Genomic DNA, 40,804 nt, shown 5'->3' on the forward strand with positions numbered 1-40,804 from the left:
AAAGAACCCGCCGGCGGTTCTGGTCATCGATTCCATCCAGACCGTGTTTTCCGATCAGCTCGATTCCGCGCCGGGAACCGTGGCTCAGGTGCGCGCCTCGGCCGCGGAATTGATCGCCTATGCCAAAAGCCGTGGAACCATCATGCTGATCGTGGGCCATGTCACCAAGGATGGGCAGATCGCCGGCCCCCGGGTTTTGGAGCATATGGTTGATACCGTGCTTTATTTCGAAGGCGAACGCGGCCATCAATATCGCATTTTGCGCAGTGTCAAAAACCGTTTTGGCGGCACGGACGAGATCGGCGTTTTTGAAATGACCGGCATCGGGCTATCGGAAGTTTCCAATCCTTCGCAGCTTTTTTTGTCGGATCGCGCGTCCGCCGTGGCGGGGTCGGCGGTTTTTGCCGGCATTGAAGGATCGCGCCCTTTGCTGGTGGAAATTCAGGCGCTGGTGGCGTCCAATTCTGCGGCCAACCCAAGGCGCGCGGTGGTGGGCTGGGATTCCGGGCGTTTGGCGATGATCCTGGCTGTTCTCGATGCCCGCTGCGGGCTGGGCTTATCGGGATCGGATATTTATCTCAATGTGGCGGGCGGACTGAAGGTGGGCGAACCCGCGGCGGATATGGCGGTGGCAGCAGCCCTGATTTCATCCATGTCGGGGGTGCCTGTGCCGCAGGAAACGGTCATTTTCGGTGAAATCAGCCTGTCGGGGGATGTGCGCCCGGTAACCCAGGCCGAAGCCCGCCTTAAAGAAGCCGAAAAGCTGGGCTTTACCAAAGCCCTGATCCCCAACGGCACCAAGGCGGGGGCAACGGGCCTTTGCATCGAGAATTTCGGGCGTTTGCATGAACTGGTCGATCTGTTTGCCCCCGATGAACGGGCTTTGCATCTTGCTTAATCGAGCACTGGACAAGGGCGGTTTTTTCAGGCCACAAAGGCGGAAGGAAACAGAGATGAGGCCTGCAAAAATCCTTGGTGCATTGAAATGAGGACGCCATGTCGGAATCGATGACGGCATTCGATATATTGGTTCTGATTGTGATGGCGGGCTTTTTCCTTTATGCCATCTTTCGCGGTTTCACCACGATGCTGCTCTCTGTTCTGGCCTGGATCGGGGCCATATTGATCACCCTTTATGCCATGCCCATGGTATCGCGCTTTGCCCGCGACCTGATCGAGCCACCCACCCTGGCCGATTTCATCGCCCTGCCCGTTTTGTTCATCGCAAGCCTTGTCATCCTCAAGATCGTGGCCAATTTCATTGGCGGGCGGGTGCGCTCGGGCCCTGTGGGGTTTCTTGATCGTTCCCTTGGTGCGGCTTTGGGCCTGATTTTGGGGGCGATCCTGATTTCTTCCACCTATCTGTTTTTTTCCGCCACCCTTGGGGAAAAGCGCTATCCCGATTGGGTGCAACAGGCGCGCTTCAAGCCCATCGTTGCCTATGGAGCCACCATGGTGGCAAAAACCGGGCCGGAAATTTTTCGCACAGTGGAACAAGATCGAACCGGCGAGGCGCTGTTGCAGCAGATGCGCAAAAGCTATGATAGCGGAAGCCAGCGCCTGCGCGATGTGGTTGAACCGGCTTATGAAGATGCCCAAAGACAGATGATGAACCAAAAGCTCGAAGAATTGCTGAAATCACAAGACGATACGCCAAATTCAAAGCCGGAACCCAAAAAGCCATAGCCCGATTTGATGTAATTTTTGCAGGGAAACGGCTTTTCACCGGCAGGCTCTGGGCGTATAGGAAGGCACAGAATGGATCTTGAAGCCAAACGGGATCGGCTTAGGTCTGGAACAGTCAAGCCTGCTTTAAGGGCAGCTCATTCGGGATCAGATCAAGACATGAGCCAATCGCCGCATAAAGCTCCCCTCATCACCTCGCCTTTTGATGATGATAAGCTGCATGAAGAATGCGGCGTCTTTGGGATCATCGGCACCGAAGATGCCGCCGCCCATACGGCATTGGGCCTTCATGCCCTGCAGCATCGCGGGCAGGAAGCGGCGGGGATCACCGCTTTTGATGGCACGCATTTCGTTTCCCAACGTCAATTGGGCCATGTTGCCGATAATTTTACCAGCCAAAAGCTGATCGATACCTTGAAAGGCCACAGCGCCATCGGGCATGTGCGCTATTCCACGGCGGGCGGCAGTTCCATGCGCAATGTGCAGCCGCTTTTTGCCGATCTGGCCACCGGTGGTTTTGCGGTTTCGCATAATGGCAATCTTACCAATGCCTGGCATCTGCGTCGGCAACTCGTGCGTCATGGCTCGATCTTTCAATCTACCTCCGATAGCGAAGTGATCATTCATCTGGTTGCCACATCCACTTATCGCTCCCTTTATGACAAGCTGATCGATGCCTTGCGCAAGATCGAAGGGGCCTATTCCCTTGTCATCCTCACCCGCGATGGGCTGTTTGGGATGCGCGATCCTTTGGGGGTGCGCCCGCTGGTGATGGGCAAGCTGGGGGATTCCCATATTCTGTGCTCGGAAACCTGCGCCCTCGATATTTTAGGGGCGCATTATGTGCGCGAAATCGAACCGGGGGAAATCGTCATCATCAGTGGTGAGGGAAGCGGCCAAACCGTTAAATCCATCAAGCCTTTCGCTCCGCAAAATCCCCGCCCCTGTATTTTCGAGCATGTTTATTTCTCGCGGCCCGATAGCCTTGTGGATGGCCTTTCGGTTTATGATGTGCGCAAACGCATCGGGGCCGAATTGGCACGCGAAGCCCCCGTGGATGCCGATGTGGTGATCCCGGTTCCCGATTCCGGGGTGCCGGCGGCCATTGGCTATGCAGCGCAATCTGGCATTCCCTTTGAACTGGGGATCATTCGCAATCATTATGTGGGCCGCACCTTTATCGAGCCATCGGATCATATCCGCCATTTGGGGGTTCGGTTAAAGCACAATGCCAATCGCTGGCAAATCGAAGGCAAGCGCGTCATTCTGGTTGATGATTCCATCGTTCGCGGCACTACATCGCTCAAAATCGTTGATATGGTGCGGCAAGCGGGCGCGCGTGAGGTGCATATGCGGATCGCCAGCCCACCCACACGCCATAGCTGCTTTTATGGGGTCGATACCCCCGAACGTTCAAAGCTTTTGGCCGCCCGCATGGATATCGATGCCATGCGCGATTATATCCATGCCGATTCTCTGGCTTTCGTTTCCATCGATGGCCTTTATCATGCCTGTCTTCTTCCCGAAGGCCGTAATAACCAACAGCCACAATATTGCGATGCCTGCTTTAGCGGGGATTATCCAACGCATCTGACCGATCAGGAAAATGATCGCGATCAGGAACTTGCGTTATTTGTGGCCCCCTGAAACCAGCGGATAGCAAAAATGGCTTTATTAAAAGATCGGATTGCCGTCGTTACCGGCGCTTCACGGGGGATCGGCTATGCCGTTGCCAAAGCTTTGGCCGCCCAAGGGGCGCATATCGTTGCTTTGGCGCGGCCCCGCAGCGTGGGCGCTTTGGAAGAACTGGATGATGACATCCGCGCGATGGGCGGCTCGGTAACGCTCACGCCTCTTGATCTCACAGATTATGAGGGGATCGATCGTTTGGGGGCTGCCCTTTATGAACGCTGGGGAAAGCTGGATATTCTGGTGGGCAATGCCGGGCTTTTGGGGTCGCTTTCACCCCTTGGTCATCTCGCTCCCAAGGAATGGGATGAGGTGATGGCCGTGAATGTGACCGCCAATTGGCGCCTGATCCGCAGCCTTGATCCGCTTTTGCGGCAATCGGATGCCGGGCGCGCCCTGTTTGTCACATCAGGGGCCGCGCACAAGGCTGTGCCTTATTGGGGGCTTTATGCCACAACCAAGGCCGCCTTGGAAAAAATGGTTGAAATCTATGCCGCAGAATGTGCCAAAACGGCGGTCAGGGTCAATCTGATCGATCCCGGCCCGATCCGCACCGGTATGCGGGCGAAAGCCTTTCCCGGTGAAGATCCTGAAACCCTGGCAAAACCGGCTGATATCGCGCCGCTTTTTCTGGAAATGCTCCGCCCTGATTATCAGGAAAACGGGGACATGGTCCATTTCAAGGAATGGAAAACACGCCCCCGCCAAAAGGCTTAATTGGATGGGGTGGCCGCAAAGCTATAGGGGCCACCGGCTTTCAGAGCGCGGATATAAGCCGGGCGCTTTTGGATGCGGGCGACATAGCCGCTCAGATTCGGGCGTTCTTTCAGCCGTCCACTGCTTTGGGCGATTTCGGCAATGAAAATCAGCATGAAATCAGCCGCGCTCAGATCATCGCCCATGATAAAATCGCGGCCTTCCAGTGCTGCCTCAAGATAATCAAGCACATTATTGATTTCGCTGTTTATTCTTGGCCCCAAAGGCGCACCTGCTTCGCCCAATTTTCCCACATATAACCCCAAAAGGAACGGCAGGATGGCCGATCCTTCAGCAAAATGCAGCCATTGCTGATGCGCCCAATGATCAGGATGATCGGTTTTAGGGATCAGCGCGCCCTGGCCATAAAGCTGGGCCAGATAGTCAACGATGGCCGCCGATTCAGCGATAACCAGATCGCCATCTTCGATCACCGGGGATTTTCCCAAAGGATGGATGGCTTTTAATCCTGCGGGGGCAAAGCGAGTTTCCGCATCCCGGGTCCAATGCTGGATTTCATATTCAGCCCCCAATTCTTCAAGCAGCCATAAAATCCGCTGCGAGCGGGATTCATTGAGATGATGGACCTTAATCATATTAAACCTTTCAAAGTGTTTGTTGATTTTGAAAAAACATCAGATAAACCAAACGGCCAGACACAACATCCCAGCCCACTGTTAGTTCAGCCCCAATCCTCATCATGATCGGGGGGCAGTTTGATCACCAGCCCATCATAATCCGGCCCGGTGATGATCTGGCAGCCCAGTCTTGATGTTGGGGTGACACCCGGCGTCAGATCAAGCAGATCTTCTTCATCCTCACTCATGGGCGGTAATCTGGAAAAATCCTGTGGAGAAAAGATCATATGGCATGTGGAGCAGGCAAGATTGCCGCCACAGGCCCCCTCTACATCCACGCCAAATAGATGCGCCAGCTTCATCAATGAGATCCCGATGGGCGCATCCACCTTTCTGTGGGATTGACCATCCCTGCCCATAAAGATGATCTCGATATGATCCGGCTTCATGGTCATTGATTGCGATCCCCGCTTTTGAGACCCCCCAATTCATCAATCACGTGATTGATCGTTTCGCATGCGAAATCAACCTCATCGATGCTTGTGGTCCGGCCAAAGCCAAAGCGGATCGAGGATAAACTCTCGGCACGCGAACGCCCGATGGCGCGGAGCACATAGGATGGCCCCGATGTGGCCGAGGCACAGGCCGCCCCCGATGACACCGCCAGATCGCGCAGGCCAGACAATAACCGATCCCCATCAATCCCGGGAAAGGAAAGATTGAGATTGCCCTCATAGCGCTTTTCCAGATCGCCATTGATCAAAATGCCCGGATGCGCCTGCCGCAATCCTTCAAAAAATCGTTGCGAAAGCCTGCGCACATGGCGGCGATCTTCGTCCATTTGTTGGGCTGCCACGCGGCTTGCCTCGCCCAATCCCACGCATAAAGCCGGGGATAAAGTGCCCGAGCGCACCCCTTCTTCCTGCCCACCCCCCGACATTTGCGGCACGAACCGCACCCGGGGCCGGGATCGCCGCATGAAAATCGCCCCCACCCCTTTGGGGCCATAGATCTTGTGGCCTGAAATGCTCAAAAGATCGATGTTCATCGCTTTGATATCAAGAGGGATTTTTCCAAACGCCTGGGCCGCATCACAATGGAAATAAACGCCTTTCCGATGGCACAGGGCCCCAATTTCGGCCAAAGGCTGGATCACCCCGATTTCATTATTCACTGCCATCACCGAAACAAGGGCGGTGCGATCCGTGATCAGGTCGGCCAGTTGATCCAGATCGATCAGGCCATCGCGCCCCACCGGCAACCATTTGACATGTGCGCCCCGGCGCTCCATCGCCAAAGCCGATTCCAGCACGCATTTATGTTCGGTCACCGGCACGATCAGTTCGGGCTTTACCGAAAGCATGGCCTCCATCACGCCTTTGATGGCCAGATTATTGGATTCCGTTGCCCCGGACGTGAAAAAAACCGCCCGGGGATCGGCCGCAATCACCTGCGCCACCGCCTTGCGGGCTTCATCGATGGCCGCAGCGGCTTCCCAGCCAAAACGATGGGTGGTGGAATGGGGATTGCCAAAACCTGCCTCAAACCCAGCCCCAAACCATGGCGTCATGGCCGCATACACCCGTTCATCAAGGGGTGTTGTGGCTTGAAAATCCAGATAGATCGGACGCTTCACAGGCATTTTACGGGTCCTGGCTTCATCAAACATGGCTCGCCCCCCTCATCTTACGCTTACAAGATCAGGTCATCGACATTGGGCGACGGGATCGGGCGCGATCATAAATCTTTTTCCACACAACCAAAAACCGTTCGATATCCTCCATCGTGTTTTGCACACCCATGCTGAGCCGGATCACCTCGCCACACGCCTGTGATGTGGCCCCCATGGCTTTCAACACATGGCTGGTCCGCACTTTTCCCGATGAGCAGGCCGCACCGGAACTGACCGCAATGCCCTCAAGATCAAAGCTCATCACCTGGGTTTCCGCAGATAAGCCGGGCATCCGAATGGCGCTGGTATTGGCAATCCTTTCCACCGCCCGGCCATAAATTTCAGCCTCTGGCGCGATTTCGGCCAGCCTTTGTTCCAGATAACTGCGCAGGGCGGCAATTCCCTTCATCGCACCCAATTGCTGGCGAGCGTGAAGGGCGGCGGCGCCAAAACTTGCGATAGCAGGAAAATTTTCCGTGCCCGATCGCCGCCCCTGTTCCTGCCCGCCCCCGGTGATGAGCGGCATCAGCCCCAAAGCGGGCCGCAGCCACAGGCAGCCCACACCTTTCAAGGCACCGATTTTATGGCCCGAAAAGCTGATGCAATCAGGGCCATCCGCCGCCCCCACATCAATGGGCAGGCGGCCCAGCCCCTGCACCGCATCGCAATGCAAAAGCCCGCCTGCCTCATGCACGATACGGGCGATGGCGGCGATGGGCTGGATCACGCCGGTTTCATTATTGGCCAGCATGATCGAGACGAGCGCAGGGCGGGATACTTCGGCCAAACATTGGCGCAAGGCCGCAAAATCGATCAAACCATCCTGATCCACCGGGCAAAGGGCCATCTGATTGCGTGTGACCCCATCAGCATCCAGCCGCCCATCCAGCGCTGAGGCTGCCGCCAGAACGCTTTCATGCTCGGTGGCATTGATGATCAGGGGGCGGAAGGCAGCCGCGTCCTTTGCCCCATCCGCATTTTTGGGCAAGCGCAGGCCGCGCAGGGCCAGATGATTGGCTTCGGTGCCGCCGGATGTGAAAATGACATCCTGTGGCCGCGCCGAAATGAGGGTTGCCACCTCGGCCCGTGCCTTTTCCAGCAGGCGCTTGGCTGCCCGCCCTTCATGATGCACAGAAGATGGATTGCCAACCAAAAGCATGGCACGCAGGGCCGCTTCACGGGCTTCAGGCAAAACCGGAGCCGTGGCATTATGATCAAGATAATGGCGTGTTGTTTTCATCCCTGTGAAATGGCATGTCATAAGCACGGTTTCAAAGCTAAAAAAACGATCCTGCCAATTCCAATGGTTGGCCTGCTGCTGCGCGATGGCTTGCGCCGGGGCACCACAGGGTTATATAAAGCGAGTTCGTTCCAGAGTCTGCGTGCTGGCACCCTGGTGATCATTGCCCGATCGGAGAGTACCCCAAACCTATGCCCGATGTTATTTTCAACGGTCCGGAGGGTCGGCTTGAAGGCCGTTACCAACCCGGAAAATCAGCCAATGCGCCTGTTGCGCTGATCCTGCACCCGCATCCGCAATTTGGCGGCACCATGAATAACAAGGTGGTGTATCATCTGTTTCATGCCTTTGCGCAGCGCGGATTTGCCACTTTGCGCTTTAATTTTCGCGGTGTTGGCCGCTCGCAGGGCGAATTTGATCAAGGCATTGGCGAGCTATCGGATGCCGCATCGGCACTGGATTGGCTGCAAACCTTTAATAGCGAAGCGCCCGCCACATGGGTTGCGGGCTTTTCTTTTGGTGCCTGGATTTCCATGCAGCTTTTGATGCGCCGCCCGGAAATTCAGGGCTTTATTTCTGTTGCGCCGCCCGCCGATAAATATGATTTCAGCTTTCTGGCACCCTGCCCTTCATCGGGGATCGTGGTGCAGGGCACGGCTGATGATATTGTCGCCCCCGCTGCCGTTCAAAAGCTGATCGAAAAGCTTAAGCAGCAAAAGGCCATTACCATCGATCAAGCCATCATCGAAGGCGGCGATCATTTTTTTGAAGGTAAGCTTGATCAGATGATCGGTGAAGTGAATCGCTATCTGGATAAGCGCCTGAGTTGAACCCGTGTGGCAGGATTGGCCATAAGATCATGAATGGGGGAACAGGCGCCCCCCGCTCATGGCTTTTGGCACGCCCGTGGTTTGGGGCCAGCTGATCGCCAAGCCCAGTTTGGATCGCACTGCCAGATAGGCAAAGGCTTCGGCTTCCAAAACATCGCCATTCCACCCAATCTGCTCCACGGGTTTTACCGGCACGGCCAGATGATCAGCAAGCTGGCGCATTAAGGTGCCATTATGCCGCCCACCCCCGGTGACATACCAGCCATCAACCGGATGGGGGAAATGCGCCCGCGCCTTGCCAATGGCGCGCACCGTAAAATCCGTGAGTGTGGCCGCACCATCCTCAGCCGATAGCCCCTTCAAAGATTGCAGGGAAAAGGCATCGCGATCCAAAGATTTGGGCGCAGGCCGCGCGAAAAACGGGTGGGCCATCAGGTCCTTGATGATCCCTTCATCCGAACGACCCTTAGCGGCCAGCCGCCCCCCTTTATCATAAGACACGCCCAAAGATTGCAACACCCAATCATCGATCAAAGCATTGCCGGGGCCGCAATCAAAGGCCATGATCCGCGCTTCATCCGCGCTATCGGGGTGATCCGGGCGCAAATCGAGCCAGGTTATATTTGCAACCCCGCCGATATTAAGGATCGCGACAAGCTGATCCTTGATCCGATCATCGGCACAGGCCCGAAATAGCGCCCGATGATAGGCCGGGACCAGCGGCGCGCCCTCGCCCCCGGCAACCACATCCCTGCTGCGGAAATCGGCCACCACATCGATCTGAGAAGCCCGCGCCAAAGCCCCGGCATCGCCGATCTGCCATGTCAGCCCGTTTTTGGGATCATGAAAAAGGGTGTGACCATGAAAGCCGATCAGATCGATTTCATCAGGTGCCAAGCATGACTTTTGCAAAAGCTTATCCACGGCATCTTGATGCGCCATGGTGATCCGGGCCTCGATGCTTGCCATTTCGGTTTTCACCTCAAATCCGCCTTGGCGGGCGCGCGCCACAGCTTGCGCCAGATCATGGCGCATTTCGGGTTCATAGGGCAAAAAACAGGAGGGACCGGTCCGCACCCAATCCTGACCATCGGTTTCGATGATCGCCGCATCGATGCCATCGCGGGATGTTCCGCTCATCAATCCAAGGGCGCGATAGGCTGCTGCGAGCTTTGTCATGTCCATTCCCTGCTGTGCATCGGCCAATTGCAACCGGCGCACAGGCCGTGCTAGATAACCGGGCTTTTTCGTTTACCCACCATCTTTGGCCCCAATGTCTGACAAGAATCAATCCTTATGACGAGCTATCAATCCGATCTCATGCGTGTTCTTGATGAACGCGGCTTTTTGTTTCAAAGCACCAATGATGTGGCCTTTGATGCTTTGGCCGCCCGCCAAAGCCTGCCTGCTTATATCGGCTTTGATTGCACCGCCCCGTCCTTGCATGTCGGCTCATTGGTGCAGATCATGATGCTGCGCTGGATTCAGAAAACGGGCCATAAGCCGATTGTTCTGATGGGGAGCGGCACCACCCGCATCGGCGATCCCACAGGCCGGGATGAAGCCCGTAAATTTCTGAGCCTTGAGGATATCAATAGCAATATGGCGGGGATCAAGCGGGTTTTTTCCCGCTTCATCGATTTTGATGACAGCCCCACCGGCGGGCTGATGGTTGATAATGCCGAATGGCTGGATGGTTTGGGTTATCTCAGCTTTTTGCGCGATGTGGGCCGCCATTTCACGATCAACAGAATGCTGAGTTTTGACTCGGTGAAGCTGCGGCTGGAACGCGAACAGCCCATGACCTTCCTCGAATTCAATTATATGATCCTACAGGCCTATGATTTTGCCGAACTCGCCAAGCGGCATGGCTGCCGCCTGCAATTGGGTGGCTCCGATCAATGGGGCAATATCATCAATGGCATTGAATTGAGCCGGCGCATGGATGGGCTTGAGCTTTATGGCATCACCAGCCCCCTGATCACCAAATCCGATGGCAGCAAAATGGGCAAAACCGCACAAGGGGCGGTGTGGCTTAATGAAGAGGCCCTTTCTGCCTATGATTATTATCAATTCTGGCGGAATGTTCCTGATGCCGATGTTGGCCGCTTCCTCCGCCTGTTTACCGAGCTTGATCTGGCCGAGATTGCAAAGCTTGAAGCCTTGGGCGGGGCGGAGATCAATGAAGCCAAGAAAATTCTGGCCTTTGAAGCCACGAGGCTGGCGCGCGGGGACGATGCCGCTGTGATGGCGCAAAATACTGCCACCCAAACTTTTGAGCAGGGCACATTGGCGGAGGGCCTGCCCCAAATCGTCATCGAGCCGGGGCGCCTCACCTCATCTGATGATCCTGCATCAACGGATGAGGGATTAAGCATCCTCGATCTTTATATCGAAGCCGGGCTAGCCCAATCGCGCAAGGAAGTGCGCCGCCTGATCAGCCAGGGCGGGGCGCGGCTCAATGATCAGCCCGTAGAGGACGAAAATTATCGGATTTCTGCCGATGATTTCGAGGATCATCAGCTTAAATTATCGGCGGGCAAAAAGCGCCATGCCCTCGTCATCCTGAAATCCTCCTGAAATTCTCTTCAGCCGGTCAGATGCAGCTTTATTGGGGCGGTTCGGCGCTTTCAAGGGCCGGATCAGCTTCCTCCCCATTTTTTGGCGGATTATTCAAAGGATCCAGGGGATCAAGCTCATCAAGCTCATCAAGGTCATCAGGCTCGATCCTGCCCTTGCTGCCCTCGAAGGGTTTGCGCAAAATCCCCGGCATGATCGCCGTCAACGCATTGACCGAAATATCGAGATCGGATGTGCGGCCCTTCACCCGATAAGACAAGGCAAACAACCCCCCCCCTGCCCGCCGGTGAACAATCCGCCAATCAGGGGAATATTGCCCAGAAAGGAATTGAACCGATAGGCAGGAACGATCACCCCATTGATATTGATGCGATCAAATTGTTCATCGATCTGCCCTTCCATGGTTAATCCAATACGCGGACCATTGGCAGAGGCCCCATCAATATCCACAATCCCGTTTTGCAGGCTGAAGGGCACCCGCATGTCATCAAAAACCAGCCCTCCCGGGCCGATATAGTCCTCCAGCCCGCTGCCCGCATCGCCCGAAAGAGTTTCATTCTGTGATTGATGAAGGGTTACATCGCTCAATCTGGCCTCGCCACTGGCTGCCAGATTCCCTTCAACAAGGGAAAGATCGGCGCGCATATCCAAAGCGCCCCCCTCGGCATTGGGAAAAATGCCCAGCCCCTTCAGTGTTTGTCCTGCATTGCCAGACGACAAAACAAGGCTTCGACCATCCTTATTGTCCGCTTTCCCATTATCCGCTGGCATCAGGCGCAGATATAAAGCCTCGTCATTCTGGGCTTCATCCTCCCCTGTTTTGGCCGATAGGTTCAAAGCCCGCACAATCTGCCCATCATGGCGGCCGGAAATAGCCAGATCATAAAAACTGATACCATCCAGCGCCACAAGCCTTTCCAGATCAAAGGCAAAGGATATGGCCTCTATCGGCTGCTCATCGGCTGTTTGTGCTGATGATTGGTCAGGCGAGCCTAAGCGCGCGCCCAAGGATTTCAAAAGCCCCCTTAAATCCAGGCTTTTCCCATCCACATCAAGGATATAGGCCTGATCCTTCATAGATAATCTGGCGCTGATATCGGTTTTACCCATGCGCCAAAGGGGAAAATCGGCGGATAGAAAACGACCATCTCCGGCCAGATCAATCGAACCGGAAAGCGCGCCATCCGGCGATTGCATCCTGATCTGTTCAAAATGGATTTGATCCTCATCACTGAAATCGATGGAAAAGCTTGATGTTGCGGCCATCTCGGCGGGCTTATGCCAGCCCAAAGGCTCCACCGCCAAAATCGCATCATCCAAATTCAGGGCCACCTGCCCCTTTTCGATTTCAGGGCCACGGCCTTGCAGGGTGATCTCGGCTTTACCCGTGCCGGAAAAATAGGGCGCAGGATCAAAAAACAGATTGGCCAAAATCGCGCGATCAAAAGATGATGTGATGGTAAAATCCGAAGACAAGGCCCCATCTTCGGCGCTAAAATTTTCCTTCCAGATGATATCAAGATCGGCCGCGCCCAGCCGAGCGGTGCCCGCAGCCTTCAGGCCATAGCGATCAATATGCAGATCAAGATTGCCGTCTTCTAAAGGTTTTTGGGCAAAAAGATCGGGGATCGCAAGCTTTTGCACAGTCGCCTGCACATCGATCCCCACATCATCCAAAGACAATTCTTTCACCAGCGGAAAATCAAGCTGCGCCACAAGCTGGCCATCACCTATCAGGCGATCCGCCTCTAAACCAAAAGACGTGGTATAGCCCAAGGGTTCATAATCGATCAGCCGCAGAATATCGGGAAGCGGGGCCTCAACTTTCAAAGCAATGCTGGCCATTTGTGGGCCGGGCTGATCAAAATCATAAAGATGCACCTGTGATCCAGCCACCGGCAAGCCATCAGCCGCGCCACCCTTGATCTGCAGCATCAGATCGCGCGCCGATAATGTGCCCTCGCCCGAAGCATCGAGGATGGGCGGCATCGGCCTTAAAACATGGGCCTCAAGTTTTTCAAATTTAAAATTGAGGCTGAATTGTTCATTGCTCAGGCTTTCGGCCTGCCAATCTGCGGCCTTGAGGTTCAAGATAAGATTGCCATCATGAAGGCGGCCTTTGGGCATATTCTCAGCGATCCAGCGCCGTGCTCCCGAGGACAGATCATTGGGCCAGTATTCGGCCAGATCCTGCACCCGCAATTGCGAAAATCCGCCTTTTAAATTGATTGCGGGCGGCCCTTTGCGGCCGGGCATAACCTGACCGGATAAAAATAATTCTGTTTGGGCAAAACGTGCCGAAAGGCCGGTCACCTCCAGCAATCGGCTTTTGCTGTCATATAAAAGCGATGCCGCCAATTCGTCAAAAGCCCGGGGCGCATCATACCATGGGCTGATCGCCAAAGCCCCACTACCCGCCCGCAGATCAAGCATGATCGCCAATGTTCGCTCGGGCTTTGCAGACAGATCAAGATGCAAATCCGTGCTCAGGGGCATCTCAAGACCAAGAAAAAACGCGAGTTTATCAATACCGCGCGCCAGAGCAGGCAAGCGCAGATCGGTCAAGCGGGCATCAAATTGGCGCCGGCCGTCCTTCCCGAAAACGCGACCTTCAAAGCTGATGGCACCGGCTGGACCCTTGTTATTCGCAATGATCTGGCCCTGCCCATTTACATTTAACTGAGCTTCTCCGGCCCGGCGAAATTGCAAGGCGGCATCGGGTATGGTCCAGATCACCCCGGATGGGCGTTCTTGCAATTCTATGTGCGCGCTTTTGATTTCCAATTGAACAAGGGAGGAAAAAGGGGCATCGGGGCTCACTTCATCCGTCAACTGATCAATCACCGTTTTCAAAAGCGCCGGCATTTCAAGATCGAGAGCACCATCATCAGCGTTTTTATCAGCGCTTTCAGCAACATCAGTCGCCCGGCTTTCGCCGCGCAAAAGGGCATCCAGCCTTTGCGCCGACCAGCCAATGCGCACATCGGCCTCTTCGATGATGATATTCAGCGGGCGAAATTGTCCCTGCAAAAGGGCGCTTGCCTCGCAATAAATGATCAACGATGGCAGCTTCGCATCATTTTCATCACCGGATTCGTCAACCAGGGACAGGGCTACATCCGATAAGGTAATTTCAAGGCGGTTTTCATCCCGGTTCCAAAAAAGCGCAGCCCGGGAAAAATCTACGGCAAAATCGGGATAGAGATCATTAATAAAAATCGCTGCTTGATCAGAAAAAGGTCCGAGCGAGAGAGGCTTCAAGCTCAATCTGATCATTAAGGCCGCAGCCCCCAGCGCAATCACCACAATCACAGCGATGATAAAAAAGGCGGTTGATTTCAGCCATCGGCGCACGCGGGTCTCTCCAGAACAGAACTTTCTATCAACTAAAATCATGGCCCTGATATGACCGGACTCCGAACGGGACTTGACCCGATCATGCCGATTTCCGCATTGTCTGATCCATGATTTTGCGATCAGATCAGGAAAAGAGCCAGATGCCTGCCATAGCACCCCCCTATGATCAGATCAAAGCGGCAGATGCATATGACGCGCTTTTGAAGACAAGCGATGATCCCAAAGATCTGGCCCTTTTGAAACAAGCCGAAACCAAAGCGCTGGTTCACGCCATGGCGGGCAACAGCCCCTTTCTGGCACGGCTCTTACAAATGTGCCCGGATGCTTTGCTAGCAATGCTATCCCTTGGCCCGGATGCGGCATGGACGGCACAGTATGAAGACGTGCGGCAACAGACATATTCGGCTGCAAATCTCGATCAACTGATGCAGTGCCTGCGGATCGCCAAAATGCGGATGGCCCTTTTGGTGGCGGCAGCCGATCTTTCGGGTCAGTGGGATTTAGGCAAAATCACCCGCGCCTTATCAGATTATGCTGATCTCTCCATCGAATCGGCGGTGCAGTTTCTTTTGCTCGATCGCATCCAGAAAGGTGAATTGAAAGCTGGGAACGATGGCGACAAACCCGAAAATTGCGGATATTTCGTGCTGGCCATGGGCAAGCTGGGAGCGCATGAACTTAATTATTCCAGCGATATCGATCTGATCGTTTTATATGACGAGGAAATCGCGCAAGCCACGGGCCCGCGTTCCCTATCTGATTGCATGATCAGGATCACCCAGGATCTGGTGCGGATTCTTGATGCCCGCACGGCTTATGGTTATGTGTTTCGCACCGATCTTCGGTTGCGGCCCGACCCCGGGGCCACATCCATTGCTTTATCGGTGGGGGCGGCGGAATCCTATTATCAAAGCCTTGCCCAGCCATGGGAGCGGGCCGCCATGATCAAGGCCCGGGTCTGTGCCGGTGATCGCAAGGCAGGCGCCGCCTATCTGCAAAGATTATCGCCGTTCATCTGGCGGCGTTCGATGGATTTTGCGGCCATTGAGGATATTCACCGCATCAAAAACCAGATCCATCGTCATCATCATCATGAAAAGGGCGCTTTCAGCCTCCCGGGATTTGATGTGAAGCTGGGTCGGGGCGGCATTCGTGAGATTGAATTTTTCACCCAGATCAATCAACTCATAGCCGGGGGCAGAAACCCTGCCTTACGCAGCAAAGCAACTCTGGAAACACTTGATCATCTGGTGCAGCACAACCGGATCAAGGCTATCGAGCGGGATGAACTGGCCCAGGCCTATCAATTTTTGCGGATGATCGAACATCGCCTGCAAATGATCCATGATGCGCAAACCCATAAAATTCCCGAGCAACCCGATGATCTGGCGCGAATCGCCTGTTTTTGTGGGTTCACATCCCCCGATGCTTTGCACAGCGCACTCAAAAATCATCTGGACCCTGTCAGCCGGCATTATGAAGCCCTATTGCCCGCCGGTGATGAAACGGAAGACAGTGGATATCCAAATGAGGCGGCGCTGCTATCCTTGCTCGAAGAGCTGGGCTTTGCCAATCCATCCGATATGGTGCAGGTGATCGACCGCTGGCAAAGGGGCCGCTATCGGGCCTTGAAAACGGCCCGGGCGCGCAAGCTTTTATCGCATTGCCTAAAGCCGCTTTTGGAAGCCTTTTCCGGCACCCAGCAGCCGGATCGCGCCCTCAGTCGATTTGATAGCTTCATCGCCCAACTGCCTGCGGGTGTTCAGATTTTCTCGCTCTTTCAATCGAATCCTTCGCTCTTTCGGCTGGTGGCGCGGATCATGGGAATCGCCCCCGCTTTAGCCGAAAACATGGCCCGCCATCCGCATCTGGTGGATGCGATCCTTGATCCCGATTTTTTTGCGCCCCTGCCCGATCAACAGGCCTTGCGCGCGGATCTGGAAACCGCCCTCAAAAGGGCGCGGGATTATCAGGATATTCTCGATATCGTGCGGCGCTGGACTGATGAGCGCAAATTTCAGCTTGGGGTGCAGGCGCTTGAAGCCATTTGCAATGTGCGTGAAACCAGCCTGTCGATGACCAATCTGGCCGATGCCGTGATGGAAACGCTGCTGCCCCGGGTTGTGGATCAGTATGCCGAGCGTTTCGGGCGTTTTCCCGGCGGGGCTTTAGGCATCGTGGCGATGGGAAAATATGGCGGCCGGGAATTGTCTTTCGGCTCTGATCTTGATCTGGTGTTTCTTTATGATGTGGCGGGCGATGCCCAACAATCCGACGGCCCGAGACAAGTGGGGCCCTCGCGCTATTTCAGCGGCCTGGGGCAAGCACTTTTAACCGCCTTCACGGCGCTAACATCCGAAGGGCGGCTATGGGAGGTGGATACCCGGCTGCGGCCATCGGGCAATGCGGGGCCACTGGTTGTCACCTTGAAAACCTTTGCCGATTATTATCGCGATGCCGCCTGGACATGGGAGCATATGGCCCTGACCCGGGCCCGGCTGGTGGCCACGCCCGATAGCATGGCCGATAATATCAGGCGCAACATTCACAGCACCCTCACCGCCGGCCATGATCCGAAGGCCCTGATGCCTGCGGTTTTTTCCATGCGGGAAAGGCTTGCCGCGCAATTTTCAACGGAAAATCCCTGGAGCCTGAAACATGTGCGGGGCGGGCTGATCGATATGGAGTTCATCATCCAATATCTGTTATTGCGCCATGGCCAAAAGCAGCAAACAATCTTCACCCCAAGGCTTGATGATTGCATCGATCATCTGATCGCCATCAAGGCGCTGACATCAGATGCTGGGGATAAGCTGAAAACGGCCCATGCCCATTTCCATGCCATCCAAAGCATCTTGCGATTGACCTTGACCGGCGAGCCTGATGAGCGCAGCTTTCCGCCCGAATTGCGCGCCGTGCTTGCCCGGGCAACCCAAGCCACGGATTTCGCACACACCCAAGAGCAATTAATGACCGGGCTTGCCGATGTGAAGCAAATTTATCATCATTATCTGGGTCAACACCGCCAAGCACAGGAAAGCGAGACAGTTTCATGACCGACAATCCATCCGCAACGGGCCCCGCAATCGGCGACAACGCCCCCGATTTTTCCCTGCCCGCAGATGGTGGAGACACTTTGCGCCTTGCCGATTTCAAGGGCCGGAAGCTGGTATTGTATTTCTACCCAAAGGACAACACCCCCGGCTGCACCACCGAAGCCAAGGATTTCAGCCGCCTCAAAGCGGAATTCGATGCCGCCGATACAGTGGTTCTTGGCGTTTCAAAAGATTCCGTCAAAAAGCATGACAATTTCATTGCCAAGCAGGATCTTAAAATCCGGCTCTTATCAGATGAAAAGGGCGATCTGTGCGAACGCTATGGCGTATGGCAGGAAAAACAGATGTACGGCCGCAGCTATATGGGCATCAACAGATCGAGCTTTCTGATCGACCGGGAGGGCAAAATTGCCCATCTCTGGCCCAAGGTGAAGGTAAAGGGCCATGCCGATGAGGTTCTGGCCGCCTGCCAATCCTTAGCTTGATTATGGCCTTGGCGTGATGATGGCCTTAGCGTGATGATGGCCTTAGCGTGATGATGGCTTTGGTGTGATCGCATGTTTAATTCCGCAATGACGAATGCGCCGACCCAAACTCTGGGGGCCATGGCGGCTCAGGTGCTGGGCTGTGATGATGCCATCCTGAAAGCCCGCAAAAGCCGGGAAGCCGCCAGCCTGTGGCAAGCCGGTGCGCTGGTGGCATCCTTTCCCAAAGCCCTGCCCGCCCGCCCCGGTCGACCGCAAAAACCGCAGCTTTTGCCACCCGGTGAAATGCCCCGCAGGCGCAAAGCCGGAAGCCTTGCCACCCGCATCGCCCTGCTTCATGCCGTGGCCCATATCGAATTGAATGCCATCGATCTCGCCTGGGATCTGATTGCCCGTTTTGGCGCGGATATGCCCCGTGATTTTCTGGATGATTGGGTGGGGGTTGCCGATGATGAAGCCCGCCATTTCATGCTGATATCAGATCGTTTGATCGCTTATGGCTCGGCTTATGGCGAGCTGCCCGCCCATGATGGGCTGTGGGAGGCGGCCATCAACACTGCGGATTGTTTTGAAGCCCGCCTTGCGGTGGTGCCTTTGGTTTTGGAGGCACGGGGCCTTGATGTCACCCCATCCATGATTGCGCGGTTCCAATCCATGGGTGATTCGGAAAGCGTAGAAGCGCTTTCGACCATTTATCATGATGAAATCGGCCATGTGGCTGCAGGGGCGCGCTGGTTTCACTGGCACTGTGAAAGGCTTGGCCTTGATCCCGAAAAAAGCTTTCAATCCCTTGTCACCCGCTATTTTCGCGGTGCTTTAAAGCCGCCCTTTAATGTGGAAGCCCGCAGCAAAGCCGGGCTGGCAGAAAGCTTTTACCAGCCGCTGGCACCTCAAACCGCTGAAAAGCCTTGATCTTTGGGTATTTTGACGGTCATTTATATCAGGAACATGAATGAATTGAGAACAATTGCTTATCTTGTTAAGGCATTTGCAAATCATCTGCCCATAACATAAGGCTCTTGTGGCTTTCAGTTTCAGGCAAAGCAGAAATACAGTTCATAGGGATAGATCAGTCTTTTGCGTATCCACAAAGAGCATATCCTGCGTCAGGCAACGCAGCTTTTTGAGCGGGCATTTCCCGAACGCCAGATTTTTTTCCGTACCCGCGGCGAAGTGCGATTTGCGCGCCTGTCACCTTTGTTTCAGGCATCGGTTTCAGTGATCGCCCTTGGGCTCGTGGGCTGGACCTTGACCGCATCCATTTCCTATCTCACCGATGATAATCGGGTAGCCACCAAGCAACAGGAATTGAAATATGTCTCTCACGAGTTGAATTCCCTGCTGGTTGAATTGGAACGCCTGAAAAGCAGCGCCCTTGATCGGGCCGAGCGCCTGGAAGCCCGACAAAAATTTCTTGAAAAACTGGCCCCCTCAGCCACCCTGAAGGCGGCTGTTTCACAGCAATCTAATCAGGATGCAGCGGGCTATCCATTGCTCGATGGGCCGCTTGTGATGCGTCCTCCCCTTAATCTTCAAAACACGTCCGATGCCGCAGATGTGGGTATGGATAAAGCCCATGAAACCGACAAGGAACCGGCAGAGGACGACCTTTCATCGACCCAAGGTGATCGCCTGAATGAAAGCGCCCGTCTGAGACCTTCCGGCGCGCAGTGGAAAGCCGCTAATTTTGCAAATGCGGCGATGGGCGGATTGGTGATTTCCGACGCACAGGCCGCCCCAACGCTTGATCTCAGATCACGTCCTTCCTCGTCAGAGGCAGTCACATCTATTTCTGAAAGCTTTGATCTCATTATCGAAAAACTTGATCGGGTTGAGCGCAATCAGAATCGAAAGGCCCAAGCGCTGATCCTTGCCGAACAAGAAAATATCGAGCGCAGACATGAGGTGATCGCCAGTCTGGGTATTCCCTATGATGCTTTGCTCAAGAAAATGGAACCGCAAACCGGCACTGGCGGACCTTTTACGAGCGCCGACCCATCTATTTTTTCAAAAGTCTTTCAAAAACTTGGGGAATTGGTATTTCAACGCAGCCTGATCGATCAGGCAATCGCGAATATCCCATCCCATATCCCTGCGGCAAAATATTATATCAGCAGCCATTTCGGCGCCCGGATCGATCCTTTTCGTAAAAGCTGGGCGGATCATTCCGGCCTTGATATGGCGGGCTGGCGGGGCGAGCCGATCATGGCCGCCGCCGCCGGAACCGTGGTCACTTCTAGGCGCAAGCCGGCTTATGGGCTGATGGTGGAAATTGATCATGGCAATGGTTTTCGGACACGTTATGGCCATATGCGCAGTTTAAGCGTAAATTCCGGGGAAATCGTCAAACCCGGTCAGAAGATTGGTGAAATGGGATCAACAGGTCGATCAACAAGTACGCATCTGCATTGGGAAGTCTGGTTCAATGGTGCTCTTGTCGATCCCTTGCCCTTTATTGAGGCCGCTCTCGATGTTCAAGCGCTCCAGCAAGGCAGATATGAAGAAAATTGATCCAGTACCCAATGGAAAACGGGACAGCAGCCTATCGGGGGCCCCCTCGATTATCAGCAAGGCTGTTGAGATTCTGGGCAATATCGATAGCCCGGGTGAAATTCAGCTCGATGGCAATATCAAGGGTGATGTGACCTGCGATTCTTTGACCGTGGGGGATTGCGGCAGTATTTTGGGCACCATCCGGGCTTCGACTGTGACCATCAGGGGCACTGTGGATGGTGAAATTCGCGGCCATGCCGTGCGGCTTGAAAAAACGGCCCATGTTACGGGCGATATTTTGCATCAATCTTTATCTGTTGAGGCCGGTGCGAAATTATCCGGCAAGATCGTGCATGTGGATAATCCGCTGAAAGAAGAAACCGCAAGCAAGGCCGATCCCGTTGAACAGCCTGAGCCTCAATCAGCCAGCAATGAAGGGGACTTACGCCCTGCGGATCGCCAGACAGATCGCCAGTCAGATCGTCAGACAGATCGTTCTGGCCGGCAAAAAGATCCGGTCTACCCCGATGGTCGCCCTTTAGGTGCGGGCCTTTATGGCCGCTCAGCAGGCTCTGGACCAGCAGGCTCTGCTCCCTCTGGGGCCGATGGCCCATCACGGGAAAAACAAAGAACTTCCTGATCCCGCCTTCACCTTTATGGCCTCAGTCCGACAAAATAATGACGGTTTTGTTGTGCTTCGGATGCCAAGCGGCTAGCATCTCCGCCAATGCCCATTCGGTGGGCCAAAAACCAGACGATAAGGCGGGGCATTCTGTTCGTCCCTCGTCTGTCAGATGGTATGATAGAGTGGCGGTTGCGTTACCAAATGCACCATAAAATGCATACAAAGCCGTTTGGGGCAAAAATAATTGTGAGGCGTTCATGAAGATTGCGACCATAGCCGTTACATCGGCTCTTCTTTTCTGGTTTTCCGGCTCAAATCCGGTATCTGCCGCCCCGCCGGATCAATGCACCCCCCCTGAATTGAGTGTCGATGAAAAGATCAATGCGCTGGTCAGCCCGATCACAGATGCTGTTTCAAATTTCATCTTTTACCCGATCCCCATCAAAGGCGGACAAGATCAATCCACAGGGGCCATAAGGGTCAGTGAAACCCGGCTTTTGGAAAGCGACCGTTTGAGTATTTCGATTGCGGGCCAAAGCCGGATTTATGAAATTGATAGCGATGGATTGGTCTGCCCCGGCCATAATGCTGTGCAAAGGGCCGCCACCGGCAGCGAAACAGCCGCCAATCTGGAAACTGCTATTTTAAATGATTTCGCAGATAGTGGCATCAGCCTCGAACGCGAACGCAATGTTATCAATCTTTTGGTTTCCAGCGATCAGAACGCGTCCTTTACCCCGCTGGCATCGGGATTATTTGTCAAGGCGCTGGATAATGGGGCCATCGGCATTCCCTTCATCGTTTTGTGGCTTTTGATTGGTGCCATTTTCTTCACCTTTAAAATGCGCTTCATCAATCTGCGTGGTTTTGTGCAATCTTTCCGCATTGTCAGCGGTAAATATGACAATCCCAAAGACCCCGGCGAGGTGACCCATTTCCAGGCACTGACGGCGGCCCTTTCTGGTACCGTGGGGCTGGGAAATATCGCGGGGGTTGCCATTGCCATTTCCATTGGCGGACCGGGAGCTACATTCTGGATGATATTGGCCGGGCTGTTTGGCATGACATCCAAATTCGTTGAATGCACCCTGGGTGTTAAATATCGCAAGATCGATGAAAATGGCGTCGTTTCCGGCGGCCCGATGTATTATCTCTCGCGGGGGCTGGAAAAGCGCGGCATGGGCGGATTGGGCCGGGTTCTGGCCGTTATGTTTGCCATACTGTGCATTGGCGGGGCTTTTGGCGCGGGCAATATGTTCCAGGTCAATCAATCGTCCCAGCAATTCATGGATGTGATGGTGCCGGCGCTCTTTGGTCCCGACAGTTTCATGAGCGGGAAAACCTGGATCATCGGCTTGATCTATGCCGGGGCCGTGGGGCTGGTGATCATAGGTGGTATTCGCTCTATCACCCGGGTGACTGAACGCCTTGTTCCGATGATGGGCATTTTATATGTCACATCCGCGCTCATCATTTTAGCGATGAATATCGGCCATATTCCGTCCGCCTTCGGGGCGATCATCGCCGGGGCCTTTGCCCCCATCGGGATTGCGGGCGGTTTTGTTGGTGTGCTGGTGCAGGGCCTGCGCCGCGCCAGCTTTTCCAATGAAGCCGGGGTTGGATCGGCGGCGATTGCCCATTCTGCGGCCAAAACCAAGGAACCGGTTGCCGAAGGACTGGTCGCTTTGCTGGAGCCCTTCATCGATACCGTTGTCATCTGCACCATGACGGCTTTGGTGATCATCATCACCGATATGCATCTGGAAGCAGAAATCTCGGATGGCATCGCCCTCACATCAGCGGCCTTTGCCTCGGTTTTTGACTGGTTTCCCTATGTGCTGTCGATTGCGGTTCTGCTCTTTGCTTTTTCCACATCGATCACCTGGTATTACTATGGCGAGCGGTCCTTCGTCTATCTGCTGGGCGGCAATAAAAAACTGCCGATCACGATCTTCAAGCTCGTATTTCTCTCGGTTCTGGTGATTGGTTCATCCATGCAATTGACCAGCGTGATGGATTTTGCCGATGCCATGATTTTGGGCATGGCCCTGCCCAATATCATCGGGCTTTATATCCTGTCGTCTGAAGTCAAGCGGATGCTCGAGGATTATCTGGCCCGTGTGCGTTCCGGTGATTTGCCTACCAATGCCGAGCGGGCAGCACAGCAACCAGCGGAATAGCGGGCTTTTCAAATTCGTGGGGAAACCCCACCGACCAAACGGGCTGCCGATCAAACGGTGGCCCGTTTCGTTCATTTCAGATGGTTTTCATCACGAGGCGATATGCGATCCGATCTCCCCTTCCCATCATCAAGATGCGCTCAGCGATCCAAGCGCCGCATGCTTTATGTTTTGCTGTTGTTCGCGATGGCTTTCGGCGTCTCAGCCGCAGCAGATGAGAGCATATCCATACCCGGCGGTGATGCGGAACGCGGCCGCACTCTTTTTTTCAGCTGCAAAGCCTGCCATGAACTGGCCCCGGCCGATATCCGCACGACCGACGACTCAAAGCTCAATCTGTTTGGTCTTTTTGGCCGAAGAGTCGGGTTTGATCCAAACTATAATCACTATTCCGCAGCCCTTAAGGACGCGGATTTTATCTGGACTGAAGATCGTCTTGATCAATGGCTTAAAAGCCCCAATTCTTTATTGCCGGGCAATAAAATGCCATTTTCAGGGATTATGAAGGCTCAGGATCGATTGGATCTGATCGCTTATCTGCGGCAATTCAAGGCTGATCCGCCGCCCGATGCCTTGATGACGATCAAGTGAACAGGCTTGCCATCGACATGGACGCCTCTAAATACCATAAAATGCTGCAGCATAGATCAAGAGAAGGATACCGCCCCAGAATGAAACAGAACCATTCAAGCTCATTAATCCATTGGCAGGTCCTTGTCGCAAGCCTTGTCCTCATCATCGGGCTTTTCTCATTGCAGGCAAGCGCACAGGAAACGGCTGCCGCCGACCCCGAAGGCGCCAAGGATTTCATCGCCCAGCTTTCAGATGATGCTGTCAAGGTTTGGGCAGACCCCACGAAAACCGAGGCCGAGCGGCAGGCCGCCTTCCGCCAGCTTCTGCATGAAGGGTTCGATGTGGATTTCATCTCGAAACTGGTTTTGGGGCGCTATATGCGCACGGCATCCGATGCGCAATTACAGGAATATCAAAAACTGTTTCCTGATTTCATCGTCAACAGCTTTGCGGGCCGCATCGGCGATTATGGCAATGAAAAGCTGGTTGTGGATGGCACCACGGAAGCCGGGCCCCGGGATATTTTTGTCAGAAGCAAGATCGTTCGTCCGGGCGGCGAGCCATTATCGGCGGATTGGCGGCTGCGGAAAAAAGATGACAAATTCCAGATCGTTGATATCAAGGTTGAAGGCATTTCCATGGCCATCACCCAGCGGGATGAATTTTCATCCCTTATCCAGCGCGAGGGATTTGATCGCCTTTTGGAAACCTTGAGAAAAGGGGCCAATGCGGCATCCGCCAGTGAAGCGGGATAAGCAGTGATCAGGGCTCTCCTTGTGGCTTGCCATGAAACTTGATCGATCCGGCTATCCCGAAATCACCCTGCCGCCTTTAAAATTGCGGATCGGGACAGAGAGCTTCGCCCTTGCCCGCCCCTTTCGGATTGCCCGGGGCAGCAAAATGAGCGCCGATGTACTGACCGTTATGATTGATGATGGGCAGCATCAGGCTATGGGCGAGGCCGTTCCTTATGCCCGCTATGATGAAAGCCTCAGCAAGGCCCTTGCCCAATTGCGCCCCCTGATCGAGCCCTTGGCCGAAGGTCGCCTGCGCTGGCCCGATTTGGGGATGAGACTGCCCCCGGGGGCGGCGCGCAATGCCCTTGATTGCGCCTTATGGGATTATTGGGCAAAATATAGCGGCCAATCGGTGGCTGATCTCCTCGGCCTACCGACCTTATGTGATCAGATCACAGCTTTTACCATCAGCCTTGATCATCCCGATATCATGGCGCAGCAAGCCGCACAGGCTGCACAAACCCTGCCACTTTTAAAGCTGAAACTGGGCGATCCCCCCCTTGATGCGGAACGCATCACCCGGTGCCGGGCGGCGGCACCCAAGGCGCGCCTGATCATCGATGCCAATGAAGGCTGGGGCTTTGATGATCTTGTGCCCATGGCGGTTGTGGCCCAAAATTGCGGTATAGAATTGATCGAGCAACCCCTGCCCGCCCATCTTGATGTCGCTTTGGGCGATTATGATGGCCCGGTTCCCCTTTGTGCCGATGAAAGCTGCCATGGTGATGATCCGGCACAAATGCGCCTTCTTTCCCGCTTTTTTCAGGCGGTTAATCTCAAGCTTGATAAATTGGGCGGGTTGAGCCCTGCCTTGCCCATGATCGATGCCGCCCGCGATGCCGGGCTTGATCTGTTTATCGGCTCGATGGTCGCCAGTTCCCTGGCTTTATGCCCGGCTTTGTTATTGGCGTCCCACGCCCGCTGGGTGGATCTGGATGGGCCGCTTTTATTGGCCCAGGATAGATCAGGCGGCCTGATCATCGAGAATGGGGTGATCAAAGGCGCGTTATGTCGGCTATGGGGTCACGCATAAATCTTCAAATGGCAGGTTTTGCGTGCTATCTCACAGGCGATTTCCATAAAGCCACGCTTTGATGACAGGATAAACCATGACCAAAGAAACGACCGGCCCCGCCCAAAAGCCGCTTTTACATCTGGTTTTCGGCGGCCGGGTGAATGATCCCCAAGGTCTCGATTTTGAAAATCTCGATGAGATCGAAATGATTGGCATTTTCCCCAGCTACAAGGAGGCGGAAAAAGCCTGGCGCGGGGTGAGCCAGGCCAATGTGGATGATGCCATGAAAAAATATGTGATCGTGCATCTGCATCGTCTGCTTGAGCCCGATGCCTGAAATCTGCGGCTAAATCTGATCCAAAAGGGCCAGCGACGCCCCCGCACAGGGGCGTCGTTTTTTTGAAACCGATCAACCGATCAACCGATCAGCCTTTATGATCGCGCACATAGCGATCCAGCAAGCGCACACCAAAGCCCGTGGCCCCCTTTTCATAAAGATCATGCTCTTTATCCGACCAGACCATACCCGCAACATCGATATGCACCCATGGCACATCATTGCTGAAGCGCTTGAGAAACTGCGCGGCGGTAATCGATCCTGCCGCCCGGCCGCCAACATTTTTCATATCGGCGATATCGCAATTGATCAGCTTGTCATATTCATCGGCCAAAGGCATCCGCCAAACCTTGTCCCCTGATTGATCGCCCGCCTTATAAAGAGCAGCGGAGAGACCCTCATCAGCGGTGAAATAGCCGGCATATTCATGCCCCAGTGAAATGATAATGGCCCCGGTCAGGGTTGCCAGATCGATCATGGAAGTGGGTTTGAAGCGATCCTGAGTGTACCAAAGGGCATCAGCCAGAACCAGCCGCCCTTCGGCATCGGTATTGATCACCTCGATGGTTTGACCCGACATCGAGGTAACCACATCACCCGGGCGCTGGGCTGATCCCGATGGCATATTTTCCACCAGACCAATCACCCCCACCACATTGGCTTTGGCTTTTCTGCGGGCAAGGGCGCGCATCAGGCCGGTTACGATCCCGGCACCGCCCATATCCCATTTCATCTGCTCCATGCCTTCGGCTGGCTTGATGGAAATGCCGCCGGTATCAAAGGTCACCCCTTTGCCAACAAAAGCGATGGGCTGATCCGCCGGATCGCCGCCATTCCAGCGCATCACCACAAGGCGGGATTCGCGATCGCTCCCTTGGCCCACCCCCAAAAGCGCATTCATCCCCAGCTTGCGCATCTCTTTCTCATTGAGCACCTCTACCTCGATCCCATCATCACCAAGGCTTTGAGCAATTTTGGCAAAGCTTTCGGGATAAAGGATATTGGCCGGTTCAGAGACCAGATCACGGGTCAGGAAAACGCCGGATAGAACCGCATTTTCCACGCTAAACAGGGATTGCGCCTTTTTATGTTCAGCGCTGGCAATCACCAGTTCCTTCAAGGTCGGTTTTTTCGATTTCGGTTCTTTGGTGCGATATTTATCAAAGCGATAGGATCGCAGCATGGCCCCTGTGGCCAAAGCGCAAGCCTGCTCCGCCAAGGGCAGATCGGCCCCTGTGTTATCAAGAAGGATGGTGGCCAGAGGATCGCCCGCAGATTGCAGATATTTCGCCAGCCGCCCCCCCAGCCGTTCAAAATCAGTGACCTTCAGGGTTTTCACATCGCCCAGGCCCGCAAGAATGATCCGGCTGGCATCAATCCCGCTGGGCGCCAAAAGATCCAGAATATCGGTTGCTTGCCCGCCCCAGCGGCTTGATTTGATGGCCTTTGAAATGGCCCCGCCCGTGGCGTCATCCAATCGCCTGACATGGGGATTTTGGATGGCATCCTTATCAGCCAAAAGCACCAGCACGCCCGATTTTGGATCTTTTGCTTCAGAAAACGATAGTTTCATTATGAATTCCCTACTCATCACAGACAACGCCCCGCCCTATGGGCCGGGACATATTGATCACGCGCCACCATAATGTGGGCTATGGCTGCTGAAAAGCCATAGTCATCGCCACCTCGTTGATTGCGACAAATGAAAACTGCCTGTATCAAGAGAGCCATGAACCCATAGCTGACCGAAAGTTCCCCACTATCGTGACCCGTGGAAAACCTTTTTTGACCGCCGCACTGCTTTGTGCCGCCTCGTCGCAGGCGATGGCCCAAAATCTTGAACAAAGCCGTGAAGGCAACAGGCTCGAGGCGGTTCCCCTCTCAGAAGAGCCGCGCCGCAGTCTTTTCAAAATGCCGGAATTGCCCGATGATCGGTTTGTCGTTTTTTCCGCCGATCAAAGCTCCATCGATCCTTCTAATGGCGAGATCATTGCCCGGGGTAATGTGATTTTAGAGCATGGCGGCTATCGTCTTGAAGCGGGGCAATTGCGCTATAATGATGAATCCGGTGTCGCCCAGGCCGAAGGCGGCGTAAAAATCACAACCCCCGAAGGGATGATCCTGAAGGCCAGCTCGGTCAATCTGAGTGGTGAATTGCGGGCCGGTGTGATCATCAATGCCCGCTTGATTCTTGCCGATGGGGCGCGGGTTGCCGCCAATCGTGGGGAACGCTTTGAAAATGGCAATAGCGAATTGCGCGATGCCGTCTATTCCCCTTGCCCGGTGTGCGATGATCGTCCGCAAAAGCCCCCTTTATGGCAGATCAAAGCGCTTAAAGTGGTTCATGACAAGGATGAGCAGCGCCTTTATTACGAAAGTGCGCGCTTTGAATTTCTTGGCATTCCGCTTTTCTGGACCCCCTATCTTTCGCATCCCGATCCCACGGTGGAGCGCGATAGCGGCCTTCTGGTTCCCCAGATTCGCAGTCGTCAGGAATTGGGCTTCGTTGCTGAATTACCCTATCATATCGTCCTCAGTGAAAGCCGCGATCTGACCATCACCCCGATCATTGCCACCGAAGAACCCCCGGTGCTTGCCTTGGGTTATCGCCAGCATCTGGGCAAAGGCTATTTTCAGTTCGATGGATCGGTCAGCCACGGGGATCAGCCTTCGGAAGCCTTGACCGGTATTCCCGATAATGGCTTTCGGGGTCATATTTTTTCTGAAGGCCGTTTTGTTCATGGGAAGAATTGGCAATCCACCTATCACGCCCAGATCGCCAGTGATGATACCTTTCTAAGGCTTTATGATTTTTCCGATGTGGATACCTTGCAAAGCGATTACAGGATCGAAGGCTTTTTCAATCGCACCTATATTTCGGGCGAACTCGTGGGCTTCAATGGCCTGCGTTTAGAGGATGACAATGGGCTGACGGCCCAGGCCCTGCCCTGGATCGATGTAAATTATGTTTCAAAACCCGGTGTTTTGGGCGGCACTGTGGAAGCGCGGTTCAATTCCATTCAGCTTGTAAGATTTGATGGCGCCGATACCGCAAGGGCGACAACCTCTGTGCAATGGCAGGCTCCAGTCATCACCCCCATGGGCCAAAAGATCGTTTTCGATGTTTTTGCACGCACCGATCTTTATGATGTGCGGGAAGCGCAAACGATCGATGATCCGTTTTTTGCTGGCGAAAATGGTAGCGAAGTGCGGAGCGTGGCGCGCGCCTCGGCCACCATTTCATGGCCCTTTTCCAGCCATTTGGGCGGCGTTTCCCAAAGGATTGAACCCATCATTCAATTGGTGGCAATCCCGGAAAGCGGGCTTTCCACGGCCATTCCCAATGAAGATAGCCGCACCATTGAATTAAATTCCAAAACGCTGTTCGCGCTCAATCGCGCACCCGGCTTCGATATATGGGAAGGCGGCAGCCGCGCCACTTATGGCCTTAAATATGGGCTGGATATGCACGATATCGGCCTTGATGCGGTGATTGGCCAATCTTATCGGGTGAATGATCTCACGGAATTTTTACCCCAGGGCACGGGGCTGGGATCCAAACGATCCGATGTGGTGGGCGCCCTCGATATCCGGGTGCAAAACTGGATCGATATCAGCTATCAATTCCAATTGGATCGGAAAACGCTTGATCCCCAAAGACAGGAAGTGATCTCGTCCTTGGGCAATGATGTTTTTTATGTCAATTTGAGCTATCTTCGAATCGACCGGGATCTGGAAATTGCCGAGCGCACAAATCGTGAAGAAATCCGCTTTGATGCAACCCTACAAGCAACAAAAAGCTGGCAGATCTTTGGTGGATTGATCCATGGCCTTGGCCGGGATGCAGAACCCATTGAGTATGAAACCGGAGTGCTATACGAGAATGAATGCATGGAGTTGGGCATTCAATTGCGCAAGCGTTTCACCGAAGATCGTGATATCGAACGCGGCACATCCATTGGCTTTCGGATCAGGCTGCGCAGTTTGGGCTAGGGAAATGTGGGACGAAACGGGAAAGATCAGCCCTTTGCCTGATTTTGGCCACAATCATTGCTCAACGAGCAAGAATTGAGAGACATGTTCAGTATACAGTGTTTGCGCTTCATGATGAAAACATCCGCTTCAATAAAAGCCCGCCTGCCAAGGCGATCCATCAGAACGGCTTGGGCGGCTTTTTTGATCATGGGACTATCCTTTGGACAGGTCGATGCTCAGGCCCAGTCGCAAAATCAGCAACAGGGCCAATCCTCGGCACCGGAATCCAATCTCGTCATCCCCCAGCGTATTGTGGCACTGGTGAATGACGAGCCGATTTCCGCCTATGATGTGGTGCAAAGATTGCGCCTGACCATTGCATCCATCGGCGGGATCGAAGATGAAGAACAGCTTGCCCGCCTGCAGGAACAGGTGGTGCGCAATATGGTGGATGATAAGCTGAAGCTGCAGGAAGCCGCTGAATTCGAGCTTTTCATTACCGATGATGATGCCCAATCGGCCTTTGTGCGCCAAGCCCAGAGCTTCAATCAATCTCCGCAACAATTTGAAGATTACCTCACCCGTTTGGGCATCACCAAACAGGCTTATCTCGAACAGATGAAGGCCGAAATCGCCTGGGGTGAACTGGTGAATGGTCGGCTTGGCCGGATGGCCAATGTGGCACAGGAAGAAGTTGAGCAGGAAATTGCCCGCATCGAATCTAATGCCGGGCAGCCGCAATATAATGTTTCTGAAATCTATCTGCTGATCGATAATCCATCGCGCGAGGATGATGTGCGGCAAACCGCCATGCGGATCAGCGAACAAATTCGCAATGGTGCTAATTTTGCCGGATTTGCTCAGCAATTTTCTCAATCCTCAACCGCTGCATCGGGTGGCGATATGGGCTGGGTAACGCCCGATCAATTAAACCCGGCGCTGGCCAATGCCCTGACAAGCATTCCTGTTGGCGATATCAGCGAACCGATCCGCCATGCCGGTGGCTATTATATCCTGCAGTTAAAGGATCGCCGCCGGGTGCTGGAAGCCGATCCACTGGATATGCAATTGGATATCCGGCAGATTTTTCTGCCCATCACGCCACAAAGCACCGAAGCCGAGCAGATCGCTTTTTTTGATCGTTTCGATGGCATGAAATCCACCATGACATCATGCGACTCTATCGGGGATTATGCTCAGGAATTAGGGATTGAACCCTCCCCGCCTCTTGGTCGGCTCAGGCTGCGGGATCTGCCCGGCGGCTTGCGCACCGTTCTTGAAGATCTGGAAATGGGCGTGCCAAGCCAGCCCGTGCGCATGGAAGATGGCTTTCGCATCTTTTTTGTTTGCGATCGCAGCAAGCCAGAGGTGCCACTCCCGCAATTTGACGAAATCATTGATCAATTGGAACGCCAAAAACTGGCGATCATGGCCCGGCGCTATCTGCGTGATTTAAGGCGCAATGCCATTGTCGACTATCGCTAGATCAATGGCGAACGATCCCTTATGCCTGACCATGGGCGATCCCGCAGGCATCGGGCCGGAATTGGCGGCCAAAGCATGGATGATGCGGCAGACGCATGCTGTGCCGCCTTTTTTTCTGATCGGTGCCCGAAAAATCTTCAAACCACTGCAAAGCGATTGCCCGCTGATCGCCATTGATGATCCGGCCGAGACCTTAGCCATATTTGATCGGGGCCTGCCGATTTTAGAATATGATGGCATGGCCGATTTTCCCGATGGGCTTATCCCCGGTCGCCCGGACAAAGCTTTTGCCCCTTTTATCATCAAGGCCATCGAACAGGCCGTGGACCTGGTCATGGCCAAAAAGGTGGCGGCCATCATCACCAATCCCATCCACAAACAGGGGCTTTACAGCGCGGGTTTCAAAGACCCCGGCCATACCGAATTTCTGGCCCGCCTTGCCGGTTTGCCGCCCGCATCCAGTGTTATGATGCTGGCGGTTCCGGGCCTGCGGGTGGTGCCGCTCACGATCCATGTTCCCTTGAATGATGTGGCCACCCATATCAGCGCGGATAAAATCATAGCGGTGGCAAAAATCCTTCATCAGGCGCTGAGCCTGCGATTTGGGATCGAAAAGCCCCGCATTGCCGTTGCCGGTCTCAATCCCCATGCCGGTGAAGGGGGGACCATCGGTGGTGAAGAAGAAAGCATCATCCGCCCGGCGATCACAGCCTTGCGCCAGGATGGCCTGTTGATCGAAGGCCCCTTTGCCGCCGATAGCCTTTTTCACATCGATGCCAGAAAAACCTATGATGCGGTTTTGTGCATGTATCATGATCAGGCCTTGATCCCCTTGAAAACAATTGATTTTTATGGCGGTGTAAACATCACTTTGGGCCTGCCTTTCCTGCGCACATCCCCCGATCACGGCACCGCATTCGATCTTGCCGGGCACAATAAAGCCCGCCCCGATAGCCTGATTGCCGCCATCAAAATGGCCGCGAGACTCAACGCATGAGCCATTCAAAAACGGATCCCCCGATTGATCCCCTGCCCCCCTTGCGCGAGGTTATTGGCCGCCATGGATTGCAGGCATCGCGCTCTTTGGGGCAGAATTTTATTCTCGATCTCAATCTCACGCGGCGGATCGCCCGGGCCGCGGGGCCGCTGGAGGATTATGAGATTTATGAAGTTGGCCCCGGCCCCGGCGGCCTGACCCGCGCCCTTTTAATGGAAGGGGCAGCCCATGTCACAGCCGTGGAACGCGATAGCCGCACCCTGCCCGCTTTGGCTGAAATTGCTGCCATATGGCCTGATAGGCTTTCGGTCCTGGCCGATGATGCCTTGAAGATCGATGAGGAAAAACTCTTTTATAACAAGCCGGTCAAGATCGTTTCTAACCTGCCCTATAATATCGGCACCGCGCTTTTCGTGCGCTGGATGACCGGGCCATGGGCGCCCTGGTGGTCGCAGCTTATCTTGATGTTCCAGCGCGAAGTGGCTGAGCGGATCATCGCCAAACCCGGCTCGAAAGCTTATGGGCGGCTTTCCATCCTATCCCAATGGCGGGCCAAAGCGCGAATTATATTCCCCGTGCCCGCCCGGGCCTTTACCCCGGCACCGAAAGTGGATAGTGCCATTATCGAGATCATCTCCACCCAGCCCCTTGATCCGCTGGTTGAGCAAAAAACTCTGGAAACCATCACCGAACACGCCTTTGGCCAAAGGCGTAAAATGTTGCGGGCCAGTCTTCGGCCCCTGACCGCCGATAGCATCAGCCTGCTAAAGGCCGCTGATATCGACCCCACGGCCCGGGCGGAAGAGATCGACATTGCCGGATTTTGCCGCATCGCCCGGCAATGGCAATTCATGCGTGATGGGGGCTAAGGGCTAAAGCTGCCTATTTTTTGATCAAGCTGATGGCCAGATCCTTGATCGCATACTCTTTTTCGGCGCGGACCCGCTCGGCCGTGAGGATGGCATGCAGGCGTTTGAAGCAGGCATCGAGATCATCATTCACCAGAACATAATCATAATCTTCCCAATGCGAGATTTCTTCATGGGCGCGGGACATCCGAAATTGCACGGTTTCTTCGCTATCCTGGGCCCGATGCCGCAAACGATGCTCCAAAGCCGCCATGCTGGGGGGCAGGATAAAAATTGAGATCACCCGGGCATCTTCTGCATTGCTTCTGATCTGTTGCGCCCCTTGCCAATCGATATCGAATAAAACATCGATCCCGGCATTCAACCGCTTTTCAACCGGCTCACCGGGCGTGCCATAAAAATTGCCGAATACCTCGGCATGTTCGAGAAATTCACCGCCTTTTTGCATGCGCTGAAATTTATCATGGCTGACAAAATAATAATCCTGCCCCTCCACCTCGTTCTTGCGTCTTTCGCGCGTAGTGGCGGAAACCGATGTCCATAAGCGATCCCCTTCTTCGCGCCGCAAATGGCTGCACAGGGTTGATTTCCCGGCCCCCGATGGCGAAGAAATGATCAATAAAAGCCCCGGTCTGGTTTTAACGGTCATCCGCTTATCCGATTTTGAGAGGTTCGTCTTTGGAACCCTTTTGCGCCCCATGATGAGGTGATACTGATAAAGCCTCGTGCGCCTGCGATCAATCACTGGCTGGATGAAAACAACCGGGCCAATTCAAAAAAGGGACTGCCATGACGGAACAGAAAGCCGGATCGATTTTGATTACCGGGGCATCGAGCGGGATTGGCGAGGCTTTGGCGCTTCATTATGCCAAACCCGGTGTGTTTCTGGCTTTATCCGGTCGCGATCAGGAACGCCTTGATGCCATTGCCCAAAGCTGCCGTGGGCGCGGTGCGGATGTGGATGCACAGATCATCGATGTGGTGGATGAACAGGCCATGCGCCAATGGATCGAGCAGGTGGATGATGCCCATCCCCTTGATCTTTTGATCGCCAATGCCGGGATTGGCCTTGCCACCTCAAAAGATCGCAGCCTTCATGAAACCACGAAGAAAACCTTTGCCATCAATGTTACGGGGGTTTTCAACAGCATCCATCCGGTGCTCGAACGCATGAAAAAACGCCAAAGCGGCCAGATTGCCATCATGGCATCGGTTGCGGGTTTTCGTGGGATGCCCGGCGCTGCCTCTTATTCCGCCAGCAAAGTTGCGGTGAAGGCTTATGGCGAAGCCCTGCGCGGGGCCTATTGGGGGCGGGTGAAGGTGAATGTGATCTGCCCGGGCTTTGTGGAAAGCCGGATGACCGCGCAAAATCGCTTCCCCATGCCCTTTTTGATGACGGCTGATAAGGCTGCCCGCATCATCGCCAAGGGATTGCGCAAGAATAAGGGGGTGATCGCCTTCCCTTTCCCAACAGCCTTTGCCATGCGCTTTTTGACCCTGCTGCCCCAGGCTCTTTCCGATGCTATTTTACGTCGCTCTCCTCAGAAATAGCGCTCTCTTTTTGCAAACGCCGCCACCGGGCCACATTATCATTATGCTCACGCAAGCTGCGGGCAAAGGCATGCCCACCATCTCCAGCGGCCACAAAATAAAGATAATCGCTTGTGGCCGGATTCAGCGCAGCGCGGATCGATAATTCGCCCGGATTGGCAATCGGATGCGGCGGCAGGCCCCTGATGGCATAGGTATTGAACGGCGTTTCCTGCCGCAATTCGGATCGCAGGATGGGCCGCCCCAAAGGCAATCCTTCGCTTACCCCATAAATCACCGTGGGATCGGATTGCAGCCGCATCCCTTTGCGCAGGCGATTGATGAAAACGCTGGCAATCAGCGGCCGCTCGCTGGCGATGGCGGTTTCTTTTTCAATGATCGAGGCCAAAGTCACCGCCTCACTCCGGCTATCAAACGGCAGTTCCGCAGCCCGCTCGGGCCAGAGCCTGTCTAAAAGCGCGGTTTGCGCCTCTTGCATCCTGTGCACCAGATCGGATCGCGCATCGCCGTAGCTGTAATAATAGGTTTCCGGCAAAAGGCTGCCTTCGGATGGTATTTCGACAATTTCGCCTACCAGCCCATCTGCGCCTTCTAAAAGCGTGATGATCTGCCGGGACGTCAATCCCTCGGGAAGGGTGAGGCGGCGCAATAAAGGCGCGCCATATTGCAGATTTTCAAGGATTTGCAATATGCTGGCATGGGCGGCAATCTCATATTCTCCCGCCCGCAAGGCGCGGTCCGCACCGATAATCCGACCTGCCAAACGCAGGGCAAAGCCATGCCGCACCACCCCTTCAGTTTGAAGCTGATGGGCAATGCGGCCAAGGCCAATGCCCCGCTCGATCAGAATGCGATGATCGCCATCATGAGGCCCAGGGCGGTTGATTTCATAAGCGAAAAGCCCAAAGGCCGCGAGGAGGAGAAAAAGCGGCGGGAGCACCAGAAACGAAAAAAATCGGGCTCGGCGCATGGACCCGGCCTTCTCTGAACGCGCTGAGGATCAGCCGTTAAACGCTTTGATGATCAAGGATGCATTGGTGCCGCCAAAGCCAAAGCTATTGGACAAAACCGCCTTGATCGAACGTTCCTTTGGAGCCAGCGGAACCAGATCCATGCCCAAACAGCTTTCGCTGGGGTTTTCCAGATTGAGCGTAGGCGGAGCCACCTGATCATTAATGGCAAGGATCGAAAAAATAGCCTCGACCGCACCAGCGGCCCCCAAAAGATGACCGATCGATGATTTGGTGGATGACATGGAAAGGGTTTTCACCGCATCGCCAAATAAACGCCTGACCGCGCCCAATTCAATCTCATCCCCCAGCGGGGTCGATGTGCCATGGGCATTGATATAATCGATATCGGATGGGGCCATGCCCGCCCGCTTCAAAGCCGCCCGCATGGCGCGAAAGGCACCATCGCCGCCGGGGGCGGGCGCCGTGACATGATAGGCATCACCCGACATGCCATAACCCACGATTTCCGCATAGATTTTGGCACCGCGCTTTTTGGCATGTTCCAGTTCTTCAAGAACCACAATGCCCGCGCCTTCACCCATCACAAAGCCATCGCGGCCTTCATCCCATGGGCGCGAAGCTTTTTCAGGGCTATCATTATAGCGGGTGGATAAAGCCTTGGCCTGGGCAAAACCCGCAACCCCCACCGGGCAGATCGCGGCTTCCGCCCCGCCCGCCACCATCACATCGGCATCATCAAGCATGATCATCCGCGCCGCATCGCCAATGGCATGGGCACCGGTGGAACAGGCCGTGACCACAGCATGATTGGGGCCCTTCAGGCCATAGCGGATGGAAACCTGGCCCGAAACCAGATTGATCAACCGTCCGGGAATGAAATGCGGCGAAACCCGTCGTGGACCGCGTTCATGCATCAAAACCGATGCCTCCTCGATCCCCGGCAAGCCACCGATTCCCGAGCCGATCATCACGCCGCTGCGCTCAGCCTCTTCGCCTTCAGGCGCGGTCCAACCCGCATCTTCAACGGCCTGTTGGGCAGCGGCAATGCCATAGACGATGAAATCATCAACCCGCCGACGATCTTTCGGCTCGATATAATGATCTGCATTAAAGGTGCCATTGCTGCCATCACCCAAAGGCACTTCGCACACCACCTTGGCAACGCTATCGGCAGGATCGAAGCGCGAAATAAGCCCGGCGCCGGATTTTCCAGCCAGAATATTGGACCAACTGGTTTTGACACCATCGCCCAAAGGCGTGATCATTCCCAGCCCAGTGACAACAACTCGTCTCATCGAGGCACCTGCAACATTCTAGAGATCAGCAAACGGCGACAAAGGCCATAAAAATTAATGACCTTGCCGCCGTATCAGAGTCAATCAAAGACCAAAACAGCCTTAGCTATTGGCATCGATAAAATCGATCGCATCCTTGACGGTCTGGATTTTTTCCGCAGCGTCATCGGGAATTTCAACACCGAATTCTTCTTCAAAGGCCATCACAAGTTCGACGGTATCCAAACTATCAGCACCCAGATCATCGATGAAGCTGGCATTTTCCGTCACTTTGGCTTCTTCGACACCCAGATGTTCAACAACGATTTTTTTAACGCGCTCGGCCGTATCACTCATTCCCAAAATCCTTATGCTGTGGGTTCAATCCCATAGGGTCAGGCCCGATACCCGGTTCAGTAGATCTTGTATCCCATGGAATACAATCATTATTTTTTGCCCGACTGATCAAAGCCCGACAAAATCGGCTTGGCTCTATCACAGTTAATCAGCATTTCAAAGCCGCCATTTCGCATCCTTGATAGCCCTGATTTATAGCGCTGTCCTCATATCATTGCCATCCCCCCATTCACATGCAAGGTCTGACCGGTCACATAAGCCGCATTTTCACTGGCCAAATAGACAGCCGCCGCCGCCACATCCGCCCCCTCGCCAAAGCGACCGGCAGGAATCCCCGCCAAAAGGCGCGCGGTCTGGTCTTCATTCAGGGCCTCGGTCATGGGGCTTTTGATGAAGCCCGGGGCGATACAATTCACCGTGATCCCGCGGGATGCGACCTCTTGGGCCAAAGATTTGGAAAAGCCGATCAGCCCGGCTTTAGAGGCCGCATAATTTGCCTGCCCGGCATTGCCCATCACCCCGACCACACTGCTGATCGAAATGATTCGACCAAAGCGCGCCTTCATCATCGGCCGCAAAACCGCGCGGGACAAGCGAAAGGCCGATTGCAGATTGATCCGCATCACATCATCCCAATCGGCATCTTTCATCCGCATCAAAAGCTGATCACGGGTGATCCCGGCATTATTGATCAGAATATCAAGCCCGCCCATCGCCGCCATCGCCGCCGCGGGCAAGGCCTCGACGCTTTCAGAATCGGATAAATCCGCCACCGCCACATGAACATCAGCACAATCCGGGCCATGGGAACGCTTCAATTCATCGGCAAGCTTTTCCAGCGCCTCACGCCTTGTGCCGGATAATACAAGGCTCGCCCCCCGGGCATGAAGGGCCTGGGCAATCGCCCCCCCGATGCCGCCAGATGCTCCGGTAATCAGGGCTTTTTTTCCTGCAAGATCAAACATTGCACATCCTTATGCTTATGAAGGTTCGGCTCAAAGCGAGGCCGCAAAATCATCAATATCGGCGGGATCTTGTATATTGACGAGCGCCAAGGTGCGATCAATCCTTTTCACCAGCCCCGTTAAAACCTTGCCAGCGCCGATTTCGACCACCTGATCGATCCCAAATCCGCTCAATGCCGCCGCCGATTCCCGCCAGCGCACCCGCCCTGTGACCTGCTCCACCAATAAGCGGCGCAAGATTTCAGGATCGCGTTCAGGGGCTGCGGTGATATTGCAGATCACCGGAACGCACGGGGCTGCCATGGCCGCTTCGTTCAAGGCCGTGCGCATCTCATCGGCGGCGGGCTGCATCAAAGGGCAATGAAAAGGAGCCGACACCGGCAGGAGCATCGCCCGTTTCGCCCCTTGCTCTTTCGCCAGATTGATGACCGCATCAACCGCTGCCGCATGGCCCGATATCACCACCTGGCCGGGGGCATTATCATTGGCAATGGCGCAGATCAGATCAGCGGTTGCCGCCTTCGTCAGGCACTGTTCCACCTGATCGATTTCAAGGCCCAAAAGCGCGGCCATCGCCCCCTCGCCCACAGGCACGGCCTGTTGCATAGCCTGCCCGCGCCGTTTCAAAAGCCGTGCGGTATCAGAAAGTGATAAAGCCCCGGCCGCGCACAGGGCGGTATATTCGCCTAAAGAATGACCCGCCACATGGCTGGCCGCAGATCGAACGGAAACACCCCCCGCATCGAGCACATGCAGGATCGCCATCGACATGGCCATCAGGGCGGGCTGGGTGTTTTCGGTAAGGCGCAAAAGGCTTTCATCACCTTCAAACATGATCTTCGACAGATGCTGTTCCAAAGCATCATCCACTTCCTCAAACACCGCACGCGCCTGCGGATAAGCAGCGGCCAAAGACGCCCCCATCCCCACAAACTGACTGCCCTGGCCGGGAAAAACAAATGCGCGTGTCATGGTTTGAGATATCCTCATCAAAAAATGGCCCCAAAAGGGCATTGAGATGCTGTTTATTCGGGGATAACCCACCCTTTGTAATTGTGCAACACAGGGATCATGCTGTTCCTTAAACCTTGCGCTGGGGGCGGCAGTAGGTTATAGCCGCAGCGCGCTTGGGAATGCATCCCGCGCTTTTATGAAGAAGAAGGCTGGAGGCGTTGTGGCATGGGGCCCGGCGTGCGATCAGCAAGGAGCATCAGATGCCGAAATACGAGCATATCTTTATTGCTCGGCAAGATGTGAGCACGGCTCAGGTTGAAACCCTGACCGGCGAACTGACCAAAATTGTCGAGGATCTTGACGGCCGTGTCGTCAAAAATGAATATTGGGGCCTGCGTCCCCTCGCCTATCGGGTGAAAAAGAACCGCAAAGGACATTATGTCCTCCTGAATATCGATGCGCCTTATCCGGCTGTGGCCGAAATGGAGCGTCAGGCTGGTATCAATGAAGATATCATCCGTTTCATGACCATTCGTGTGGATGACCTTGAAGAAGGCCCCTCGATCTTCCTGCGCAGCAAGCCTGAGCGTTCCGACCGCAGAGGGGGCCGTGATGGTGGTGGTCGTGATGGTGGTGGCCGCGAAGGTGGTCGTGATGGTGCCCGCGATGGCGGTCGTCCCGGTGGTTACCGTGATGGTGGCCGGGATGGCGGTCGCGAAGGTGGCCGGGATGGCCAGCGTGAATATCGTGAGAGGAGGGACTGATCATGGCTAGTAAAGCACCCGGCGCGCGTCGCCCGTTCTTTCGCCGCAGAAAGACCTGTCCGTTCTCTGGCGCAGATGCTCCAAAGATCGATTATAAAGATACCAAGCTGTTGTCTCGCTATATTTCCGAACGCGGCAAAATCGTGCCCAGCCGGATCACTGCGGTTTCAGCTAAAAAGCAGCGTGAATTGGCGCGGGCCATCAAACGCGCCCGCAATATCGCCCTGCTGCCATTTGTCGTGAAATAAGGAGCCGATCGATGAAAATCATTCTTCTCGAACGCGTTCCGAATCTGGGCAAAATGGGTGATGAAGTCACCGTGAAGCCGGGTTTTGCTCGCAATTTCCTGTTGCCCCGCAATAAGGCCCTGCGCGCAACCATTGCCAATCGCAAAGCTTTTGAAGCCCGCCGTCAGGAAATCGAAGCGCATAATATCAAAATGCGCGAAGAAGCCGAAGGCGTGGCCAAAGTGATGGATGGCGCGCGCTTCGTGCTGGTGCGTCAGGCCGGTGAAGCCGGTCAGCTTTATGGCTCGGTTACGGCCCGCGATATTGCTGATGCTTTGGGCACGCTTGATTACAAGATTGGCCGTTCGCAAGTGGAATTGCTCAAGCCTATCAAGGAATTGGGCATTCACAAGGTTCTGGTGCGGCTGCATCCTGAAGTGACGGTTTCGGGCCCCGCCCATGT

38 protein-coding genes are annotated in these 40,804 nt (G+C 54.7%); 24 read left to right on the plus strand and 14 right to left on the minus strand.

Going from position 1 to position 40,804, the window contains the following annotated elements:
- The 4 genes from AQ1_RS08190 to AQ1_RS08205 all read left to right on the plus strand — a co-directional run.
- Window positions 1-898, plus strand: an 898-nt coding sequence (locus AQ1_RS08190; protein ID WP_042086193.1) for a DNA repair protein RadA, incomplete at its 5' end; no start/stop codon positions are given.
- A gap of 98 nt (window positions 899-996) precedes the next feature.
- On the plus strand, window positions 997-1,686 hold the full coding sequence (locus AQ1_RS08195; RefSeq protein WP_052371124.1) for a CvpA family protein: 690 nt from the start codon (window positions 997-999) through the stop codon (window positions 1,684-1,686).
- 159 nt (window positions 1,687-1,845) lie between these two features.
- Window positions 1,846-3,333, plus strand: coding sequence for an amidophosphoribosyltransferase (purF, locus tag AQ1_RS08200; RefSeq protein ID WP_042086194.1), 1,488 nt, complete (start codon window positions 1,846-1,848; stop codon window positions 3,331-3,333).
- Between the two features lie 18 nt (window positions 3,334-3,351).
- Window positions 3,352-4,092 (plus strand): SDR family NAD(P)-dependent oxidoreductase, encoded by a 741-nt coding sequence (locus AQ1_RS08205; RefSeq protein WP_042086195.1) that lies wholly within the window; start codon window positions 3,352-3,354, stop codon window positions 4,090-4,092.
- Here AQ1_RS08205 and AQ1_RS08210 read toward each other — a convergent pair.
- The 4 genes from AQ1_RS08210 to AQ1_RS08225 all read right to left on the minus strand — a co-directional run bounded on the left by AQ1_RS08210 (window position 4,089) and on the right by AQ1_RS08225 (window position 7,621).
- A complete protein-coding gene (locus tag AQ1_RS08210) occupies window positions 4,089-4,727 on the minus strand; it encodes a glutathione S-transferase family protein (RefSeq protein WP_042086197.1) in 639 nt (212 codons plus the stop codon). The genes AQ1_RS08205 and AQ1_RS08210 overlap by 4 nt on opposite strands.
- An 86-nt stretch (window positions 4,728-4,813) precedes the next feature.
- Entirely contained in the window at window positions 4,814-5,164 is a 351-nt protein-coding gene (locus tag AQ1_RS08215) for a 2Fe-2S iron-sulfur cluster-binding family protein (RefSeq protein WP_313978688.1), read from the minus strand.
- Window positions 5,161-6,351, minus strand: a complete 1,191-nt coding sequence (locus AQ1_RS08220) for a cysteine desulfurase family protein (RefSeq protein ID WP_042086249.1) — start codon at window positions 6,349-6,351, stop codon at window positions 5,161-5,163. Before AQ1_RS08220 ends, AQ1_RS08215 begins: the two co-directional genes overlap by 4 nt.
- A 58-nt stretch (window positions 6,352-6,409) precedes the next feature.
- Window positions 6,410-7,621, minus strand: coding sequence for a cysteine desulfurase family protein (locus AQ1_RS08225; protein WP_042086198.1), 1,212 nt, complete (start codon window positions 7,619-7,621; stop codon window positions 6,410-6,412).
- 191 nt (window positions 7,622-7,812) lie between these two features.
- Between AQ1_RS08225 and AQ1_RS08230 the strand changes: the two genes are divergently transcribed.
- Window positions 7,813-8,451 carry an alpha/beta hydrolase gene (locus AQ1_RS08230; RefSeq protein WP_042086199.1) on the plus strand — a complete coding sequence of 213 codons (639 nt, stop codon included), beginning with the start codon at window positions 7,813-7,815 and terminating at the stop codon, window positions 8,449-8,451.
- A gap of 27 nt (window positions 8,452-8,478) precedes the next feature.
- Here the strand turns inward: AQ1_RS08230 and AQ1_RS08235 are convergent, their stop codons facing one another.
- A complete protein-coding gene (locus AQ1_RS08235; RefSeq protein ID WP_042086201.1) occupies window positions 8,479-9,630 on the minus strand; it encodes an anhydro-N-acetylmuramic acid kinase in 1,152 nt (383 codons plus the stop codon).
- A 117-nt stretch (window positions 9,631-9,747) separates the two neighbouring features.
- Here AQ1_RS08235 and tyrS point away from each other — a divergent pair, with 117 nt between their 5' ends.
- Window positions 9,748-11,031, plus strand: a complete 1,284-nt coding sequence (tyrS, locus tag AQ1_RS08240; RefSeq protein WP_042086203.1) for a tyrosine--tRNA ligase — start codon at window positions 9,748-9,750, stop codon at window positions 11,029-11,031.
- A gap of 28 nt (window positions 11,032-11,059) precedes the next feature.
- On the opposite strand, the gene AQ1_RS08245 is transcribed toward tyrS, so the two are convergent.
- Window positions 11,060-11,299 (minus strand): hypothetical protein, encoded by a 240-nt coding sequence (locus tag AQ1_RS08245; protein WP_042086205.1) that lies wholly within the window; start codon window positions 11,297-11,299, stop codon window positions 11,060-11,062.
- On the minus strand, window positions 11,275-14,385 hold the full coding sequence (locus AQ1_RS08250) for a YhdP family protein (RefSeq protein ID WP_042086207.1): 3,111 nt from the start codon (window positions 14,383-14,385) through the stop codon (window positions 11,275-11,277). Before AQ1_RS08250 ends, AQ1_RS08245 begins: the two co-directional genes overlap by 25 nt.
- Before the next feature lie 143 nt (window positions 14,386-14,528).
- Here AQ1_RS08250 and AQ1_RS08255 point away from each other — a divergent pair, with 143 nt between their 5' ends.
- The 10 genes from AQ1_RS08255 to AQ1_RS08300 all read left to right on the plus strand — a co-directional run bounded on the left by AQ1_RS08255 (window position 14,529) and on the right by AQ1_RS08300 (window position 25,949).
- Window positions 14,529-17,444 carry a bifunctional [glutamine synthetase] adenylyltransferase/[glutamine synthetase]-adenylyl-L-tyrosine phosphorylase gene (locus AQ1_RS08255; RefSeq protein WP_161760504.1) on the plus strand — a complete coding sequence of 972 codons (2,916 nt, stop codon included), beginning with the start codon at window positions 14,529-14,531 and terminating at the stop codon, window positions 17,442-17,444.
- A complete protein-coding gene (gene bcp, locus AQ1_RS08260; protein ID WP_042086209.1) occupies window positions 17,441-17,929 on the plus strand; it encodes a thioredoxin-dependent thiol peroxidase in 489 nt (162 codons plus the stop codon). Before AQ1_RS08255 ends, bcp begins: the two co-directional genes overlap by 4 nt.
- Before the next feature lie 87 nt (window positions 17,930-18,016).
- Window positions 18,017-18,841, plus strand: coding sequence for a ferritin-like domain-containing protein (locus tag AQ1_RS08265; RefSeq protein ID WP_042086210.1), 825 nt, complete (start codon window positions 18,017-18,019; stop codon window positions 18,839-18,841).
- A 165-nt stretch (window positions 18,842-19,006) separates the two neighbouring features.
- Window positions 19,007-20,440 carry a M23 family metallopeptidase gene (locus AQ1_RS14500; protein WP_052371126.1) on the plus strand — a complete coding sequence of 478 codons (1,434 nt, stop codon included), beginning with the start codon at window positions 19,007-19,009 and terminating at the stop codon, window positions 20,438-20,440.
- Window positions 20,427-21,062, plus strand: coding sequence for a polymer-forming cytoskeletal protein (locus AQ1_RS14505; protein ID WP_052371127.1), 636 nt, complete (start codon window positions 20,427-20,429; stop codon window positions 21,060-21,062). Before AQ1_RS14500 ends, AQ1_RS14505 begins: the two co-directional genes overlap by 14 nt.
- A 242-nt stretch (window positions 21,063-21,304) precedes the next feature.
- The gene (locus AQ1_RS08280; protein WP_081837193.1) at window positions 21,305-23,227 is read left to right on the plus strand and encodes an alanine/glycine:cation symporter family protein; all 1,923 of its coding nucleotides are present in this window, start codon (window positions 21,305-21,307) and stop codon (window positions 23,225-23,227) included.
- Between the two features lie 159 nt (window positions 23,228-23,386).
- Entirely contained in the window at window positions 23,387-23,818 is a 432-nt protein-coding gene (locus tag AQ1_RS08285) for a c-type cytochrome (protein WP_042086212.1), read from the plus strand.
- An 80-nt stretch (window positions 23,819-23,898) separates the two neighbouring features.
- Window positions 23,899-24,555: an MlaC/ttg2D family ABC transporter substrate-binding protein gene (locus AQ1_RS08290; protein WP_042086214.1), complete on the plus strand. Its 657-nt coding sequence runs from the start codon at window positions 23,899-23,901 to the stop codon at window positions 24,553-24,555.
- A gap of 31 nt (window positions 24,556-24,586) precedes the next feature.
- Window positions 24,587-25,630: a dipeptide epimerase gene (locus AQ1_RS08295; RefSeq protein WP_042086216.1), complete on the plus strand. Its 1,044-nt coding sequence runs from the start codon at window positions 24,587-24,589 to the stop codon at window positions 25,628-25,630.
- A gap of 76 nt (window positions 25,631-25,706) precedes the next feature.
- A complete protein-coding gene (locus tag AQ1_RS08300; RefSeq protein WP_042086218.1) occupies window positions 25,707-25,949 on the plus strand; it encodes a DUF4170 domain-containing protein in 243 nt (80 codons plus the stop codon).
- Between the two features lie 88 nt (window positions 25,950-26,037).
- Here AQ1_RS08300 and AQ1_RS08305 read toward each other — a convergent pair whose 3' ends face one another.
- Window positions 26,038-27,522 carry a leucyl aminopeptidase gene (locus AQ1_RS08305; protein ID WP_042086221.1) on the minus strand — a complete coding sequence of 495 codons (1,485 nt, stop codon included), beginning with the start codon at window positions 27,520-27,522 and terminating at the stop codon, window positions 26,038-26,040.
- Between the two features lie 212 nt (window positions 27,523-27,734).
- Between AQ1_RS08305 and AQ1_RS08310 the strand changes: the two genes are divergently transcribed.
- The 4 genes from AQ1_RS08310 (at window position 27,735) to rsmA (ending at window position 33,275) form a co-directional block, all read left to right on the plus strand.
- The gene (locus tag AQ1_RS08310) at window positions 27,735-29,942 is read left to right on the plus strand and encodes an LPS-assembly protein LptD (protein ID WP_152550407.1); all 2,208 of its coding nucleotides are present in this window, start codon (window positions 27,735-27,737) and stop codon (window positions 29,940-29,942) included.
- Between the two features lie 111 nt (window positions 29,943-30,053).
- Window positions 30,054-31,409: a peptidylprolyl isomerase gene (locus AQ1_RS08315; RefSeq protein WP_161760506.1), complete on the plus strand. Its 1,356-nt coding sequence runs from the start codon at window positions 30,054-30,056 to the stop codon at window positions 31,407-31,409.
- A gap of 4 nt (window positions 31,410-31,413) precedes the next feature.
- Entirely contained in the window at window positions 31,414-32,406 is a 993-nt protein-coding gene (pdxA, locus tag AQ1_RS08320) for a 4-hydroxythreonine-4-phosphate dehydrogenase PdxA (protein WP_042086227.1), read from the plus strand.
- On the plus strand, window positions 32,403-33,275 hold the full coding sequence (gene rsmA / locus AQ1_RS08325) for a 16S rRNA (adenine(1518)-N(6)/adenine(1519)-N(6))-dimethyltransferase RsmA (RefSeq protein ID WP_042086229.1): 873 nt from the start codon (window positions 32,403-32,405) through the stop codon (window positions 33,273-33,275). The genes pdxA and rsmA overlap by 4 nt, the downstream gene beginning before the upstream one ends.
- Before the next feature lie 13 nt (window positions 33,276-33,288).
- Here the strand turns inward: rsmA and gmk are convergent, their stop codons facing one another.
- Window positions 33,289-33,924: a guanylate kinase gene (gene gmk, locus AQ1_RS08330; RefSeq protein ID WP_042086231.1), complete on the minus strand. Its 636-nt coding sequence runs from the start codon at window positions 33,922-33,924 to the stop codon at window positions 33,289-33,291.
- Window positions 33,925-34,064: 140 nt separating this feature from the next.
- Here gmk and AQ1_RS08335 point away from each other — a divergent pair, with 140 nt between their 5' ends.
- Window positions 34,065-34,826, plus strand: a complete 762-nt coding sequence (locus AQ1_RS08335) for an SDR family NAD(P)-dependent oxidoreductase (RefSeq protein ID WP_042086234.1) — start codon at window positions 34,065-34,067, stop codon at window positions 34,824-34,826.
- Here the strand turns inward: AQ1_RS08335 and mltG are convergent.
- The 5 genes from mltG to fabD all read right to left on the minus strand — a co-directional run bounded on the left by mltG (window position 34,798) and on the right by fabD (window position 39,368).
- A complete protein-coding gene (gene mltG, locus AQ1_RS08340; protein ID WP_042086236.1) occupies window positions 34,798-35,796 on the minus strand; it encodes an endolytic transglycosylase MltG in 999 nt (332 codons plus the stop codon). The two genes, AQ1_RS08335 and mltG, sit on opposite strands and share 29 nt — an antisense overlap.
- Window positions 35,797-35,826: 30 nt before the next feature.
- On the minus strand, window positions 35,827-37,095 hold the full coding sequence (gene fabF / locus AQ1_RS08345; RefSeq protein WP_042086238.1) for a beta-ketoacyl-ACP synthase II: 1,269 nt from the start codon (window positions 37,093-37,095) through the stop codon (window positions 35,827-35,829).
- 102 nt (window positions 37,096-37,197) lie between these two features.
- Window positions 37,198-37,431 (minus strand): acyl carrier protein, encoded by a 234-nt coding sequence (locus AQ1_RS08350; RefSeq protein ID WP_042086239.1) that lies wholly within the window; start codon window positions 37,429-37,431, stop codon window positions 37,198-37,200.
- 206 nt (window positions 37,432-37,637) lie between these two features.
- Window positions 37,638-38,396 (minus strand): 3-oxoacyl-[acyl-carrier-protein] reductase, encoded by a 759-nt coding sequence (gene fabG, locus AQ1_RS08355; protein ID WP_042086241.1) that lies wholly within the window; start codon window positions 38,394-38,396, stop codon window positions 37,638-37,640.
- A gap of 30 nt (window positions 38,397-38,426) precedes the next feature.
- A complete protein-coding gene (fabD, locus tag AQ1_RS08360; protein ID WP_042086259.1) occupies window positions 38,427-39,368 on the minus strand; it encodes an ACP S-malonyltransferase in 942 nt (313 codons plus the stop codon).
- 242 nt (window positions 39,369-39,610) lie between these two features.
- Between fabD and rpsF the strand changes: the two genes are divergently transcribed.
- The 3 genes from rpsF to rplI form a co-directional block, all read left to right on the plus strand.
- Entirely contained in the window at window positions 39,611-40,114 is a 504-nt protein-coding gene (gene rpsF / locus AQ1_RS08365; RefSeq protein WP_042086261.1) for a 30S ribosomal protein S6, read from the plus strand.
- Between the two features lie 2 nt (window positions 40,115-40,116).
- Complete coding sequence (rpsR, locus tag AQ1_RS08370) at window positions 40,117-40,362, plus strand: 30S ribosomal protein S18 (RefSeq protein WP_042086242.1); 246 nt, start codon at window positions 40,117-40,119, stop codon at window positions 40,360-40,362.
- Between the two features lie 11 nt (window positions 40,363-40,373).
- Window positions 40,374-40,804 (plus strand): 50S ribosomal protein L9 (gene rplI, locus AQ1_RS08375; RefSeq protein ID WP_042086244.1); only part of this gene is annotated, 431 nt, incomplete at its 3' end.

Source organism: Iodidimonas nitroreducens, assembly GCA_000710935.1.
Lineage (GTDB): Bacteria > Pseudomonadota > Alphaproteobacteria > Sphingomonadales > Rhodothalassiaceae > Iodidimonas > Iodidimonas nitroreducens.

What these genes read in the sequence shown, in the direction of transcription:
- AQ1_RS08195 (WP_052371124.1), top strand. Translation starts at nt 997, where the DNA reads ATGTCGGAATCGATGACGGCATTCGATATATTGGTTCTGATTGTGATG.
- purF (WP_042086194.1), top strand. Translation starts at nt 1,846, where the DNA reads ATGAGCCAATCGCCGCATAAAGCTCCCCTCATCACCTCGCCTTTTGAT.
- AQ1_RS08205 (WP_042086195.1), top strand. Translation starts at nt 3,352, where the DNA reads ATGGCTTTATTAAAAGATCGGATTGCCGTCGTTACCGGCGCTTCACGG.
- AQ1_RS08210 (WP_042086197.1), bottom strand. Translation starts at nt 4,727, where the DNA reads ATGATTAAGGTCCATCATCTCAATGAATCCCGCTCGCAGCGGATTTTA.
- AQ1_RS08215 (WP_313978688.1), bottom strand. Translation starts at nt 5,164, where the DNA reads ATGACCATGAAGCCGGATCATATCGAGATCATCTTTATGGGCAGGGAT.
- AQ1_RS08220 (WP_042086249.1), bottom strand. Translation starts at nt 6,351, where the DNA reads ATGCCTGTGAAGCGTCCGATCTATCTGGATTTTCAAGCCACAACACCC.
- AQ1_RS08225 (WP_042086198.1), bottom strand. Translation starts at nt 7,621, where the DNA reads ATGAAAACAACACGCCATTATCTTGATCATAATGCCACGGCTCCGGTT.
- AQ1_RS08230 (WP_042086199.1), top strand. Translation starts at nt 7,813, where the DNA reads ATGCCCGATGTTATTTTCAACGGTCCGGAGGGTCGGCTTGAAGGCCGT.
- AQ1_RS08235 (WP_042086201.1), bottom strand. Translation starts at nt 9,630, where the DNA reads ATGACAAAGCTCGCAGCAGCCTATCGCGCCCTTGGATTGATGAGCGGA.
- tyrS (WP_042086203.1), top strand. Translation starts at nt 9,748, where the DNA reads ATGACGAGCTATCAATCCGATCTCATGCGTGTTCTTGATGAACGCGGC.
- AQ1_RS08255 (WP_161760504.1), top strand. Translation starts at nt 14,529, where the DNA reads ATGCCTGCCATAGCACCCCCCTATGATCAGATCAAAGCGGCAGATGCA.
- bcp (WP_042086209.1), top strand. Translation starts at nt 17,441, where the DNA reads ATGACCGACAATCCATCCGCAACGGGCCCCGCAATCGGCGACAACGCC.
- AQ1_RS08265 (WP_042086210.1), top strand. Translation starts at nt 18,017, where the DNA reads ATGACGAATGCGCCGACCCAAACTCTGGGGGCCATGGCGGCTCAGGTG.
- AQ1_RS14505 (WP_052371127.1), top strand. Translation starts at nt 20,427, where the DNA reads ATGAAGAAAATTGATCCAGTACCCAATGGAAAACGGGACAGCAGCCTA.
- AQ1_RS08280 (WP_081837193.1), top strand. Translation starts at nt 21,305, where the DNA reads ATGAAGATTGCGACCATAGCCGTTACATCGGCTCTTCTTTTCTGGTTT.
- AQ1_RS08285 (WP_042086212.1), top strand. Translation starts at nt 23,387, where the DNA reads ATGCTTTATGTTTTGCTGTTGTTCGCGATGGCTTTCGGCGTCTCAGCC.
- AQ1_RS08290 (WP_042086214.1), top strand. Translation starts at nt 23,899, where the DNA reads ATGAAACAGAACCATTCAAGCTCATTAATCCATTGGCAGGTCCTTGTC.
- AQ1_RS08295 (WP_042086216.1), top strand. Translation starts at nt 24,587, where the DNA reads ATGAAACTTGATCGATCCGGCTATCCCGAAATCACCCTGCCGCCTTTA.
- AQ1_RS08300 (WP_042086218.1), top strand. Translation starts at nt 25,707, where the DNA reads ATGACCAAAGAAACGACCGGCCCCGCCCAAAAGCCGCTTTTACATCTG.
- AQ1_RS08305 (WP_042086221.1), bottom strand. Translation starts at nt 27,522, where the DNA reads ATGAAACTATCGTTTTCTGAAGCAAAAGATCCAAAATCGGGCGTGCTG.
- AQ1_RS08315 (WP_161760506.1), top strand. Translation starts at nt 30,054, where the DNA reads ATGATGAAAACATCCGCTTCAATAAAAGCCCGCCTGCCAAGGCGATCC.
- pdxA (WP_042086227.1), top strand. Translation starts at nt 31,414, where the DNA reads ATGGCGAACGATCCCTTATGCCTGACCATGGGCGATCCCGCAGGCATC.
- rsmA (WP_042086229.1), top strand. Translation starts at nt 32,403, where the DNA reads ATGAGCCATTCAAAAACGGATCCCCCGATTGATCCCCTGCCCCCCTTG.
- gmk (WP_042086231.1), bottom strand. Translation starts at nt 33,924, where the DNA reads ATGACCGTTAAAACCAGACCGGGGCTTTTATTGATCATTTCTTCGCCA.
- AQ1_RS08335 (WP_042086234.1), top strand. Translation starts at nt 34,065, where the DNA reads ATGACGGAACAGAAAGCCGGATCGATTTTGATTACCGGGGCATCGAGC.
- mltG (WP_042086236.1), bottom strand. Translation starts at nt 35,796, where the DNA reads ATGCGCCGAGCCCGATTTTTTTCGTTTCTGGTGCTCCCGCCGCTTTTT.
- fabF (WP_042086238.1), bottom strand. Translation starts at nt 37,095, where the DNA reads ATGAGACGAGTTGTTGTCACTGGGCTGGGAATGATCACGCCTTTGGGC.
- AQ1_RS08350 (WP_042086239.1), bottom strand. Translation starts at nt 37,431, where the DNA reads ATGAGTGATACGGCCGAGCGCGTTAAAAAAATCGTTGTTGAACATCTG.
- fabG (WP_042086241.1), bottom strand. Translation starts at nt 38,396, where the DNA reads ATGTTTGATCTTGCAGGAAAAAAAGCCCTGATTACCGGAGCATCTGGC.
- fabD (WP_042086259.1), bottom strand. Translation starts at nt 39,368, where the DNA reads ATGACACGCGCATTTGTTTTTCCCGGCCAGGGCAGTCAGTTTGTGGGG.
- rpsF (WP_042086261.1), top strand. Translation starts at nt 39,611, where the DNA reads ATGCCGAAATACGAGCATATCTTTATTGCTCGGCAAGATGTGAGCACG.
- rpsR (WP_042086242.1), top strand. Translation starts at nt 40,117, where the DNA reads ATGGCTAGTAAAGCACCCGGCGCGCGTCGCCCGTTCTTTCGCCGCAGA.